This window comes from Marinobacter sp. (assembly GCF_052094685.1).
Taxonomy (GTDB): Bacteria; Pseudomonadota; Gammaproteobacteria; order Pseudomonadales; family Oleiphilaceae; genus Marinobacter.
Map to the genome: position 1 here is coordinate 1 of NZ_JBQDKB010000006.1, position 56,827 is coordinate 56,827.

The 56,827-nt window shown below is 53.2% G+C and carries 56 protein-coding genes; 31 read left to right on the forward strand and 25 right to left on the reverse strand.

Annotation, left to right across the window (positions count from 1 at the left end):
• Positions 1-108: 108 nt before the first annotated feature.
• The 3 genes from ACTH3S_RS02275 to ACTH3S_RS02285 form a co-directional block, all read right to left on the reverse strand.
• Positions 109-864 (reverse strand): metallophosphoesterase, encoded by a 756-nt coding sequence (locus tag ACTH3S_RS02275; RefSeq protein ID WP_441807401.1) that lies wholly within the window; start codon positions 862-864, stop codon positions 109-111.
• 35 nt (positions 865-899) lie between these two features.
• Positions 900-1,793 carry an ATP-binding protein gene (locus tag ACTH3S_RS02280; RefSeq protein WP_441807402.1) on the reverse strand — a complete coding sequence of 298 codons (894 nt, stop codon included), beginning with the start codon at positions 1,791-1,793 and terminating at the stop codon, positions 900-902.
• 194 nt (positions 1,794-1,987) lie between these two features.
• Entirely contained in the window at positions 1,988-2,782 is a 795-nt protein-coding gene (locus ACTH3S_RS02285; RefSeq protein ID WP_441807403.1) for an AraC family transcriptional regulator, read from the reverse strand.
• Between the two features lie 205 nt (positions 2,783-2,987).
• Between ACTH3S_RS02285 and ACTH3S_RS02290 the strand changes: the two genes are divergently transcribed.
• Complete coding sequence (locus tag ACTH3S_RS02290; RefSeq protein WP_441807404.1) at positions 2,988-3,491, forward strand: 6,7-dimethyl-8-ribityllumazine synthase; 504 nt, start codon at positions 2,988-2,990, stop codon at positions 3,489-3,491.
• A 385-nt stretch (positions 3,492-3,876) separates the two neighbouring features.
• On the opposite strand, the gene guaA is transcribed toward ACTH3S_RS02290, so the two are convergent.
• Together guaA and guaB are read right to left on the reverse strand one after the other, a co-directional pair.
• The gene (gene guaA / locus ACTH3S_RS02295) at positions 3,877-5,454 is read right to left on the reverse strand and encodes a glutamine-hydrolyzing GMP synthase (protein ID WP_441807405.1); all 1,578 of its coding nucleotides are present in this window, start codon (positions 5,452-5,454) and stop codon (positions 3,877-3,879) included.
• 62 nt (positions 5,455-5,516) lie between these two features.
• Positions 5,517-6,980, reverse strand: a complete 1,464-nt coding sequence (gene guaB, locus ACTH3S_RS02300) for an IMP dehydrogenase (RefSeq protein WP_441807406.1) — start codon at positions 6,978-6,980, stop codon at positions 5,517-5,519.
• Between the two features lie 221 nt (positions 6,981-7,201).
• Here guaB and xseA point away from each other — a divergent pair, with 221 nt between their 5' ends.
• The 3 genes from xseA to ACTH3S_RS02315 all read left to right on the forward strand — a co-directional run bounded on the left by xseA (position 7,202) and on the right by ACTH3S_RS02315 (position 10,867).
• Positions 7,202-8,581, forward strand: a complete 1,380-nt coding sequence (gene xseA / locus ACTH3S_RS02305; protein WP_441807407.1) for an exodeoxyribonuclease VII large subunit — start codon at positions 7,202-7,204, stop codon at positions 8,579-8,581.
• An 89-nt stretch (positions 8,582-8,670) separates the two neighbouring features.
• The gene (locus ACTH3S_RS02310) at positions 8,671-10,545 is read left to right on the forward strand and encodes a propionyl-CoA synthetase (RefSeq protein ID WP_441807408.1); all 1,875 of its coding nucleotides are present in this window, start codon (positions 8,671-8,673) and stop codon (positions 10,543-10,545) included.
• 112 nt (positions 10,546-10,657) lie between these two features.
• A complete protein-coding gene (locus tag ACTH3S_RS02315; RefSeq protein ID WP_071263603.1) occupies positions 10,658-10,867 on the forward strand; it encodes a cold-shock protein in 210 nt (69 codons plus the stop codon).
• Between the two features lie 109 nt (positions 10,868-10,976).
• On the opposite strand, the gene leuA is transcribed toward ACTH3S_RS02315, so the two are convergent.
• Positions 10,977-12,671 carry a 2-isopropylmalate synthase gene (gene leuA, locus ACTH3S_RS02320; protein WP_441807409.1) on the reverse strand — a complete coding sequence of 565 codons (1,695 nt, stop codon included), beginning with the start codon at positions 12,669-12,671 and terminating at the stop codon, positions 10,977-10,979.
• Positions 12,672-12,818: 147 nt separating this feature from the next.
• Here leuA and ACTH3S_RS02325 point away from each other — a divergent pair, with 147 nt between their 5' ends.
• Positions 12,819-13,316, forward strand: a complete 498-nt coding sequence (locus ACTH3S_RS02325; protein WP_441807410.1) for an Lrp/AsnC family transcriptional regulator — start codon at positions 12,819-12,821, stop codon at positions 13,314-13,316.
• A gap of 110 nt (positions 13,317-13,426) precedes the next feature.
• Positions 13,427-15,160 carry a proline--tRNA ligase gene (locus tag ACTH3S_RS02330; protein ID WP_441807411.1) on the forward strand — a complete coding sequence of 578 codons (1,734 nt, stop codon included), beginning with the start codon at positions 13,427-13,429 and terminating at the stop codon, positions 15,158-15,160.
• Between the two features lie 50 nt (positions 15,161-15,210).
• Here ACTH3S_RS02330 and murB read toward each other — a convergent pair whose 3' ends face one another.
• The 9 genes from murB to ACTH3S_RS02375 form a co-directional block, all read right to left on the reverse strand.
• Positions 15,211-16,239 (reverse strand): UDP-N-acetylmuramate dehydrogenase, encoded by a 1,029-nt coding sequence (gene murB, locus ACTH3S_RS02335; RefSeq protein ID WP_441807412.1) that lies wholly within the window; start codon positions 16,237-16,239, stop codon positions 15,211-15,213.
• On the reverse strand, positions 16,236-16,715 hold the full coding sequence (locus ACTH3S_RS02340) for a low molecular weight protein-tyrosine-phosphatase (RefSeq protein WP_441807413.1): 480 nt from the start codon (positions 16,713-16,715) through the stop codon (positions 16,236-16,238). The genes murB and ACTH3S_RS02340 overlap by 4 nt, the downstream gene beginning before the upstream one ends.
• Positions 16,712-17,527 (reverse strand): 3-deoxy-manno-octulosonate cytidylyltransferase, encoded by an 816-nt coding sequence (gene kdsB, locus ACTH3S_RS02345; protein WP_441807414.1) that lies wholly within the window; start codon positions 17,525-17,527, stop codon positions 16,712-16,714. The genes ACTH3S_RS02340 and kdsB overlap by 4 nt, the downstream gene beginning before the upstream one ends.
• Before the next feature lie 27 nt (positions 17,528-17,554).
• Positions 17,555-17,743, reverse strand: coding sequence for a Trm112 family protein (locus ACTH3S_RS02350; protein WP_441807415.1), 189 nt, complete (start codon positions 17,741-17,743; stop codon positions 17,555-17,557).
• 19 nt (positions 17,744-17,762) lie between these two features.
• Entirely contained in the window at positions 17,763-18,800 is a 1,038-nt protein-coding gene (lpxK, locus tag ACTH3S_RS02355; RefSeq protein WP_441807416.1) for a tetraacyldisaccharide 4'-kinase, read from the reverse strand.
• Positions 18,797-20,575, reverse strand: coding sequence for a lipid A export permease/ATP-binding protein MsbA (gene msbA, locus ACTH3S_RS02360; RefSeq protein WP_441807417.1), 1,779 nt, complete (start codon positions 20,573-20,575; stop codon positions 18,797-18,799). The genes lpxK and msbA overlap by 4 nt, the downstream gene beginning before the upstream one ends.
• On the reverse strand, positions 20,572-20,997 hold the full coding sequence (locus ACTH3S_RS02365; RefSeq protein ID WP_441807418.1) for an ExbD/TolR family protein: 426 nt from the start codon (positions 20,995-20,997) through the stop codon (positions 20,572-20,574). Before ACTH3S_RS02365 ends, msbA begins: the two co-directional genes overlap by 4 nt.
• 5 nt (positions 20,998-21,002) lie before the next feature.
• On the reverse strand, positions 21,003-21,629 hold the full coding sequence (locus tag ACTH3S_RS02370) for a MotA/TolQ/ExbB proton channel family protein (protein ID WP_441807419.1): 627 nt from the start codon (positions 21,627-21,629) through the stop codon (positions 21,003-21,005).
• Between the two features lie 72 nt (positions 21,630-21,701).
• Positions 21,702-24,170, reverse strand: coding sequence for a DNA internalization-related competence protein ComEC/Rec2 (locus tag ACTH3S_RS02375; protein WP_441807420.1), 2,469 nt, complete (start codon positions 24,168-24,170; stop codon positions 21,702-21,704).
• 80 nt (positions 24,171-24,250) lie between these two features.
• On the opposite strand from ACTH3S_RS02375, the gene ACTH3S_RS02380 reads away from it, so the two are divergent.
• Entirely contained in the window at positions 24,251-24,796 is a 546-nt protein-coding gene (locus ACTH3S_RS02380; RefSeq protein ID WP_441807421.1) for a DUF2062 domain-containing protein, read from the forward strand.
• On the opposite strand, the gene ACTH3S_RS02385 is transcribed toward ACTH3S_RS02380, so the two are convergent.
• Together ACTH3S_RS02385 and ACTH3S_RS02390 are read right to left on the reverse strand one after the other, a co-directional pair.
• On the reverse strand, positions 24,784-25,494 hold the full coding sequence (locus tag ACTH3S_RS02385; RefSeq protein ID WP_441807422.1) for an ABC transporter ATP-binding protein: 711 nt from the start codon (positions 25,492-25,494) through the stop codon (positions 24,784-24,786). The genes ACTH3S_RS02380 and ACTH3S_RS02385 overlap by 13 nt on opposite strands.
• Positions 25,487-26,728, reverse strand: coding sequence for a lipoprotein-releasing ABC transporter permease subunit (locus ACTH3S_RS02390; RefSeq protein ID WP_441807423.1), 1,242 nt, complete (start codon positions 26,726-26,728; stop codon positions 25,487-25,489). Before ACTH3S_RS02390 ends, ACTH3S_RS02385 begins: the two co-directional genes overlap by 8 nt.
• 380 nt (positions 26,729-27,108) lie before the next feature.
• Between ACTH3S_RS02390 and ACTH3S_RS02395 the strand changes: the two genes are divergently transcribed.
• The 9 genes from ACTH3S_RS02395 (at position 27,109) to infA (ending at position 33,849) form a co-directional block, all read left to right on the forward strand.
• Positions 27,109-27,456 (forward strand): PilZ domain-containing protein, encoded by a 348-nt coding sequence (locus ACTH3S_RS02395; RefSeq protein WP_441807424.1) that lies wholly within the window; start codon positions 27,109-27,111, stop codon positions 27,454-27,456.
• A 103-nt stretch (positions 27,457-27,559) separates the two neighbouring features.
• A complete protein-coding gene (locus tag ACTH3S_RS02400; RefSeq protein ID WP_441807425.1) occupies positions 27,560-27,862 on the forward strand; it encodes a hypothetical protein in 303 nt (100 codons plus the stop codon).
• Between the two features lie 108 nt (positions 27,863-27,970).
• The gene (locus ACTH3S_RS02405; RefSeq protein WP_441807426.1) at positions 27,971-29,023 is read left to right on the forward strand and encodes an agmatine deiminase family protein; all 1,053 of its coding nucleotides are present in this window, start codon (positions 27,971-27,973) and stop codon (positions 29,021-29,023) included.
• The gene (locus ACTH3S_RS02410) at positions 29,020-29,955 is read left to right on the forward strand and encodes a carbon-nitrogen hydrolase (RefSeq protein WP_441807427.1); all 936 of its coding nucleotides are present in this window, start codon (positions 29,020-29,022) and stop codon (positions 29,953-29,955) included. The genes ACTH3S_RS02405 and ACTH3S_RS02410 overlap by 4 nt, the downstream gene beginning before the upstream one ends.
• Before the next feature lie 7 nt (positions 29,956-29,962).
• Positions 29,963-30,874 (forward strand): AAA family ATPase, encoded by a 912-nt coding sequence (locus ACTH3S_RS02415; protein ID WP_441807428.1) that lies wholly within the window; start codon positions 29,963-29,965, stop codon positions 30,872-30,874.
• A gap of 131 nt (positions 30,875-31,005) precedes the next feature.
• Positions 31,006-31,959 (forward strand): thioredoxin-disulfide reductase, encoded by a 954-nt coding sequence (gene trxB, locus ACTH3S_RS02420; protein WP_441807429.1) that lies wholly within the window; start codon positions 31,006-31,008, stop codon positions 31,957-31,959.
• A gap of 91 nt (positions 31,960-32,050) precedes the next feature.
• Positions 32,051-32,764 (forward strand): leucyl/phenylalanyl-tRNA--protein transferase, encoded by a 714-nt coding sequence (gene aat / locus ACTH3S_RS02425; protein WP_441807430.1) that lies wholly within the window; start codon positions 32,051-32,053, stop codon positions 32,762-32,764.
• Positions 32,765-33,478, forward strand: coding sequence for an arginyltransferase (locus ACTH3S_RS02430; protein ID WP_441807431.1), 714 nt, complete (start codon positions 32,765-32,767; stop codon positions 33,476-33,478).
• A gap of 152 nt (positions 33,479-33,630) precedes the next feature.
• The gene (gene infA, locus ACTH3S_RS02435) at positions 33,631-33,849 is read left to right on the forward strand and encodes a translation initiation factor IF-1 (protein ID WP_071263575.1); all 219 of its coding nucleotides are present in this window, start codon (positions 33,631-33,633) and stop codon (positions 33,847-33,849) included.
• A gap of 87 nt (positions 33,850-33,936) precedes the next feature.
• Here infA and clpA read toward each other — a convergent pair whose 3' ends face one another.
• Both clpA and clpS read right to left on the reverse strand, forming a co-directional pair.
• Positions 33,937-36,207, reverse strand: a complete 2,271-nt coding sequence (clpA, locus tag ACTH3S_RS02440) for an ATP-dependent Clp protease ATP-binding subunit ClpA (RefSeq protein WP_441807432.1) — start codon at positions 36,205-36,207, stop codon at positions 33,937-33,939.
• An 18-nt stretch (positions 36,208-36,225) separates the two neighbouring features.
• Positions 36,226-36,585 (reverse strand): ATP-dependent Clp protease adapter ClpS, encoded by a 360-nt coding sequence (gene clpS, locus ACTH3S_RS02445; RefSeq protein ID WP_441807465.1) that lies wholly within the window; start codon positions 36,583-36,585, stop codon positions 36,226-36,228.
• A gap of 312 nt (positions 36,586-36,897) precedes the next feature.
• Here clpS and ACTH3S_RS02450 point away from each other — a divergent pair, with 312 nt between their 5' ends.
• The 8 genes from ACTH3S_RS02450 to ACTH3S_RS02485 all read left to right on the forward strand — a co-directional run bounded on the left by ACTH3S_RS02450 (position 36,898) and on the right by ACTH3S_RS02485 (position 43,947).
• The gene (locus ACTH3S_RS02450) at positions 36,898-37,215 is read left to right on the forward strand and encodes a cold shock domain-containing protein (RefSeq protein ID WP_441807433.1); all 318 of its coding nucleotides are present in this window, start codon (positions 36,898-36,900) and stop codon (positions 37,213-37,215) included.
• Between the two features lie 174 nt (positions 37,216-37,389).
• Entirely contained in the window at positions 37,390-38,028 is a 639-nt protein-coding gene (locus ACTH3S_RS02455) for a pseudouridine synthase (RefSeq protein WP_441807434.1), read from the forward strand.
• A complete protein-coding gene (locus ACTH3S_RS02460) occupies positions 38,025-38,474 on the forward strand; it encodes an NUDIX hydrolase (protein ID WP_441807435.1) in 450 nt (149 codons plus the stop codon). The genes ACTH3S_RS02455 and ACTH3S_RS02460 overlap by 4 nt, the downstream gene beginning before the upstream one ends.
• Positions 38,475-38,525: 51 nt before the next feature.
• Entirely contained in the window at positions 38,526-39,707 is a 1,182-nt protein-coding gene (gene mnmA, locus ACTH3S_RS02465; RefSeq protein WP_441807436.1) for a tRNA 2-thiouridine(34) synthase MnmA, read from the forward strand.
• Positions 39,704-40,348, forward strand: coding sequence for a high frequency lysogenization protein HflD (hflD, locus tag ACTH3S_RS02470; RefSeq protein WP_441807437.1), 645 nt, complete (start codon positions 39,704-39,706; stop codon positions 40,346-40,348). The genes mnmA and hflD overlap by 4 nt, the downstream gene beginning before the upstream one ends.
• An 89-nt stretch (positions 40,349-40,437) precedes the next feature.
• Positions 40,438-41,805 (forward strand): adenylosuccinate lyase, encoded by a 1,368-nt coding sequence (gene purB / locus ACTH3S_RS02475; RefSeq protein ID WP_441807438.1) that lies wholly within the window; start codon positions 40,438-40,440, stop codon positions 41,803-41,805.
• A 17-nt stretch (positions 41,806-41,822) separates the two neighbouring features.
• Positions 41,823-42,974 (forward strand): ribosomal protein uL16 3-hydroxylase, encoded by a 1,152-nt coding sequence (locus ACTH3S_RS02480; protein WP_441807439.1) that lies wholly within the window; start codon positions 41,823-41,825, stop codon positions 42,972-42,974.
• A 4-nt stretch (positions 42,975-42,978) separates the two neighbouring features.
• A complete protein-coding gene (locus tag ACTH3S_RS02485; RefSeq protein ID WP_441807440.1) occupies positions 42,979-43,947 on the forward strand; it encodes a GNAT family N-acetyltransferase in 969 nt (322 codons plus the stop codon).
• Here the strand turns inward: ACTH3S_RS02485 and ACTH3S_RS02490 are convergent.
• On the reverse strand, positions 43,936-44,946 hold the full coding sequence (locus ACTH3S_RS02490; protein ID WP_441807441.1) for a LysR family transcriptional regulator: 1,011 nt from the start codon (positions 44,944-44,946) through the stop codon (positions 43,936-43,938). The two genes, ACTH3S_RS02485 and ACTH3S_RS02490, sit on opposite strands and share 12 nt — an antisense overlap.
• 246 nt (positions 44,947-45,192) lie before the next feature.
• Here ACTH3S_RS02490 and ACTH3S_RS02495 point away from each other — a divergent pair, with 246 nt between their 5' ends.
• Together ACTH3S_RS02495 and ACTH3S_RS02500 are read left to right on the forward strand one after the other, a co-directional pair.
• Positions 45,193-45,966, forward strand: coding sequence for a hypothetical protein (locus tag ACTH3S_RS02495; protein WP_441807442.1), 774 nt, complete (start codon positions 45,193-45,195; stop codon positions 45,964-45,966).
• Between the two features lie 50 nt (positions 45,967-46,016).
• A complete protein-coding gene (locus tag ACTH3S_RS02500; protein WP_441807466.1) occupies positions 46,017-48,017 on the forward strand; it encodes an ATP-binding protein in 2,001 nt (666 codons plus the stop codon).
• Between the two features lie 47 nt (positions 48,018-48,064).
• On the opposite strand, the gene ACTH3S_RS02505 is transcribed toward ACTH3S_RS02500, so the two are convergent.
• Positions 48,065-48,550, reverse strand: a complete 486-nt coding sequence (locus ACTH3S_RS02505; RefSeq protein WP_441807467.1) for a glutathione peroxidase — start codon at positions 48,548-48,550, stop codon at positions 48,065-48,067.
• Positions 48,551-48,824: 274 nt separating this feature from the next.
• Here ACTH3S_RS02505 and ACTH3S_RS02510 point away from each other — a divergent pair, with 274 nt between their 5' ends.
• Together ACTH3S_RS02510 and ACTH3S_RS02515 are read left to right on the forward strand one after the other, a co-directional pair.
• Positions 48,825-50,039, forward strand: coding sequence for a pyridoxal phosphate-dependent aminotransferase (locus tag ACTH3S_RS02510; RefSeq protein WP_441807443.1), 1,215 nt, complete (start codon positions 48,825-48,827; stop codon positions 50,037-50,039).
• A 12-nt stretch (positions 50,040-50,051) separates the two neighbouring features.
• Positions 50,052-50,525, forward strand: a complete 474-nt coding sequence (locus tag ACTH3S_RS02515; RefSeq protein ID WP_441807444.1) for a hypothetical protein — start codon at positions 50,052-50,054, stop codon at positions 50,523-50,525.
• Between the two features lie 6 nt (positions 50,526-50,531).
• Here the strand turns inward: ACTH3S_RS02515 and pdxB are convergent, their stop codons facing one another.
• Genes pdxB through ACTH3S_RS02530 form a run of 3 tightly spaced genes read right to left on the reverse strand, consistent with a single transcriptional unit; the run spans position 50,532 to position 53,552 of the window.
• On the reverse strand, positions 50,532-51,686 hold the full coding sequence (gene pdxB, locus ACTH3S_RS02520; protein ID WP_441807468.1) for a 4-phosphoerythronate dehydrogenase PdxB: 1,155 nt from the start codon (positions 51,684-51,686) through the stop codon (positions 50,532-50,534).
• A 16-nt stretch (positions 51,687-51,702) separates the two neighbouring features.
• Positions 51,703-52,992, reverse strand: coding sequence for a DEAD/DEAH box helicase (locus ACTH3S_RS02525; RefSeq protein WP_441807445.1), 1,290 nt, complete (start codon positions 52,990-52,992; stop codon positions 51,703-51,705).
• Complete coding sequence (locus tag ACTH3S_RS02530; protein ID WP_441807446.1) at positions 52,989-53,552, reverse strand: elongation factor P hydroxylase; 564 nt, start codon at positions 53,550-53,552, stop codon at positions 52,989-52,991. Before ACTH3S_RS02530 ends, ACTH3S_RS02525 begins: the two co-directional genes overlap by 4 nt.
• A 185-nt stretch (positions 53,553-53,737) precedes the next feature.
• Between ACTH3S_RS02530 and dsbD the strand changes: the two genes are divergently transcribed.
• Positions 53,738-55,633 carry a protein-disulfide reductase DsbD gene (gene dsbD, locus ACTH3S_RS02535; RefSeq protein WP_441807447.1) on the forward strand — a complete coding sequence of 632 codons (1,896 nt, stop codon included), beginning with the start codon at positions 53,738-53,740 and terminating at the stop codon, positions 55,631-55,633.
• Between the two features lie 36 nt (positions 55,634-55,669).
• Here the strand turns inward: dsbD and tusA are convergent, their stop codons facing one another.
• Positions 55,670-55,909, reverse strand: coding sequence for a sulfurtransferase TusA (gene tusA / locus ACTH3S_RS02540; RefSeq protein ID WP_441807448.1), 240 nt, complete (start codon positions 55,907-55,909; stop codon positions 55,670-55,672).
• A gap of 85 nt (positions 55,910-55,994) precedes the next feature.
• Here tusA and ACTH3S_RS02545 point away from each other — a divergent pair, with 85 nt between their 5' ends.
• Together ACTH3S_RS02545 and ACTH3S_RS02550 are read left to right on the forward strand one after the other, a co-directional pair.
• Positions 55,995-56,285: an antibiotic biosynthesis monooxygenase family protein gene (locus tag ACTH3S_RS02545; protein ID WP_441807449.1), complete on the forward strand. Its 291-nt coding sequence runs from the start codon at positions 55,995-55,997 to the stop codon at positions 56,283-56,285.
• A gap of 267 nt (positions 56,286-56,552) precedes the next feature.
• The gene (locus ACTH3S_RS02550) at positions 56,553-56,801 is read left to right on the forward strand and encodes a hypothetical protein (RefSeq protein WP_441807450.1); all 249 of its coding nucleotides are present in this window, start codon (positions 56,553-56,555) and stop codon (positions 56,799-56,801) included.
• Positions 56,802-56,827: the final 26 nt, after the last annotated feature.

Consider the following 56,827-nt stretch of genomic DNA (forward strand, 5'->3'; position numbering starts at 1 on the left):
ACTTTTTCGGATTTTTCAATGCTCGTCGACGCACGGCAAGGCCTCCACCCCCTAGACCCAGAAAAACGTTGGGAACTACTTGATGGACTACTACAACCGGCAGCGGCCTCACGCATTCAACGGAGGTATTTCGCCTGTTGCGGCTGAGGAAAATCTTAAAACACTGTCCGGGATTAGTTGACCACTACACCTGTCAAAAGTGTAGATGCGATCCTCCTTAACAGCGTAGAAAGCGATAGCACCTTCGTTTCCACCAGTGCAGTCGAGGGCGAGATAGTTACCAAGCCGGAGCGGTGCTTGAACTTTAGTATGGCCCGCGCAAACACGCCATACACCATGAACGCCTGACACTATTGCATCTCTGACCCGCTTCTGACCCCAAAGCGCGTAATGTTTCGTTTCATCATTAACGATGTCGTTCTTAAAGTCGGACCACCCCATCCCGATCGGGACGTCGGCGTGAACTACCCCAATCACCCCCTGCTCAGCCCCCAGTTCAATCGCAACTGGAAGAGATTTAAGTCGCTGGACGATCTGGAAGCGCGATCGCTCATTTATCAGGTCCCACCAGGCTGCCCCTCGTGCAGGAGAAGATCCATATGGATCATTATCGTACGCCTGAATGAGCATCTGCTCGTGATTACCCATAACCATGTGAAACCAGGACTGATCTAATAGCTTCAACCCACTCGCTGGATCGGGGCCTCGGTCGACCAAATCCCCAACAGAAATAATACGATCGCGCGCGGGGTTGAAACTAAGCTCGTTAAGGCCATGGAAAAAATCCGGCATTTTGAAGTGTATATCGCCGACGATAAAATCACGGCCGCTCGTATTCTTACCCAGCTTCAGGAAATCGGTCATCTCGCAGTACCTGTCAGGACTTTAAAATACAAAGGTCAGGAAAATTGTCCGGCATAGTCACGAGCAAATTGCGCCGCAATACGTCCAGAACGGGAGCCTCGCTGGGTTGCCCAGCGATTTGCATGTATGACCGCCTGTTCATATGCCTCATCCGGCACCCTGTACTCTTTAAGCCAATGCTTGACGGCTTCAAGATATTCATCAGGCGAAAAGCCATAAAACGATACCCAGAGTCCGAACCGCTCGGATAGCGAGATCTTTTCTTCGACTTCCTCCCCTGGATGAAGTCTGTTGTCTGCACCCCGGGTCATATTCAAGTTATCTGACATACGCTCAGCAATGAGATGGCGGCGATTGGAGGTGGCGTAGATGAGGATATTGGTGGTTTGTCCGGTTATGGATCCATCCAAGGCAGTTTTGAGTCGCTTATAACTGATGTCGCCTTCTTCAAACGATAGGTCATCACAGAATAATATGAACTTTCCCTGCTGGCGGCTTACGATATCGATGACTTCCGGCAGATCACCGATGTTTTCTTTGTCTATCTCAACCAGTCGAAGACCTTGACAGTGAAATTCATGCAGACATGCCTTGACCAGCGAAGACTTACCCGTGCCACGTGACCCCGTAAGCAGAACATTATTCGCTGGCTTTCCTTCAAGAAACTGAATCGTATTTTGCCGAATTAATTTCTTCTGTCGATCTACCGACTTTAGTTGGTCAAAGCTGATCAGTCCGGGGTTCGGAACGGGAAGCAAAACAGCTTGCCTTCCCCCTTGAGTCCGACGGTACTGCCACTGAAAGGCGATGACATCGGGGTCTAGTTGCTGCCCCTGTCCGTTGGGGTATGCGCGCTCCAGAGCGTCCGCAATCCGTGTTAACTGTTTCAGAAACTCGTGCTTGAAGGGAGTAGATTGATTGGCAATCATTGCTTGTAACCAGGGTTGTCGATGGGTGTTAAGCTTGCCAACAGCCGCCACCCCCGTCTAACGACGGATAGACCTCGATCGTCGATTAATGGACATCTTCGGATGAATTACGTGTTACTGGTAGACGCACCGAGAAGACAGACAAGCCCAGCTCAACCCGTGAGTCGCCCCGCTTATTAGCTATGTAGGGAGCATCAATCAGACGCTTTGTGCTGCGATCGCTGGAAAGCCGTTGGAGCGATACCGAATTCACGGCGGAACATTGCTGTAAAGGCACTTGGATTGGAGTAACCGGCCTCCAGCGCGACATTAAGGATGCTTCGTCCCAGCGCAAGCTCTTCGAGTGCCACGAGCAATCTAGCTTGCTTTCGCCATTTTCCGTAGGTGATACCGAGTTCACTGGCGAACCACCGTTGAATGGTCTTTACGTTGACGTCCAGATGCGAGGCGCATTCGGCCAGCCCCCAATCCAGAGTCCGCGCAGCCACGAGACGATGGCATAGGTCGCGCAGCGGACCTTTACGAGGAAGCGGCAAAAAAACCGATCCTATTTCAGCTCGAGATAGCTCCTCAAGCAGCAAGCTGAACACAAGCTCGTTACGCCGATCTGGGAGTTCGTTGCCATCAATTTGTGACGCTGCGATCACGAGCTCTTTGGTTAACAGTGTTATCTCTAGCACCACGCAGTCGCTGCTCAGGCTGATCGTTCGCTCGTCAAGATAGAGGCTTCTGATGCTGACGGCACCGAGCGTTCTAGTGCGGTGCTGTACTCCGGCAGGTATCCATAACGCATAGTTGCTCGGCACCACCCAGCAGCCACTCTGGGTGGTGACCATCAACACCCCTTGGGTGGAGAGCAGCACCTGCGCCTGCTGATGATGGTGCACATCGATATCGATACCATCGTTTAGATCCAGAGTGAAGGTCGATACACCGCTTGCCGTTGTAGCTACGCTATCGTTGGATGGTAAATGCTTTGAGATGTCCATGATTCGATGACAGGCGCCCTCTGACCGTTAGACGGACTTCAGTGAATCGTAGCATTATGACTCAGGTGATGCACACACCAGGCTCCGCCGATCTCAGGGAACAAGTATGGTTTGAGCGCATAGTTATTAGTCAGTCCCGTAAATATTTTCATGCATTAATCAATTTTGGACGCAACGATTAAACTCAACTTGCTACGAGAATCTTATGAGTCAGTCTATTTTAAATGGAACTCCAAACACTTTATTTTTAGACAATCTACAAAAGATCGCTATTGTCTCCTCTAGCTGGCATAAATCTATAGTTGAAAATGCCGTAAAAGCTTCAAAGGAGTATTTTGAAAAAAGTGGAATTTCGAGTGATAAAATCGCCCTTTATGAGTTGCCTGGCGCATTTGAGCTGCCTTTGCACGTCAAAAAGCTCGCACAAATGGGAGATGTTGATGCAATCATTGCGTGTGGCTTCGTCGTAAATAGCGGTATATATAGGCATGAACATGTGGCTTCTGCTGTGATTGATGGCCTTATGACAGCTCAATTGGAATCTGGAGTACCTGTATTTTCTGCTGTACTTACTCCACATTATTTTCACGAACACGAAGACCATATTGACTTCTTCTCGCAACACTTTACTAAAAAAGGAACTGAGGTAGCAGAAGCTTGTATCCAAACTCTAGCAAGTCTTTACGGCCTAGAGAAGAACTGCGCTTAACAAGCAAGTGTTAATCGGCGCGGAAAAGCGCACCTGGAACTGGCCTTACGTTGCACTTCAGGCCAGCCCCAGCTTTGTGCGTTGATATGACACCCACGTCAAGAGACACGCACCGGGTTCTACCCAATCACCACAGACGGTTTTCAAACGGCGGATAGTTTCAAATCCTGCTCGGCAAATCCACGTCGCATCCTGGGATTATGGAACCGCTCACTGTGCCTCTCTTCAGCTTTTATTGATTAGCTTGCTCTCGCACATCATCGTCAACAATAAAAACTTGACCGCTACCCAAAGTTACCAGACACAAAAACATAAAAAGCCCATGAAAACATGGGCTTTTTATTAACTAATTACCAGTCAGCGCTAACGAGCACCTATCGCGGGATCACTCCCACTCAATCGTAGCAGGCGGCTTGGAAGACACATCGTAAGTCACCCGTGAAACACCACTGATCTCATTGATAATGCGGTTAGAAACCGTTTCAAGCAGCTCGTACGGCAGGTGTGCCCAGCGTGCGGTCATGAAATCGATGGTTTCAACAGCGCGCAGTGCGATTACCCACTCGTAGCGACGGGCATCACCAACCACACCTACTGACTTAACCGGCAGGAACACCGCGAAAGCTTGGCTGGTTTTGTGATAAAAATCGGCGCGGTGCAGCTCTTCCAGGAAAATAGCATCAGCGAGACGCAGAATGTCTGCGTACTCTTTCTTCACTTCGCCCAGAATACGCACGCCCAAGCCAGGCCCAGGGAACGGGTGGCGATAGACCATGTCGTATGGCAGGCCAAGCTCTAGACCAATGCGGCGCACTTCGTCTTTGAACAATTCGCGCAACGGCTCTACCAGTTTCATCTTCATGGTTTCTGGCAGACCACCCACGTTATGGTGGGATTTGATCACATGGGACTTGCCGGTTTTAGAAGCAGCTGACTCGATCACGTCCGGGTAAATGGTGCCCTGGGCCAGCCAATTCACATCCTTGATACGCGTAGCTTCTTCATCAAACACATCTATAAAGGTGTTGCCGATAACCTTGCGCTTTTGCTCTGGGTCGCTGACACCCTTTAGCTTGTTCAGGAAACGCTCTTCGGCGTCGGCGCGAATCACTTTCACACCCATGCTACTGCCGAACATGTCCATTACCTGATCGCCTTCGTTCAGACGTAGCAGGCCATTATCTACAAACACACACGTAAGCTGGTCGCCAATGGCCTTGTGCAGCAGCGCCGCCGTAACGGATGAGTCCACGCCGCCAGATAAGCCCAGCAGAACTTTATCGGTACCTACCTGCTCGCGGATCTTCTCCACTGCGTCGTCCACGATCTTCGCGGGCGTCCACAACGCCTCGCAGCCGCAGATGGACATAACAAAGTGCTCCAAAATGCGCTTACCCTGCAGCGTATGGGTCACTTCTGGGTGGAACTGTAGGCCATACAAGTTACGGGACAAGTCCTGCATGGCTGCGATGGGGGCGCTTTCGGTAGAGGCCAGTAGCTCGAAGCCTTCGGGCATGGCCACAACTTTGTCACCGTGGCTCATCCAAACGTCTAGCAGAGACTCACCAGTGGCGGTCAGATGATCGGTGATGTCTTCCAGCAGTGGGCCTTTGGCGCGCACTTTTACCTGAGCATAACCGAATTCACGCTTATCAGAGCTAGCCACTCTTCCGCCCAGTTGCTCGGCCATGGTCTGCATGCCGTAACAGATACCCAGCACCGGAATGCCACGCTCAAACAGCCCTTCTGGTGCGCGCGGACCACCCAGTTCTGTGACGGATTCCGGGCCACCCGCCAGCAGAATGCCTTTGGGATTAAACGCCCGCAGCTCTTCATCTGTAATGTCGAACGCGCGGACTTCACAATACACCCCAATATCACGCACACGGCGTGCGATCAGTTGTGTGTACTGGGAACCAAAATCTAGAATCAGAATACGGTGGTCGTGAATATTGTGAGCCATGAAATCCTCGGAGCAAATAAGCTGTGCGGCTCCGGTCAGAGCCGCACCCTGGCTGTCTGTTCTCAGCTTACGCGGTAGTTTGGCGCTTCTTTAGTGATGGTTACGTCGTGCACATGGCTTTCGCGCATGCCGGCGCCGGTAATGCGCACAAACTGGGGCTTGGTGCGCATTTCGCTCATGGTTGCGCTACCTGTGTAGCCCATGGACGCACGCAGGCCACCTATCAGCTGGTGAATGATATTACGCATTGGGCCTTTACAGGCAACGCGACCTTCAATGCCTTCCGGAACCAGCTTTTCAATGCCTTTGCTGGCATCCTGGAAGTAGCGATCGCTTGACCCCTGCCCCATAGCGCCCAGTGAACCCATGCCACGATAGGCCTTATAGCTACGGCCCTGATAGAGCTCGATTTCTCCGGGTGCTTCATCTGTACCCGCCAGCAGACTGCCGATCATTACGCAGTGGGCGCCAGCAACGATGGCCTTGGAAATATCGCCGGAGAAGCGCACGCCGCCATCCGCAATCAGTGGAATATCACGGTCTTTCAGCGCTTCCGCAACGTTAGACACTGCAGAGATCTGCGGCACGCCCACGCCGGCCACAATGCGAGTGGTGCAGATAGAGCCGGGGCCGATACCCACTTTCACGGCATCTGCGCCTGCATCGGCCAACGCGATAGCGGCTTCACTGGTGGCAATGTTTCCACCAATCACCTGCAGGTCCGGGTAGTGCTGCTTGATCCACTTAACACGTTCAATCACACCGCGAGAATGGCCGTGGGCGGTATCCACTACAATTACATCCACCCCGGCATCAGCCAAGGCAATAATGCGCGCTTCGGTATCACCGCCTGTGCTAACCGCAGCGCCTACGCGCAAACGTCCTTGGCTGTCTTTGCATGCCAACGGATAGTCTTTAGATTTCTGAATGTCTTTAGCAGTAACCAAGCCCCGAAGCTGGAAGTCGTCATTCACCACCAGTACTTTTTCGATGCGGTGACGGTGCAGCAACTCTTTCACAGATTCTAGATCGGCGCCTTCCTTAACAGTGATCAGCTTGTCTTTAGGCGTCATAATTTCACGAACCAGGGTATCCAAACTGCTCTCGAAACGGATATCCCGACCGGTCACTATGCCAATCAACTCGCTGCCGTCGACCACCGGCAGGCCAGAAATATTATTGGCCATGGTGATTTCAACCAGTTCACGTACGGTGTTCTCGGGCTTAACGGTAATCGGATCTTTTACCACACCACTTTCGAACTTTTTCACCCTGCGAACTTCAGCGGCCTGCTGATCTGGGTTCATGTTCTTATGCATAATGCCAATGCCGCCTTCTTGGGCCATGGCAATCGCCAACTCTGCGTCTGTTACTGTGTCCATGGCCGCCGACACCAGCGGAATGTTCAATGTAATGGTCCGAGTTAGCCTAGTGCGCAGATCCGCCTCGTGGGGCAAAACATCGGAATAACCAGGTACCAACAGAACGTCATCGAATGTGAGAGCTTCTTCGGCAATTCGCAGCATTGGGATAGGCCTTTTGAACGTGCTAAATTTGAACCTTCCGTGCGGCACCTCTAGGCAAAAAGGGTGCAGCCGCAAAGTAAAATGCGTAATCGACCCATTATAAAGAGGTGTTGCAAGTCAGTAAACTGCGCTGTTTTTTACCATAAGCCGCATGCGATTGAATTTCCGCCATTTTACACACATTTTCTTCGGCTATTGCGTATAAGCCGGTTAGGAGTTTTTTGGTGAATGACCCGTTTCAGGACACCCGGCCGAGGGCTCTGACAGTCAGCGAGCTAAATCATCAGGCCAGGCACTTGCTGGAATCCAGCTTTATGCAGGTGTGGGTTGAAGGTGAACTGTCGGGATTTTTCCGGCCATCATCTGGCCATTGGTATTTTTCTCTGAAGGATTCCAAGTGCCAGATTCGGTGCGCCATGTTCCGGGGAATGAATCAGCGCATTCGCTCCATACCAAAGGAAGGCGACAAGGTTCGCATTCGTGGCAAGGTGACCCTGTACGAAAACCGGGGCGACTTTCAAATTATTGCGGAGCACATTGAACCCGCCGGCTTAGGCGCGTTACAACAGGCCTTCGAGGAGCTAAAACGCAAGTTACAGGCAGAAGGTCTGTTTGAGGTGGGCCGAAAAAAACCGATACCCGCTCTGCCTGCGCACATCGGCGTGGTTACTTCGCCAACCGGTGCAGCCATACACGATATTCTTACCGTGCTCGCTCGACGCTGCCCCGGCATTCCGGTCACCCTTTACCCCACCACGGTTCAGGGCCAGCCCGCGACGGCAGAAATAGTGCGAGCTATTGAATTAGCGCAGGCTCACGGTGCAGCCGACGTGCTGATTATCGGACGTGGCGGTGGCTCACTGGAGGATCTCTGGTGTTTCAACGAGGAAGCGGTGGCCAGAGCCATAGCAGCCTGCCCCATTCCTACAGTCAGCGCCGTTGGCCATGAAACCGACGTGACCATTGCCGATTTTGTGGCAGATTTACGGGCGCCCACCCCTTCAGCAGCAGCCGAAAAAGTCTCGCCAGATCAGCGGGAGATGTTGCGGCAGATCAATGATCGTGAGTTCCGTCTTACCAACGCAGCCAAAAGAGCCTTCCAGCGATTGAATACAAAGCTGGAGCACCTATCGGCCCGCCTTCGGGATCCACGCCGGGAACTTCTGGAAAAAGCCCAGCGTCTAGACGAACTGGAGCTGCGCTTGGGGAAAGCGATAGAACAACGCATGGATCGTTCACAAGTGCGCAACTCTCACCTGGCCCAACGTCTTGCCATGCAATCCCCCGGCAAGCAACTCGCCAATAGCCGCCAAGCTCTTGACCGCTCGGCCTCACAACTGGACAAAGCAATCCAACGAATCCTGTCACGATTGCAGGATTCGTTGGAGCACACAGCCGGTACTCTGAATGTGGTAAGCCCACTGGCTACACTGGGGCGTGGATATGCCATTGCCCGGGATGAACGCGGCAACATTGTACGAAACGCATTGGATGTTTCCACAGGCGAGCAAATTTTCGCCCACGTGGCAAACGGCACCGTCACCGCCGAAGTCACGTCCGTCAACCCGGAAAGCAACTGGCCTCAAAACCCGGAGAGCTAAGCCTATTGTCTACTGGATCACTATCTCAAAGCGCCTAAAGTTGGAATGACTGACAACAGAATAACAACAGGCACAACGAGGTGGAATGTATGGACTATCACTCAGAATTCCGGAGATCCATTGATAAGCCGGAAGACTTCTGGCGTGAAAAGGCAGGAAGCATCGACTGGATCAAGCCACCAGAAACCATCTGGCAAGCCACTGACAATGGTCATGGTGAGTGGTTTCCAGACGGCACACTGAATACATCCGATGTCGCGCTAGACGCAAACGTGCGCGCCGGCCGAGGTGGGCAGACAGCCCTAATTTACGACTCCCCGGTTACGGGCTCAAAGCGCACCTACACCTACAGCGAACTGACCGACGAAGTCGCCCGATTTGCTGGCGCCCTGAAAGCACAGGGCATCAGCAAGGGCGACCGAGCCATCATCTACATGCCAATGATTCCCGAGGCTGCCATTGCGATGCTGGCCTGCGCTCGTATTGGTGCCGTTCACTCGGTCGTGTTTGGCGGCTTTGCAGCGCACGAGCTTGCCGTTCGAATTGAAGGCGCAAAACCAAAAGCAGTGATCACCGCCTCTTGCGGTATCGAAGTCACCAAAGTGATCGAATACAAGCCCCTGGTCGACAAAGCCATTGAACAGGCCTCTCACAAGCCTGATTTCTGCGTTGTGTATCAACGCCAGCAAGCGAAAGCACAAATGCAAGCTGGTCGTGATCACGACTGGAACGACCTGATGGCAAACGCTAAACCAGCCGATCCAGTGCCTGTTAAGGCAACGGACCCGCTTTACGTGCTTTACACCTCGGGCACCACAGGCAAGCCAAAAGGTGTGGTGAGAGACAACGGCGGACATGCCGTGGCACTCAAATACAGCATGAAGCTGGTGTATGACGCCAACCCAGGCGATGTATTCTGGGCCGCGTCTGATGTCGGCTGGGTGGTCGGCCATAGTTATATTGTATACGCCCCGCTATTCGCTGGCTGCACAACCGTACTCTATGAAGGCAAACCTGTCAGAACACCAGACGCCGGCGCTTTTTGGCGTGTGGTGCAGGATCACAAAGTGAACCTTTTGTTTACTGCGCCTACCGCTTTTCGCGCTGTGCGCAAGGAAGACCCAGAGGCAGACGAGCTTTCACGCTACGATACCAGTTCTTTGCGGAAGATTTTTCTGGCGGGCGAACGCCTAGATCCTCCTACCTATGAGTGGCTCCGGGAACACACGCAGCTACCCATACTGGATCACTGGTGGCAGACAGAAACCGGTTGGGCGATATGCTGCAACCCGGTTGGCATCGAAACCATGACCACCAAGCCAGGCTCGGCAACCGTGCCGTCACCCGGCTATAACGTTCAAGTTGTAAGCCCAAGTGGCAGCCAGATGCCAGCAGGAGAACAGGGCCAGATTACAGTTAAACTGCCACTGCCTCCTGGTTGCTTAATGACCGTTTGGGAAGACGACCAACGATTCCTGGACAGCTATCTCAAGCCAATTCCGGGCTTTTACAGCTCGGGCGACGGCGGCTTTATCGACGAAGACGGTTATGTCTTTGTGATGGGGCGCACTGATGATGTAATTAACGTGGCAGGCCACCGCCTTTCTACCGGCGAGATGGAAGAAGTGGTTGCCTCGCACCCAGCCATTGCCGAGTGCTGCGTAGTTGGTGCTCACGATGACATGAGAGGCCAGGTTCCATTAGGGCTGGTCCTGATTAAGGACGGCGCCACCATTGATCACGACGAGCTAGAAGAAGAGCTCATCGAAATGGTTCGGGACAAGATAGGCGCAGTTGCCTGTTTCCGCCGGGCTCTTGTGGTCGAGCGTTTGCCCAAAACTCGTTCAGGTAAGATATTGCGACGGGTTATTCGGCAGATTGCCGATGGCGAGGAATACGCGGTGCCAAGCACCATTGATGACCCGGCGATCCTTGAAGAGATCAGCGAGCAGCTCCACCGCTGACAGGGTCTGTTCAGGCAACGTTGACGACCTACAAAGTCGGTCTATACTAAAATTGCTGTGGAAAATCTTCAGCGCCCCGTGAGGGGAAATATCAGAAATACAGGAAAGCTCAATGTCAGATACAAAAACAGGCAGCGTAAAGTGGTTTAACGAATCCAAAGGGTTCGGCTTCATTGCTCAGGACGGCGGCGATGACGTCTTTGTGCACTACAGTGCCATCAACTCTGGCGGTTTCCGCACCCTGACAGAAGGTCAGCAAGTGCAGTTTACCGTTACACAGGGCCCCAAAGGCCCTCAGGCGGAAAATGTAACGCCAGTCTAAGTTACATTCCCGACCTTTGCCCCTCACGGGCATAGAAAAATGCAACAAGCCGGCACCCGTGCTGGCTTGTTGCATTTTGGGCAAATAAACGAAACGAAAGCCGGCTTTATCAGGCGCTTACTGCATCCTCCTCGTTACCAACTTTTGCGTCAGCTTCACCCACCGCTTGGGCGACTGCAGAAAACAATGCCTGCAAGGTTGCGGAGGTTGTATCTTCCGCCAAAGCTGCTGCACTGCAATGTTTGCCTCCGGCGGTCAACCGTATACAGGCCAGAGCATTGGCACGGGTTCCCTCACCAAGGGCGAACTCATCATAGGCTTCTACCGCGATGGCAAACCCAAAGCGTTTTTCCAGCGCGGCGGATACCGCCTCAACAGCGCCAAGGCCGCGACCTTCAAGGCGTGACAGGGCGGATTCAATGCCAAATGTTACCTCAGCAAAGACACCCTGCTCGTCTCTGTGTAAATCGTAAGCTCGCAATGCCCAGTTTTCATGAACCTTCAGATACCGCTGTTCAAACAAACTGTGAATGGCTATCGAATCGATCTCGCCACCGTTAGTTTCCGCAGCCTTCTGAACCACCTTACTGAATTCAATCTGTAACCAGCGAGGCAAGCTAATATTGTAGTCCCGCTCAAGAATGTAGGCGACTCCGCCCTTACCGGATTGGCTATTGATACGCACCACTTCTTCATACTTACGCCCCAAATCGAAGGGGTCGATGGGCAAATATGCCACATTCCATGCGTCCCCATCCTGCCTGCGGGCCAAGCATTTACGAATGGCGTCTTGGTGGCTGCCCGAGAATGCAGTGAACACCAGCTCGCCCGCGTATGGGTGGCGCGGATGAGTGGAGATTTCCGTACAGGCTTCCACAACTTCTGTGATTTCTGCCATGCCAGACAAATCCAGGGTCGGATCAATACCCTGGGAATACAGGTTCATGGCCATGGTTACCAAATCCATGTTGCCCGTACGCTCACCGTTACCCATCAACGTGCCTTCTACACGATCGGCACCGGCCATCACGGCCAACTCAGCCGCGGCCACGCCACAACCACGATCATTGTGCGTGTGTACGCTGATACTGATATGTTCCCGGCGGCGAATGTTGTCGCACACATATTCGATCTGATCTGCAAACACGTTCGGGGTGGACATTTCTACAGTGGCTGGCAAGTTGAAAATAACCGGCTGCCCCTCATCTGGACGCCATACATCGGATACTGCATCAAGAACGTCCACTGCAAAGTCCAGCTCAGTTCCGGTAAAGCTCTCCGGCGAGTACTGGAAAGTCCATTCAGTTTCTGGGTGCTTCGCAGCCAAATCTTTGACCACCTGGGCGCCGTTCACCGCAATATCCCGAATACCTGCCCGATCCAGCCCGAATACCTGTTCTCGCTGTACTGTAGAAGTAGAGTTATATACATGAACAATGGCGCTACGGGCACCTTTCAACGCTTCGTAGGTGCGCTCGATGAGTTCAGGCCGAGCCTGGGTCAACACCTGAATTTTTACATCGTCAGGAATCCGATTCTCTTCAATCAGTTTGCGACAGAAATCGAAATCCGGCTGACTGGCTGCTGGAAAACCAATTTCGATTTCCTTGAACCCCAGCTTTACCAATAAATCGAACATGCGCTGTTTTTGGGCCACATTCATGGGTTTTACCAGAGCCTGGTTGCCATCGCGAAGATCCACCGCGCACCAAGTGGGTGCCTTTTCGATAACCTTGTCTGGCCAACGGCGGTTGGTTTTTGCGACCGGCCGGAAAGCCACGTATTTGCGATGATCAAAAGCCATGTGTGTCGTACTCCGTAATGGTTCGGATGAGTGCCCTAATAGAGATCTAGCTTAACGCGTTCTTTGAAGCAGGTGATTGCGAATTAGAGGGCAAAAGCGTAATTTATTAGCCATAACTTTCACATAAAACCCATTATATGAAATTTTATGGCCATTAAATCCGAAACACTCATACAAATTGACAAAACTGACCGCCGCATCCTCGCTCAGATACAACAGGACGCGTCTTTGACGAACCAACAACTGGCAGAAAAGGTGGGGCTGTCGCCATCCCCCTGCTTAAGGCGCGTGCGAGCGCTAGAGGATGCAGGCGTTATAGTGCGCACTGTTACCGTGCTTAATCACAAGAAGTTGGGGCTTTCGCTAACCGTTATTATCCTGATTGGCATGGACAGGCACACACCGGAGCGTTTTGCGGCATTTGAGGAGCAGGTAAGCGAATACCCAGAAGTCCTGGAATGCTATTTGGTGACAGGCCACGATGCGGATTACATGCTGAAAGTGGTGGTGCCAGACATGGACGAATACCACCACTTTTTGCTTAACCGAATCACCCGGATTCAGGGGGTCAGCGGTGTTCATTCCAGTTTCGTTTTAAAGCGTGTAATCGACAGTACTGCCCTGCCCTTGGGTTATCTATCGTAATCACTCATCTGGTGGCCGGATATCCGCATTCGTCATCTGTACCTTGTGCGGTAGGCTCCGTACAATAAACGCCACTTTATTCTACGAAACACCACAGAACGGAAACCATAATGCGAGCCAGCCGTTACCTGATTGCAACCCAAAAAGAGACGCCTTCTGACGCGGAAGTTATCAGCCATCAGTTGATGCTGCGTGCAGGCATGATTCGGAAACTGGCGGCCGGGCTTTATACCTGGCTGCCCATGGGCCTAAGAACCCTGCGCAAAGTTGAGCGGATTGTTCGCGAAGAAATGGATAGAAGCGGTGCCCAGGAAATTTTGATGCCTGCGATTCAGCCTGCAGAACTCTGGGAAGAGTCCGGTCGCTGGGAGCAATACGGCGGAGAACTTCTGCGAATGAATGACCGCCACGGCCGTGAGTTCTGCTTTGGTCCCACCCATGAAGAAGTGATTACCGATATGGTTCGCAATGAGCTGAAAAGCTACAAGGAACTGCCGGCCAACTTCTATCAAATCCAGACCAAGTTCCGTGATGAGCGCCGGCCACGTTTTGGGGTCATGCGGGCCCGGGAATTCACCATGAAGGACGCATACTCCTTCCACGTGAACGCTGAATCTCTGGATGAAACCTATCAGATTATGCATCGCACTTACTGCGCTATTTTTGATCGTCTTGGGCTGAATTATCGCCCAGTACAGGCAGACTCAGGTGCAATCGGTGGCAGTGACTCCCACGAATTCCACGTACTGGCTTCCTCTGGCGAAGACGATATCGTGTTCAGCACAGACAGCGATTACGCCGCCAACATTGAAAAAGCTGAAGCGGTCGCGCCATCTGGCGAGCGGACAGCGCCTGGCGAGGAGCTGAAGGAAATTGCAACACCGGATCAGCGCACCATTGAGGCGATTTCGCAGTTCCTGAATATTGATGCCACTCGCACGGTAAAGACTCTATTGGTTAAAGCCGAAGCGGACGAAGAAGGCAACGCGGGCTTAGTCGCACTGATCCTACGTGGCGACCACACGCTAAACGAAATCAAAGCTGAAAACCTGGCAGGCGTTGCAGAACCCCTAAACATGGCCACTGACGAAGAAATCGAGTCAATCATTGGCTGCAAGGCCGGCTCCATTGGCCCGGTTAACTTGAATGTTCCTGTTATCGTAGATCGCAGCGCAGCCCACCTTGCAGATTTCGTGTGCGGTGCTAACAAAGAAGGCTTTCACCTGACCGGCGTGAACTGGGAGCGAGACCTGCCTCTAGGTCGTGTTGAAGACATTCGCGATGTTGTAGAAGGCGATGCCAGCCCAGATGGCAAAGGCACTCTGGAGATACGCAGAGGCATTGAAGTTGGCCACATTTTCAAACTGGGCAACAAATACAGCACCGCCATGAACGCCACGGTTCTCGATGAGAACGGCAAAATGGTGATCATGGATATGGGCTGTTACGGAATCGGCGTATCCCGCATTGTGGCTGCGTCTATCGAACAAAACCACGATGATAAAGGGATTATCTGGCCAGATGCCATTGCGCCGTTTCAGGTGGCTATTGTGACGCTGAATGGCCACAAGGCCCCAGCCGTGGCAGAAGCTGGCGAGAAGCTTTATGAGCAATTGCAGCAGGCCGGCTATGACGTACTTCTGGATGACCGTAAGGAACGCCCGGGCGTAAAGTTTGCAGATATGGAGCTGATGGGCATTCCCCATCGCTTCGTGATTTCGGATCGTGGGCTTACTGCGGGCACATTAGAGTACAAGGGACGTAGAGACGCCGATAAGCAAGACATTGCCATTGATGAAGCATTGCAGGCTCTTATCAACGCCTCGCCGACAAAAGGTTTTTAAAGGTAAATTTTGATCGACAGGTAAGCGGCTAGATGTTCAATGATGAGCATTTAGCCGCCCACAATGCCCGGCTCCATCTCTAGCTCCACGCCAAAGCGCTTCTGTACCGACTGGCGAATATCTGAAGCCAGCTCAAGCACATCCTGCCCTGTTCCTCCTGAATGATTGATTAGCACCAGTGCCTGTCGGTTATGAACGCCTACACGGGCATTTCGGTACCCCTTCCATCCACTTTGATCAATCAGCCAAGCGGCGGCCAGTTTTACTGTACGGCTCTTCGGATAGCCGACCACGTCTGGATGCGCCGCCTGCAATTCATTGAACTGTTCACCGGATACCACAGGGTTCTTAAAAAAACTGCCTGCGTTGGGAAGAATGGCCGGGTCTGGTAATTTACGGTGGCGGACAGCCATTACAGCTTCGGCGACTGCGAACGCGCTCAGATCCTTGTCAGCCGTATCTCCTAAATATTCTTCGAGATCCCGATAACCAAGCTGCAAAGGCTTGTCCCGGGACAAGCGAAGCCGTATGGCGGTAATGATGTAACGACCTGGCGAGCGCTTGAATAGGCTGTCGCGGTAGGCAAAACCGCATTCTGCATTCTCAAGGCACACAAGCTCGTTCGTTTCACGATCCAGCGCTGTGACCGAAACCAAGGTATCGCAAAGTTCAACGCCATAGGCACCAATATTCTGAACCGGCGCCGCACCGGCCGTGCCTGGTATCAGTGCCAGATTCTCAATGCCCCGGTAACCTGCCGAGGCTGCATACAACACTGCATGGTGCCAGTTCTCACCCGCACCCAAAACCAGGGTCGCGCCTGTATCATCTGCCTGTTCCCAATAGCGGTCAGCCATCTGTATGCGAATCACCAGCCCGGCAAAGTCTCCCGCAAAAACCAGATTACTGCCGCCGCCAAGCACCAGGGTTGTATAACCGTTTGTTTCAGCCCACACCAGCGCTCCGCGTAAATCAGCCAGGCTCGCAACATCCATGTAAAATCGTGCGGTAGCGGATACGCGCAGCGTATTAAGTGCCGAAAGCTCAACGTTTTCCTGCAGTTTCGCTTTCAGGCTCACGCCACACACTCTTGAACGCTCCGAAGCAGCCCCTGGCCGGCTTCCTCAATCAGATCAAGCACCTGCTCAAAGCCGTCTTCTCCACCGTAATAGGGATCCGGCACCTCAGCGAGACCGGAGCTACCGAACTCTAGAAACAGCGTGGGCTTTGTGCCGCCATTTTGATGCCAAATGTCTTTCACATCGGCCAAATTCTGGCGATCCATAACGACCACGTAATCGAAGGTATCTAGATCTTTCTCGGTAAACTGCCGCGCCTTGAGCGTGCTGATATCAACGCCGCGCTTTTCTGCAGCTTCCATGGATCGTGGATCAGGCCCCTTGCCTATATGCCAGTTACTGGTACCACAGGAATCGATGTAAATCTGCTCCTGCAGTTCAGCCCGCTCAACCAGCTTGCGAAATACGCCCTCTGCGGTTGGCGAACGACAGATATTGCCAAGACACACAAAAAGCACACTGACGCGTTTACTCATGTCCCGTCTTCTCCTGTTTCAATCGATTTGGCCATCCAGGCTCTAACCCGCTGTAAATCCGCTTCGGTGTCAACGCCTGCCGGTGGCGTTCCGGCTGCTACCTCAACGTGAATCCGGGCGCCGTTATACAGTGCCCGAAGCTGCTCTAGTGATTCGGCCTGCTCTGTTGGTGCCGGAGGCCAACTTACAAAGCGACTGAGGACACTGGTCCGGTATCCATAAATACCTATGTGCCGAAAATACCCGGTGCCATCCTTCAAAGCCGCCCCTGCATTGGGGGCACGAAGGCTATCTTTACTCATATCGCCCCAGTGGTCGCGGGCCCAAGGAATGGGCGCTCGGCTGAAATAATGGGCCATCCCTTCCAGATCGAAAACCACCTTTACAACATTGGGGTTGAATACCTGCTCCAGGTCGTGAAGACGCTCGCAGAGTGTTGCGATGGCCGCGTCGGGGTAGCGCTCAAGGTTATCTGCAACTTGGTCTATCAGCCGTGACGGGATCAAGGGTTCATCTCCTTGCACATTCACAACTCGGTGATCCGGATCAAGCCCCAGCTTACGCACAACCTCTTCTAGGCGATCGGTACCGCTGACATGATTGGGTGACGTCATAACAACTTCAGCACCAAATGCATCACAAGCGGCCTGGATACGCGAATCGTCCGTTGCTACTACAACGCGGCTGGCCCGACTTTCTGATGCACGTTCGCAAACGTGCTGGATCATCGGCTTACCAGCAATATCCAGCAGAGGCTTACCAGGCAATCGGGTGGAGGCGTAACGAGCCGGAATCACAACCGTAAAAGACATAGGGTTTCGATCCTGCAGAGAACTAACTCAGTTTTTGTGAAGGCGTTCGTCGGTAGAGAGCGTGCGGGCTTCGGTGGCCAGCATTACCGGGATACCCTCGCGAATAGGGAAAGCCATGGCATCCTGAAAGCAAGTCAGTTCCGTTCTTGCCTCATTCAGTTTCAACTCACCCTTACAAACAGGGCAAGCCAGCATGGCTAAGAGTTTTTTATCCATAATGCAATCTCACTGACAGTTAAGAAGTAGGCGCCTCGGAACTCGCCCGCAATTTTTCAAGAACAGACTCGGAAAACGCCCTTGGCAGCTTTGCTTCAACATAAAGCACCCAGGCATTATCCGGCGCAAAACTGCGGCATTTCACGCCATCTTTGGCGGTCATTACCAGCAAGTGGCCGGATTCGGTCCCCAGATCTTCAGGGCGAAATCTATGATGATCAGGAAAAGGCACAGCGATTTGTTTTGCACCCAGTGCTTTAAGCGTATCAAAAAAGCGCGTTGGGTTACCTATGCCAGCGATTGAACGAATCTTCTGGCCATGGAGGCTTTCAGGCGATCGAGTTTCTCCGGTTTTCAGGTTAACCAAGCGTGTTGGCTGAAGATCCATGGCGTACATTTGTGGATGCTTAATACCAGATAGTGCTTCCGGCGGTACTCGACCCTCGTCGTCAGCCGTGGTCGCACCGTTCACAATCACAAAATCGACCGTATCTAGCCTATTTACGGGCTCACGCAGGGGGCCCACGGGGATCAACGCTCCGTTGCCTACGCCGCGGCTGCCATCAAACACCGAAAGTTCAATATCCCTTGGCAATCGATAGTGCTGAAGCCCATCGTCGCTGATAAGAACATTTCCCAAGGCATTATCGAGGGCGTATGCCGCTCCACGGCGCCGGTCTGGATCAACCACCACGGGCACACCGGTTGCCTGAGCCAGCATTACGGGTTCATCACCTGCAAGGGACGGCAAGGTATCTTCGGTCACCAGCAGCGGGTAGTCAGAAGAATTGCCACCGTAGCCTCTGCTAAGCACAACGGGGCGCCAGCCTGCAGCCTGAATGGCGCCTACAAGCCAGGCCGTTAATGGGGATTTGCCGGTGCCTCCGGCGGTAATGTTACCCACGACCACAACCGGTACCGATAGCTTTTGGGTATGCGCTTCGACGGCTTTGCGCCGCCGCGCTTCAGCAACCGCTTGATATAGCCAAGATAGCGGCGTTAGCAGAAGCAATGGCCGGCCTTTGCCGTACCAGAGGCGATCTACCAGGGATGTCATGAGTGCTCACTGAACTGCATTTGATGTAACTGGGCATAGGCGCCGTTACTGGCAAGAAGTTCATCATGGCGCCCGGATTCGACAATGCGGCCATTGTCCATAACAAGAATCCTGTCAGCGCTTTCGATAGTTGAGAGCCGGTGGGCAATAACCAAAGTTGTCCGGCCTTTAATGATGGTTTGCAGAGCCGCCTGAATGTGTCGTTCAGACTCTGTATCCAGCGCAGAGGTTGCCTCATCCAGAATTAATATAGGCGCATCTTTCAGCAAGGCTCTGGCAATCGCCAGCCGTTGCCGTTGCCCACCTGAAAGCATCACACCGTTATCACCGATCATCGTGTCCAGGCCCTCTGGCATTCGGTCGATAAACTCCAATGCATGGGCTTTGGCCGCGGCCTCACGTATTTCTTCCCGGCTGCATTCGCGAAGCGCACCGTAGGCTATATTGGCCGCAATCGAATCGTTAAACAGCACAACGCTTTGGGTAACCAGCGCAATCTGGGCTCGCAACGCTTTTAGGGAAAAGTCCTTAAGTGGGCGCCCGTCAATCCGAATATCGCCACCGGTATACTCGTAAAATCTGGGCAGTAAGCTCACCATCGTAGATTTTCCGCTGCCCGAACGTCCCACCAACGCCACACTCTGGCCTGGGGGGATATCAACGGAGATGCCTTCCAATACATTGTCGAGCTGATCCCGGTAACGGAACGACACATCATCAAACTCAATGTTTCCTTTAACACGCTCGGGAGCATAGGAGCCGGGATCTTTTTCCGGAGCTTCGTCGATAGTTTCGAACACATCGTAAGCGGCGGCCACGCCTTTTTGGATCTTGGCATGGACCGATGTAACTTGGCGGATCGGCTTGGCCATGGTGGTGGCCGCGGTAATAAAGGCGACCAGCTGGCCTGTTGTCATTCCGCCACGGATCTCCGGGGCGAGCATGGTCCATACAAGCGCCGCAATGGCAACCGCCACCAGAGACTGAATCACTGGAACACTGATAGCTTGGGTAGATGCCATCTTAAGACTTTGCTTTAGGTTTCTATCGTTAACCTTTTGAAAACGTGCCTTTTCATATTCTTCGCCGCCAAACGTCCGTACAACCCGATACCCAATAATAGACTCAGAAGCTACGTGGGTTATGTCACCCATAGAGCCCTGAATACGTTGACTGATCTTGCGAAAACGCTTACTGGCATAACTGACGACCGCTCCGATCACTGGCCCAACGGCCAAAAAGATCAGTGTCAGCTTCCAGTTGGTGTACAGCATGAAACTGAGCAAGCCGACAATGGTAAGGCCTTCCCTAAGCGTGATCGTTACAGCATTCGTGGTGGCTTCCGCCACCTGCTCTACGTTAAACGTTAGCTTGGACACCAGTCTTCCGGCGGCATTTTCGTCGAAATAACGAGATGGGAGGGCCATCAGCCGGTTAAACACATCGTTACGAAGCGAGTTAATGACGTGCCGACCGACATAGCTGATGAAATACTGACTCAAAAATGTGCCGATACCCCGAAACGTAAACATGCCTATAATCAAGGCAGTTAGCAGAATTCGGTTTTGCTCGGTAGGATTTTCAATGGCAGCTATTACGTACTCCATAGCTGCGGCCATTCCCGTGGAGGCAGCCGCATAAATAACGTTGCCTAAAACCGCAAGAGAAAACGCTACCCAAAACGGTTTTACATAAGTTAGCAGGCGCTTGTATGTTTCCCAGCTGTCGCCAGGCTGGACTTTCTTGGGGTCTGGTGACGGTTCTGCATGGCTCACTGGCTTTCGGCCTCACGCTCTGTAGTAATGCTCAGCCCGGCAAAACCTAGACGACCCGCAACGTCCATAGCTCTCACTACATATTCATGGGGGGTACGGGCGTCAGCAGTAATAACGAACGGTAGGCTATGGTCACCTTCGGCCAATTCACTCACGCCACGCTCAAGGGTCTCACGGCGGTTATTCACGAGCGCTTTATCGTTCAGGATGTACTGGCCTTCAGCGTTGATCACTACATCTATTTGCTTCACTTCAGAAGCAGACGCTGGCTCACCACTGGCTTCTGGCAATTCCACTTGCAAATGACTTTCCCGGGTGAAGGTCGTAGAGACCATAAAGAAAATCAGCAGCAGAAAAACCACATCGATCAGCGGCGTCAAGTCTACCCCAACTTCCTGACTTCTCTGGCGTGTGAACTTCACGGCGTTTAGGCCCCTTCCACGTCGATTTCGCGGTCACCGTGTACAACTTCAACCAGCTTGATGGCTTCTTGTTCCATGCCCACCACCAGTTCGTCTACCCGGCGAATAAAATACCGGTGACAAATCAGCGCCGGAATAGCGACACTCAGCCCGGAAGCCGTGGTGATCAAAGCCTCGGAGATGCCCCCAGCAAGATTGCCCGCATCGCCCACACCCGCAAGCTGGATTTCAGCAAACACTTTGATCATGCCGATCACGGTGCCCAGCAGACCCAGCAGCGGTGTGATAGTTGCAACAGTGCCCAGTGGATTCAGGAAGCGTTCCAGCTCATGAATAGCTTGGCTGGCCTCGTGCTCAATGCTCTCTTTCATAATCTCACGGCCATGCTTGGCATTCATGAGACCGGCTGCAAGCACTCGGCCCATAGGGGATGAGCCCTGCAACGCCTTCAACTTTCGGGCGTTCAGTTCTTTTTTCTTGATCCAGCGCCAAAGCTCATTAATGGTTTGAGGCGGCGACACACGGGACGCTCGAAGAGTCCAAAAACGCTCTAGAACAATCGCGAGCGCCAGGATAGAACAGGCAACAATTGGCACCATCAAAATGCCACCGGCTTTCAACAACTCGAACACGCTTGATCTCCCTGATTGTTTACAAGCCGCGCTACTTTAGCATAGCTGCTGGTTGAGGCCACACCCGCAATGTCACGGTATTTTACACTGAGCTCTGGCCAGGCCCGGACCGCTGATCCAGAAGGGGGCGTCATGGCGAGCCTCTCGGATTTTTAGTGAGCCTGCAACCAACTTCATAACCAAGCCGCCGGAACAGGCGGTATTGAGCGCTTCAACGCCAGCCCTCTGGTAGCGCTTGGTGACGTCTTCATGGGGATGTCCATACCTGTGTCGGTATCCGGCCGTGTAGATCACCAAATCCGGACTCAGCTCGCCTACCCAGGCTTCAGAGGATGAGGTCTTGCTACCATGGTGAGGCGCAATAACCACTCGCTCACGAGGCTTGCTAGCTGGCTGCCGGCTCCCAAGCTCCTCCAGGTAGCGAGATTCGATGCGAGCGCTGATATCACCGGGGAAAATCCATTCCACTGCGGACTGCTTGTGTCGGACGGTAAGAACACAGGATGCATCGTTGCCTTCAAAATGACCTTTTGCCTGCCAGAAAGTCAGCGACAGTTCATCTCCAAGCATTACCTCGTCTGTGCAACCCTGGATGCTGACTTTACGGCCCTGCTCCAGCTTTTTACGAATCGCACCCGGTTCACCTGTCAGGATTCGGCCAACATCAAACTCTTCCAGTAGCAGGTCAATCCCACCCGAGTGGTCGCTGTCGGCATGGCTTATCACAAGCGCATCGATACGGCTGATACCCAATGCCCGGAGATTGGGCAACAACACAGATTCAGCTGAAGAAAACACGCCCTTTACCTCTGGCCCAGTGTCGTAGAGCAATACCTCATCGCCTGCCCGAAACAACGCTGAGAGCCCCTGACCAACATCCCACACCCTCACTTCGGGCTCAGCCACTGCGGGGTTCTCAGCGTCGCTTGGCAAATTTGCGACCGCGGCCCAGGCCAACACAAGTACAACCCCCGCAATGCGAAAACCCCGGATGGGAACCGTCGCAATCAGCAATACCAATACAGCAAGCCCCACAATTTCCGCCATACTCCCATTAAGGCTAGGCCAACTCATGCTGGCAACCCATTCCAGAAAACCCCACATCCATCCAAGCACTGCATCAAGCAAAGGGCCAATCACCCCCGACAATGCCGGAACTACGGCAACCAAAAGCGCGCCAACAATAAGTGCGGGCATCACAATCAGAGAAACCCAAGGAATGGCAAAAATATTGGCAAGCAAGCCGGCAACCGGCTGGCCCTGCCCGACTAATTCAAGAATCGGCCAAAGCCCGGCAAATACGGCGCTTTGAGCGAGAACCAGGCCAGTGAGCCATCCCGCACCGCCTAAGCGCCCGGCAAATACGCAAAGCAGCACAGAAACTGCGCCAAAAGATAGCCAGAACCCTTGATCCAACGGTGCAAAGGGATCAAGCAATAGAACCAGCCCAAGGGCCACCACAAGCGAACGCCAAACAGGCATCTGCCGTGCCTTCAGCAGAAACCAGCTACCGACCGCGACCATAATCAGCGCTCTTCGGGTTGGCACAGTAAATCCCGCAGCTAGCGCGTAGAACAGACAGCACAGCAGCATCACAAGAAGCACGATCAATCGCACAGAGCGCTCACTCATGCGATAAGAAGACACAGCTAGCACAAGCCTACGCGCAACAAACCCGGCACCCAGAGCAACCAGGCCAAGGTGAAGGCCGGAGATAGCCACCAGATGGATGGTTCCTGTTGCTTTAAAAACGTCCCAATGTTTTGAAGACAGGTGCCCTCTATTGCCAATCAACAGTGAGGCAATTAGAGGATGATGGCGAGCATCGGCGAATTGTTCGTCAACCCAATTCGCCAATCGGGCGTGAATGCGGTGGTACTGGCACACAGGAGCACAAAATACGGACGGGTCCGGAATCGCACTGCGTACGCTGCCCGTTGCGCGATAGCCTTTGCGGAATAGCCAGTCCTCGTAACGAAACCCAGCTGCGTTCAGGGTACCATGGGGCCGCTTTAGCACCACTTCGAGGCGCAACCGGTGATCAGGAAGAACCCCTTCAGGCTGGCCATACCAAGCTAAACGTAATTTTTTCGGTAGCCAGTTATCCGTTTTCGGGATGAGGGAATTCCCGTACCAATGGGTGACACAGAAGCTGAAACGAATACTGTTGAAACTGCCTGCCACCGGGAGGTCACAGACGTATCCAGAAACCTGAACTGCTTCACCCTCAAAACCAGCAGGAAGCTGCTGCTCAAGGCGCTCGTGAGCCCAAAGACCCGCCCAAGCAATACCTGTTGCAAAACCGATCGTAATAAACCAAACGGGTTCAGGCAGTAGACGACGTATTGGCGAAAACCACAATAATGCTAGCAGCGCGGCCCCGAGCAGCCACACAGAAGGTGGTAACACCGCCAGCCTATAAAGTAAGATGACGCCGCAGGAAAAAGCGAAAATGCCTAATACTGTGGAGAGGTCTGCGGAAAATCCTGCAGAGCCCCGACAACCAGAGCGGCCGAGGCCATTGAGAGAGCTTTCGGACAATCCTTGTCCTCCCGATGATTTATCCGTCGGCGACATCCTTGGCGCCGGAGTTTTAGTCTACTTGAAGGTAGAGCTTCCTAATGCCAAAGAAGTTCATAAAACGTTATCTGCCATCACCTGAGAAGGTGCAAGCGATGCAGTCGCTTGGATTTCTTGGCGATATCTTAAATGAACCAAACCTATGGCACATCAATCGTCACAGTGTTGCACGGGCGTTTCTGATCGGTGTGTTTTTCTGCTTCATCCCAATGCCGTTCCAAATGGTTGCTGCAGCATTCTTTGCCATCTGGTTTAACGCCAACCTGCCGCTATCTGTGGTGCTGGTATGGATCAGTAACCCGATTACCATGCCGCCCATGTTTTACTTCAACTACAAGGTAGGAGCTTGGGCCCTTAACCGGCCGGTTCTGAGCTTCGACTTCCAATTGTCGTGGCCTTGGATAAGCGAGCGCCTGCTGGATATCGGCATCCCCCTTTATCTCGGCTCACTGATGGTTGCCACACTTTCTGCCTGCGTGGCTTACCTAGGTATACAGTTCTTGTGGCGCCGAAAAATCCGCTCGGAGTGGCAAACGCGCCGTCGAGCCCGCAAGGAACTCCGGCGCGCCCGTGATCAGGCCTCCTGAACTAGCCGACCTTGCTCTAGCCTTAGAACCCGCCCGAGGCTCCGCGCCATTTTCATATCATGAGTAACCATGACAAACGCAATCCCAAACTGATCCCGCAAAGACTCGATAAGCGCTCGAACACCCTCCCCCGTATGTTCATCGAGGTTACCAGTGGGCTCATCCATCAACACACAATCAGGCTCGTTAACCAGCGCTCGGGCAATGGCAACTCGCTGACGCTCACCGCCTGATAGCTCACCAGGTTTATGAGCCAAACGCTCGCCAAGCCCAACCCGCTGCAAGATCGTCTGCGCTTTCGCGCGTGCATCTGCGATCGCCATGCCACCAAGAGCGCCAGGCATCATGACATTCTCCAGCGCAGTAAATTCCGGCAATAGATGATGAAATTGGTAAACGAAGCCAAGATGACGGTTACGAAAGTGCGCACGACCCGCCTCGGATAAACGATGGATATCCTTGCCACATATCGAGATCTGCCCCGTTGACGGCTTATCCAGCCCACCAAGAAGGTTCAGCAATGTGGTTTTACCCGCGCCACTGCTACCCACAATGGCTACAGTTTCACCCGCTGTAACTTCCAGAGAGATATCAGAGAAGATAGTCAGTTTTTCCGGCCCTTGAGTGTAGGTCCGGGTGACCTGTCGACAGTCGATCACCAGGGGTACATCCTTCATGCCTTCACTTTCCTTATTCATAACGAAGAGCCTCCGCAGGATCCACTCGTGACGCTCTCCACGCCGGATAAATGGTCGCCAGCAAGCTCATAGCAAGGCCCGCGCCACTAATAATGGCCACATCCTGCCACTGCAACTGGGAAGGCAAATAGCTGATAAAATACACATCGGCACTCAGAAACTTCTGCCCAAGCGCACCTTCCAGCCAAGAAATAAATGCACTGATATTAAGCGCACCCACAACGCCAAGAGCCGTGCCAATCAGGGTTCCGAAAACACCGATAACCGCACCTTGAACGATGAAAATTCGCATAATGCGCCCAGGTGTTGCACCCATGGTGCGCAAAATCGCGATATCCGCAGTTTTGTCGGTCACCACCATCACCAACGTTGACACAATGTTGAAAGCAGCGACCGCCACAATAAACATCAGCAGCAAGCCAATCATGGTTTTTTCCATGCGAATTGCTTGGAACAAGTTGCCGTGGGTGCGGGTCCAATCCGAAATATAATAACGGCCAGACAAGCCTTTGGCTGCCTCCTCTGCAACCTTGGGCGCTGCAAACAGGTCATCAACCAGTAGCCGCACGCCTTCAGCTTTCCCGCCAGTGCGCATGAGCTTAGATGCATCATCCATGTGAATAAGGGTGTAATTGCCGTCTAGCTCAGCACCAACACTGAAAATGCCTTTTACCGTGAATCGCTTAAGACGCGGCAGCACCCCGGCGGGCGTTACCGAGGCTTCGGGTAGCACCACGGTTACTTTATCCCCCAGTTGCAAGCGCAGGCTGGAGGCCATGGTACGGCCCACGATGATGCCAAACTCACCTGAGACCAAATCATCCAGGTGACCTTCAATCATGTGATCTTCAATGATTGAGACCGAGCGCTCCTCCTCAGGCAGTATGCCGTTGAGCATAACCCCTCGCACATCACCACCACCGGTGACCATGCCCTGCCCCTGAATAAACGGAGCGGCAGCCAACACCCGAGGGTGCTTCTGCACCTGAGCATCCACAGACTCCCAGTCATCCAGCGGCCCGCTGCCCTGGATAATGGCATGGGGCACCATGCCTAGGATTCTCTGCTTAAGCTCACGATCGAAACCGTTCATGACGGATAACACGATGATCAGCACAGCAACGCCAAGCATCAGGCCGATCATGGAGGTAAGAGAAATAAAAGAAATAAAGTGGTTGCGCCTTTTGGCTGCGGTATACCGCAAGCCGATAGAAAACGATAAGGGTCTGAACATGGAGAGGTGCCTGTCGCTACCTTCAGGTCGATCGTGGTCTGGAATTCCCGCCGGCCTTTCAGCGCTGCGGGAAACTGCTAAACTTTTAATAGTGACATTACTGACACTACTGGCTGATATCCTTATTCGCGGAGCCCCGAATGCACACTCAAGACACACCGCCCGAATAGGCAGAGTACCTACCTGAACGTAGGGAGTTTTTCCGCATTGAAGACCGGATTGGCCTGGATGTCCGTAAGCTGCCGCCCTCAGGCGGGCTCGACGAGAATCCTTTTAATGACGATCACCTAGAGACCCTGAAAGCTGAATTCAGGCGTCTGGATCAGGACATCAAATCTCAGCTAGCCAGCCTTGCGGATCAGGACCGCCTGCTTACAGGCGTGGTAAAGTCCTTGAACGGCAAGCTGGACTCGCTTGCGCGCATTATGGCCTTTCAGCAAAATCCCTTGCAACCAGACGACTGGCAAGACGTTACTCTCAGTGAGGGCGGCCTAGCCTTTTCCGCGAGTCCGCAAGCATGGCAGACTGGCGACAGGCTTGCTATTCGCATGACCCTGCCACCAGAGCTTTTTCAGCCCCGAGCCGTTGCACAGGTGCTAGACGTACAGGCTGACGGAACAGGCGGAGTAAGGGTTCATACCGGTTTTATCCGGATACAAGATGGCGACCGCCAGCAAATCACGCGGCATGTGATGCGGTGGCAGATTCGCCAACGGCAAAACGAGTAGACTGGCGAAAACATGTGACTTTTGCCCCCAATTCTCGGATATTACGTTTTATCCATGTCTTCGGAGTGCTTACCGGAGGCCCCGTATTAATGGAGATCCATCAATGACAATAAAGCGAGCCCTGGCTGGTACACTGGCAACGGCATTATTCCTCACTCTCGTCCCTGCTTCTGGCGCACTTGCCGAAGATCTTCGCGTGCCAGTAGGCAGCCAAGCAGATAGGAGCCAGCAAAACATGCCCAGCATGGGAATGACACAAGCTTCCGTGCAATCCGCGTGGGGGCAACCAGACTCAATTGATACCGCTGTTGGGCAGCCTCCCATCAGCCAGTGGCACTATGGCAAGTTTGTGGTTTATTTCGAAAAAAATCGAGTTATCCACTCGGTACTGACACGCCAACGCTGAGACCATCAAAGCAAGCGTTTTCCGCCCGGTGCGTCCGGGCACACACCCTGACGATACGCCGCCCTTTGGTTAGAATGGCGGCTTTTGCACTTTTAAGGTGATTGTAAAGTGACATTCCGACGCGTGTTGCCAGCTGAATGGGCACCCCAAAGCGCCGTAGTACTTACCTGGCCTCACCCAGGTACTGACTGGGCAGGGATTATTGACGAGGTAGAGCCGGTATTCCTTGAAATCGCCCGCTCGGTTCTCCGTTTTGAACATCTGATTATCAGCTGCGAACACGTTATTCGATTGCAGGATCTTGAGCGCGAGCTTAATGCCTGGGCCGATCAACAAGGCCTACCGGGACGTGTGCGTGCGGTACCTGCACCGTCAAACGACACCTGGACCCGCGACCATGGCCCGATTACCGTATTCACAGATGAAATACCCACCCTGTTGGATTTTCGTTTCAATGCTTGGGGCGGCAAATTCCCTTGGGAAAAAGATGACGCGCTCAACCGTCATCTCGCCAACTATGGAGTATTTGGAACCACCCAGATGCAGGCGGTGGACTTTGTACTGGAAGGCGGCTCCATCGAATCAGATGGCGAAGGCACGTTACTCGCGACCAGCGAGTGTCTTCTAACCCCCACACGCAATGCGTCCATGGATCGAGGTGCCATAGAGCAGCTGCTGTCTGAAATGCTCGGCACAGATCGCATCCTCTGGCTCAACCACGGCTATTTGGCAGGGGACGACACCGACAGCCACATAGATACGCTGGCCCGGTTTTGCGCCACGGATCATATCTGCTATGTAGCCTGCCCAGACGTAGCTGATGAGCATTACAGCGCCTTGGCCGCCATGGAAGAAGACCTTAAGGAGTTCCGCCAACGGGATGGATCTCCTTACAAGCTAACCGCATTGCCTTGGCCAGACCCGGTATTCGGCGATGAGGGCGAACGGCTTCCGGCCACTTACGCCAACTTCCTGATCATCGATGGCGCAGTCCTTCTGCCGGTTTATGATGTACCGCAGGATAAGTACGCCACTCGCATTCTCACGGAGATTTTCCCCGACCGGGAGATTATCCCAATCAATTGTCGAGCCTTGGTGAAACAGCATGGCAGCCTGCATTGCGTTACCATGCAGATTCCGGAAGGAGTCGTCACGACATGAGCCAAAACCTAGGCAAACGCCAACCTTCAAACCAACTCGCAGTCGCCGCTATTCAGCAAGCTTGCAGTAAAGACAAGGCGGCCAGCTTGGCAACCACTGAAATGCTTGTTCGCGAAGCCAACGCAGGCGGCGCTGAACTGATTGTTCTGCAGGAACTGCACGCAACCCAGTATTTTTGCCAAACCGAGGATACCAGCATCTTCGACCTGGCCGAGCCCATCCCCGGCCCTACCAGCGAACGGCTTTCCAATCTGGCCAGGGAACTAAGTATCGTCATTGTTGGCTCCATTTTTGAGCGACGCATGAACGGCGTTTATCACAACACCGCTGTGGTTATCGAAAGTGACGGTTCTATTGCCGGCCTGTACCGAAAAATGCACATTCCGGACGACCCGGGCTTCTATGAGAAGTTCTATTTCACCCCTGGCGATGCGCAGTTCAACGACGGCCGAAACGGGTTTTCACCCATCGAGACCTCGGCAGGCAAGCTGGGAGTTCTTGTATGCTGGGATCAATGGTATCCAGAAGCCGCCCGGTTGATGGCCCTAGCCGGTGCCGAGATACTGATCTACCCCACCGCCATCGGCTGGGACACGACCGATGACCCAGATGAGCAGGCCCGCCAATTAGATGCCTGGGTAACGGTTCAGCGTGGGCACGCTATAGCCAACAACCTACCAGTGGTGGCACCCAACCGGGTGGGTACAGAGCCAGATCCTTTGGGACAAACCAGTGGTATCCAATTTTGGGGCAACAGCTTCATCTGCGGTCCACAGGGTGAATTTCTAGCCCGGGCTGACGACACCGCCGAGTGTATTCTGAGCGTGACCATCGATCGCCATCGCAGTGAATCGATTCGCCGCATCTGGCCGTACTTCAGAGACCGGCGCATAGACGCCTACGGCGATATTCTTAAAAGAGTGAGGGATTAAACCCGGTATGAAAAAGCTGGTAGACACCGTAATTACCGAGCTCAATCAGATTCTCCTTGGCAAGGATCACCAGGTGCGCTTGGCCCTTTGCGGCTTACTTGCAAGCGGCCACCTGCTGATCGAAGACATCCCCGGCATGGGCAAAACCACCCTATCCCACGCCTTGGCCAAAGCCATGGGGCTTAGCTACCAACGCATTCAATTTACCAACGACCTGCTGCCCGCAGACGTACTAGGCTATTCCATGTACGACAAACAGGCAGGCAGCTTGGTGTTCCACCAGGGGCCAATATTCGCTCAGGTTGTACTGGCGGATGAGATCAATCGGGCGTCACCACGAACCCAAAGTGCCCTACTTGAAGCCATGGAAGAACGCCAAGTGTCCATTGAAGGCGAGACCCGTCCATTACCACACCCGTTTTTCGTGATTGCCACACAGAACCCGACCGAACAGGGTGGCACCTACCCCTTGCCAGAATCCCAACTCGACCGGTTTTTGATGCGCATACGCCTTGGCTATCCTGATCCCAGGGCCGAGAGAGAACTGCTAGAAGGCGAGGATCGCCGGGCAATGACCGACCGGCTCAACACCCTGCTTTCAGAAGCCGACCTAGCAAAGCTGCAAGATGAAGTGAGCCGCGTGACCGCAAGCCCAGCCCTACTGGACTATATCCAGCGCCTGCTTGAACAAAGCCGCCGAATGCCCGGATTGCTATACGGTTTATCGCCAAGAGCGGGGCTTGGATTGCTGAGAGCCACAAAGGCCTGGGCTCTGATGCAAGGCCGACAGCACGCCCTGCCCGACGACATTCAAGCTGTGTTCCCGGCGATTGCCGAGCACCGGCTTGAACAGGGCGAATCTGGGAAAAGTGCAGAGCGTGTGCGACAGCTGCTAACCACCGTTTCTGTGTTGGGGTAAATAGCGACGCTTTATCAGCCGTATTGGCCAAAACAAATGGAAGCCCGCCGCATTCGTGGTAGCCTTTCCATCTTCCTCGTATTGCCGGCTCTAAAAGAGCCTGACACGTACCGTTTTAGTGAGAGACACCCATGAGCGAAAGCAAACATTCCCGGTTAATCATCCTCGGCTCCGGCCCCGCTGGGTACACAGCGGCTGTCTATGCAGCCAGGGCAAACCTGAACCCAACACTGATAACCGGCATTGAAGTCGGTGGCCAGCTCACCACCACCACCGACGTAGACAACTGGCCGGGCGACAACGATGGCGTTCAAGGCCCAGAGCTCATGCAGCGAATGCTCAAACACGCCGAGCGTTTTGAAACCAGCATCGTTTACGACACGATCAACGAAGCTGACCTGCACAGCCGCCCTTTCCGCCTAAAAGGCGACGGTGGCGAGTACACCTGTGATTCCCTGATTATCGCCACCGGTGCAACCGCCATGTACCTGGGCCTGGAGTCCGAAGAACGCTTTAAAGGCCAAGGCGTATCTGCCTGTGCCACCTGTGACGGTTTCTTTTACAAAAAGCAGAAGGTTGCGGTTATCGGCGGCGGCAACACCGCCGTGGAAGAAGCCCTGTACCTCTCCAACATCGCGGCAGAAGTTACCCTGGTTCACCGCCGTGACAGCCTGCGCGCCGAGAAAATCCTGCAGGACAAACTTTTCGAAAAAGCCGAAAACGGCAACATCAACATTGTCTGGGATCACACTCTGGATGAAGTCTTGGGCGACGGCACCGGCGTAACCGGCATGCGCATCAAAAGCATGAAAGACGGCGCCACACAGGATCTTGACCTTGCAGGCGTTTTCATCGCTATCGGACACAAGCCCAATACCAGCTTGTTCGAAGGCCAATTGAACATGGCAAACGGTTACATCAAGATTCAGTCTGGCTTAGAAGGCATGGCCACCCAAGCCAGCATCCCAGGCGTATTCGCCGCCGGCGACGTTGCCGACCACGTTTACCGCCAAGCCGTGACCTCCGCCGGCTTTGGTTGCATGGCGGCTTTGGATGCTGAAAAGTTTCTGGATCAGCAGGATTAAAACTGATTGAGTTATGCTGGACCAGGTAACTCATAAGTCGATGAGGTGGGTGGGGCCGGCCCCACCCACCGACACTCCCAAGTTGTAGCGAATGACCTCACTACCCTGGCTAGACCCTGACCAACTTTGGTTCCCCCCAGCCGAAGAAGCTCTCGATGATCCCGATGGCCTTCTTGCACTGGGCGGCGACCTATCCACAGAACGTCTAATCCTCGCGTATCGCAGCGGTATATTCCCCTGGTACAGCGACGACCAACCCATACTCTGGTGGTCTCCAGACCCCAGGTGCGTACTGTTTCCAGAAGACATCCACGTATCCCGCAGCCTGCGCAAAACCCTTAACCAGCGCCGGTTCCGAGTAACCACCAACCAAGCTTTCGGCCGCATCATCCGCCTATGCGCCTCCACCCGCAGCGAAGGTACTTGGATAACCGACGATATGATCGCCAGTTACTCAGAACTGCACCGGCAAGGCGCTGCCCACTCCATCGAAGTGTGGAACCAAAAGGGCGAACTGGCAGGAGGCATGTACGGGCTTGCTATTGGGCAATGCTTTTTTGGCGAATCCATGTTCTCGCTGGAAACCAATGCCTCCAAAGTGCTGATGGTTCACCTTGCCCACCAACTGCAAGACTGGGGGTACCGAATAATAGACTGCCAAGTAGAGAGCGACCACTTAATCAGCATGGGCGCACAAACTCTACCCAGAAGCGAGTTTTTATCTATAATCGGTACATACGCAGACCGAAAACCGAATCAGCCCGACTGGACACTCCACTGGCAATGGCTCGGGCCGGAGGCATGAATGAGTAGTCTCAGAACCCTGGTATTCTTCGCAACCCCGGCCCACGATTGCAGCTACCTACCGGATCGCGAAGCAACAACCATGTTTGTTGATCCACGAGCCAACATCGACAAAAAACTGTATAGCCAACTCACATCGTTGGGCTTCCGGCGCAGTGGATCCCATTATTATCGACCCCATTGCGAAGCATGCAATGCCTGCATTCCCGTACGGTTGAACGTAAATGACTTCCGCCCGGATCGCAGCCAGCGTCGGGTCATGAAAAAAAATAGCGACCTTGAGTGCGCACTGGTACCCACAACATTCAGCGAAAGCTATTATCAGTTGTACGCCAACTATGTAGAATTGAGACACAAAGACGGCGACATGTACCCACCCTCGCGGGAACAGTTCACCTCGTTTCTCGTAGAGGGAGCCACAAACTCTCTGTTTCTGGAAATGCGCAAAGATGGAGAGCTGGTGGCGCTAGCCGCCGTAGATGCACTAGATGATGGGCTTTCCGCCATATACACCGTGTTCGATCCGGCCCTGGAGCACAGAAGCTTGGGTACCTTCGCCGTGCTGTGGCAAATCCAAGAAACCCGCCGGCGTGACTTGCCTCACCTATATTTGGGCTACTGGATAAAACAGTGCCAGAAGATGAATTACAAAACCCGCTTCAAGCCGATAGAAGCATTGCAAGACGGTCAGTGGCAAGCAATACACGCCTCTTAGCGCTTCGTGCCGTGGTAGCCGCCTTGGTAAAGGGCAATCAGGCGATGTTTTTCATGGGTGCTTGCTTACACACTTTGCCAAACGCCGATAAATCAGGCAGAATTGCGCAATTTAAAATTACGGAAAGTATTCCCAATAGAGGTTTTTACTGAATGGCGAAGACAGATGCTATTGAAATGGAAGGCGTTATTCTTGATACCCTTCCAAACACAATGTTCCGGGTTGAGCTGAGTAACGGTCATGTTGTTACTGCTCACATCTCCGGCAAGATGCGTAAAAACTATATCCGCATCCTGACTGGCGACAAGGTCAAGGTTGAGTTAACGCCTTACGATCTGAGCAAAGGCCGAATTGTGTACCGCGCCCGCTAAGGCGACGTCGCATAAGCACAAAAAAACCGCTGCATCACTGCAGCGGTTTTTTTGTGGGCGGCGTTCCTTGCCCGCCTAACAGCTGGCTTAAACAGCTTCTGCAGGCTCATCCTCATAGTCAAACACCAACTCATCATCCTTGAGATGGATGAACACATCCCCACCTTTCTCGGATAACTCACCAAACAAAATCTGCTCCGCAAGCGGACGCTTGATCTTGTCCTGAATCAGACGCGACATCGGGCGAGCGCCCATGGTCACATCGTAACCCTTATCCGCCAGCCAGGATTTAACTGCGTCGTCCACATGCAACACCACATGCTTCTCATCCAGTTGCGCCTGCAATTCGGTAAGGAACTTGTCTACCACAAAGGTGATGGTGCTCTTCTGCAGGTCACCGAACTGAATAATACTATCCAAACGGTTTCGGAATTCCGGCGTGAAGGTCTTACTGATGATTTCCATACCATCGGAGCTGTGATCCTGCTCGCTGAAACCGATCGAGCGGCGAGCCATGCTCTCCGCACCGGCGTTGGTGGTCATCACCAGAATCACATGCCGGAAATCGGCCTTGCGACCGTTGTTATCCGTTAAGGTGCCATGATCCATAACCTGAAGAAGCAGGTTAAACACTTCCGGGTGCGCTTTCTCTATTTCGTCCAGCAGCAACACGCAGTGTGGGTGCTTATTCACAGACTCTGTGAGCAAGCCACCCTGGTCATAGCCGACATAGCCAGGTGGTGCGCCAATCAGGCGCGAGACCGTATGGCGCTCCATGTACTCCGACATATCGAACCGAACCAGCTCAACCCCAAGCGCCTTGGCTAGTTGCTTGGTCACTTCTGTTTTACCGACGCCCGTAGGCCCAGCAAACAAGAAAGAACCTTCTGGCTTCTCTGGCGCTTTCAGGCCGGCACGAGCCAGCTTAATGGCAGTAGACAGGGACTCAATTGCGGGATCCTGCCCAAACACCACCATCTTCAGATCACGCTCCAGATTCCGCAGCAGATCTTTGTCGCTAGTGGAAACGTTCTTGGGCGGAATACGGGCAATTTTGGCAACCACATCTTCGATCTCTGGCACACCCACCGTGTCTAGGCGCTTACCCTCTGGCATCAAGCGCTGTCGTGCACCGGCTTCATCAATTACATCGATGGCTTTATCCGGAAGGTGGCGATCCGTAATGTACCGATCCGCCAGTTCCGCAGCCACGCGCAGGGCTTGATCTGTATATTTCAGATCATGGTGCTTTTCAAAGTTCGGCTTCAACCCTTTGAGTATCTGGTAGGTGTCTTCAACACTGGGCTCGTTCACATCAATTTTCTGGAAGCGACGGGCCAGTGCACTGTCTTTCTCGAAGATGCCCCGGAATTCCTGATAAGTGGTTGAACCAATACAACGGATCTCGCCAGAACCCAGCATTGGCTTGAGCAGATTCGAGGCATCCATCACCCCACCAGATGCAGAGCCTGCACCAATAATGGTATGAATTTCATCGATGAACAGAATCGCGTGCGGCTCTTTTTTCAGCGCTGCGAGCAGTGCTTTCAGGCGCTTCTCGAAGTCACCACGGTACTTGGTTCCGGCCAACAGGGCGCCAAGATCTAGTGAGTACACCACGCCATCGGAAATGATATCCGGTACCTGGCCATCGACTATGCGCTTAGCCAGCCCTTCTGCAATGGCGGTTTTACCAACACCGGCCTCACCAACCAGCAGAGGGTTGTTTTTGCGTCGGCGCACAAGAATCTGCACCACACGCTCAACCTCATGTTCGCGACCGATCAACGGATCAATTCGCCCCTGACGGGCCTGCTCATTCAGGTTGGTTGCGTAAGCTTCCAGCGGTTTAGATTGCCCGCCCTCCTCACCAGCTTCCTCTTGGGAGGCTTGCTCGTTGCCGTCCTGTTCTTCAGCGCCCTGAACACGGGAAATCCCATGGGACACGAAGTTGACCACATCGATACGCGCAACACTCTGTTTCTTGAGCACATACACAGCCTGGCTTTCCTGCTCACTGAAAATAGCTACCAGCACATTGGCACCAGTCACTTCTTTCTTGCCGGAAGATTGCACATGAAACACAGCGCGCTGCAGCACTCTCTGAAACCCAAGTGTTGGCTGGGTCTCTCGCTCGTCATCACTACTCGGAATCAGTGGCGTTGTAGAATCCACAAACTCGACCAGCTCATCATGGAGTTGTTTGAGATCTGCTCCGCAGGCTTTGAGAACACCCACTGCAGACTCATTCTCCAACAGAGCAAGCAGTAAATGTTCCACGGTCATGAATTCATGACGCTTGTCGCGGGCACTTTTGAAGGCCGTATTCAGCGTAATTTCAAGATCTTTGCTCAGCATGGGCCACCCCGCCGTCTATCAATCTGCACATTCAATCTCGCAAAGGAGCGGATGATCGCATTCAGAGGAATACTGGTTCACCTGCGCTGCCTTTGTTTCAGCGATGTCTCGGGTGTAAACCCCGCATATCGCTTTACCTTGAGTATGGACGAGCAGCATCACCTGTGTCGCCTTTTCTTCATTCATTCCGAAAAATGTCATCAACACTTCCACAACAAAATCCATGGGCGTGTAATCATCATTCAACAGCATCACCCGGAATTGCGACGGGCGTTTCAGGGCAGGCTTTTCAGGAGCAACACTGAGGTCGTCGTGACGACCCGGCTGTTCATCCTCCCCCTGATTTAATACTAGTAGAGAATTTTCGATAGTCCGCATCATTCTTTACCGGTTCTCGGTGCCTTTTATTAATGTGGTTATCAGGCCCCAGGTTTTCAAGTCAGATCCCGACCTGGGGATGGATTAGTTATCAATACGTACATGATACCGCTTCCGGACTGCGTTCAACCACACAATACAGCAATAGAAACTATTGACTCGACTCCGGGTTTCGCCGAAAGTTAACCTGCAGTGTAAAATAATGTTAATACATGAGTAATTCTTGTAACTGATATTGGCAAAACGCAGAAGCTGAGCCAGTCAGTGAAATGAACAACAACAAGTGACAGCAAAAGAACAGGGGAGTTCATCATGCCAAGGGGCAAGGTAAAGTGGTTCAACAATGCCAAGGGCTACGGTTTCATCATAGAGGATGGCAGCAGTGACGATCTATTCGCCCACTTTTCATCAGTCCAAATGGACGGTTACAAGACGTTGAAAGCGGGCCAGGCAGTCAGTTTCGATAAAAAGCCCAGCGACAAGGGTGTGCATGCCATCAACATCGTACCCGATGAGGAGGCGGGCGGACAGGCCGAAACCCAGGCGGACGCCTCAGAACCCTCTGAAGACTCTGCCGGCACTGAGGAAGCGGATCGCGGAGACTACCCTCCCCGCGCTGCGAACGCCTAAAGCACATACTAGGCAGGCCGCACATAGACTAAGCCCTCCTGCCGGATAGATCCGGCAGGTTTCTGCCCACACATGCTCTGTGCGCGGCATAGGGTTTGTTTCGTGCTTTCAAACGTCTCTTTTTCTACGTACTCTTCCCTCTGATTCTACTTCCCTTGCTCGGGAGCCGGCCCCATGGCTGAACTCATCCTTTTTAATAAGCCTTTCCAGGTGCTCAGCCAGTTTACGGATGAGCCTACATCCGCCGGGCAGAAGCCCCGCTCAACTCTGGCTGACTGGGTTGGTATACCAGGCATCTACCCTGCTGGGCGCTTAGATTACGATTCCGAGGGCCTTCTTCTACTAACCAGTGACGGGCCCTTGCAGCATCGTATAGCGTCCCCCGCCCTAAAGATGGCCAAAACATATTGGGTTCAGGTAGAAGGCAGTGTGTCTGTAAGCGCCATAGAAGCGCTTTGTGCCGGCGTAGCCCTTAAGGACGGCCGCACCCGACCTGCAAAAGCCCGCAAAATGGAGGAGCCGAAGCTGTGGCCCCGAGTTCCGCCGGTGCGCCGGCGCGACACAGTCCCCACCAGCTGGCTGGAACTCACCATAACTGAAGGACGAAACAGGCAGGTGCGCCGGATGACGGCTGCCGTTGGGTTTCCAACGTTGCGGTTGATCCGCTATCGTATCGGCGACTGGTCGCTGGAAGGGCTTGAGCCGGGCACATACCGGAAAACTTCCATCAACCTGCCTGCAACTCCACAACCCGGAAAGCGGCCGACGCGCGCCCGATCCGCCAAAACGCCACGGAGAACCCAAAGATCATGACCTGGACACCTCACGCCACCGTAGCCGTGGTGGTTGAAGATGCGCATGGCCGGTTCTTGATGGTCGAGGAGCGCAGTAGTGGGAGGATTGTATTCAATCAGCCTGCCGGGCACGTTGAAGAAGACGAAGCCATCCTGGACGCTGTAAAACGCGAAGCTCTGGAAGAAACCGGTTGGGATATAGAGCCGGAACACTTTCTGGGCTTGTACACCTATAAGGCACCGACAAACGGCGTAACCTACTACCGCTTCTGTTTCATAGGAAAGGCCCGCCAACAAGTAACCGATGAGCTCGACGTCGGGATCATTGCAGCGCACTGGCTATCCCTGGAAGACATCCGACAGCTAGGCGACAAACTGCGCAGCCCGCTGGTGATCAAAAGCATAGAAGATTACCGAAACGGCCGCTGCTATCCACTGGATGTGATCACAGACTCGCAGACGTAACCGGCGCAAAATGGTAGACTCCCGCGTTTTGCACCGGTGCCTAGAGCTGTCATGACAAATCCATCGTCCGAAACCCTTTCTCAGGAAAACACCCACGTAATCGTCGGCATGTCCGGCGGTGTCGATTCGTCGGTTGCTGCTTGGTTACTCAAGGATCAGGGGTACCAGGTCGAAGGCCTGTTCATGAAAAACTGGGACGAAGACGACGGTACCGAATACTGCACCGCTATGACCGACCTCGCCGATGCCCAAGCGGTTGCCGATGCCATTGGTATTAAACTACACACCGCCAGCTTTGCCGCTGAATACTGGGATCGCGTCTTCGAGCACTTCCTTTCTGAATATCAGGCGGGGCGCACTCCTAACCCGGACATTCTGTGCAACAAAGAAGTGAAGTTTCGGGCTTTCCTCGACTACGCCGTCACACTGGGTGCAGATTATATCGCCACCGGGCATTACACTCGCCAGCGCCCGATTGCCGACGGCTCTGGCAAAGCTCAGTTGCTAAAAGGCCTGGATGGCAACAAGGATCAGAGCTACTTCCTGCATGCCGTGTCTGGCGATCGCATCGCCCGCACACTGTTCCCCGTGGGCGAGCTGGAAAAGCCAGAGGTGCGCCGAATTGCCGAGCAACAGAACTTTGTCACCCACGACAAAAAAGACTCCACCGGTATCTGCTTTATTGGTGAGCGCAAATTCAGCGACTTCCTAAAACAGTATCTGCCGGCACAACCGGGTGATATCGAAACACCAGACGGAAAAAAGATCGGCAAACACCAGGGGTTGATGTATCACACCATCGGCCAGCGCCAGGGTCTGGGAATTGGTGGGCTCAGCGACTTTGGGGATGACCCTTGGTACGTAGCTGAAAAGGATTTAACCCGTAACGTACTAACCGCCGTTCAAGGAAAACATCACCCGCTGTTGTTTTCCCGAGGGCTGCTATCTGGCCCGGTTGATTGGGTGGCCGCAGAAGCGCCGGCGCGGTCTTTTCGATGTAAAGCCAAAACCCGCTACCGACAGCCGGATCAAGATTGCGAAGTGACAGCAATTGAAGGCGGTGTAAAAGTGGTTTTTGATGACGCCCAACGGGCAGTGACTCCAGGACAATCTGTGGTTTTTTATGACGGCGAAATTTGCTTGGGCGGCGGCGTGATCACTGAGACTTGGCGCGACGACGAGGCCCTCCCCGATCGGCTTTCCCAAGCCGGCCCACAGGAGGCTTCCCAATGAGCCAGTCAATCCATGACCAAACCCTCGCACTAGCAGGGGTATTCCAAGCAGCCAACCTAGTTCAGCAAATCGCCAATAACGGAAGCTGCAACGAATCCAGCCTGGAAACCTGCTTGCGCTCACTGTTCGCAACCGACCCGGCCAACACGTTGGATGTATACGGTGGTGAATTAGCGGATATACGAGAAGGGTTGCTCACGCTCTCCACCGTGCTGAGTGAACAGAGCAAACAGCAGGACATAGAAGTACTGCGCTACGTGCTGAATCTGATTCAGCTAGAGTCCAAGCTTAACCGGCATAACGACATGCTGCAGGTAATTGGCAGCCGTATTGACCAGGCCAGGCACACCGCCAGCCATTTCGGTTATATCCACAGCAATCTGATCAGCAACCTGGCTTCAATTTACACAGATACCATCAGCACCTTCCGCCTGAGGATTAAGGTGAGTGGCAACCCCTCACTACTGCAGCGAGACGAGAATGCCGCCAAGGTACGGGCGCTCCTGCTTGCAGGGATTCGCTCGGCGGTGCTCTGGCGCCAAAGCGGAGGCCGGCGCTGGCAGCTGGTGCTTTCCCGCCGCAAGGTGATTGAGCACGCCCGAGAGCTTGCAAAAAAAGCCAACGACTCGTTTCCTAACTGACTCGGCACCACTGATTCACCGGCTGTGCTGGTGTATTATGGTGCCTCCCTTTTTCTGACCCTATTCTTTGATCATTTGAGAGGTTTTCGATGGAACTCAACGCCCTGACTGCCATTTCCCCGGTCGATGGACGCTATGGCAGCAAAGTCAGCGTTTTTCGTGACATTTTCAGTGAGTATGGCCTGATCAGGAACCGCGTAACGGTCGAAGTCCGTTGGCTGCAGCAATTGGCGGCACATCCCGAAATTATCGAAGTGCCAGCATTCAGCTCAGAGGCAAACGCATTCCTTGATAAACTGATCAGCGAGTTCAGCCTGCAGGATGCGGGGCGTATCAAAGAAATTGAACGCACCACAAACCACGATGTAAAAGCCGTTGAGTATTTTATCAAAGAAAAAATTGTCGACGTTCCGGAGCTTCACGCGGTAACCGAGTTTGTTCACTTTGCGTGCACCTCAGAGGATATCAACAACCTCTCCCACGGGTTGATGCTTCGTGAGGGCTTAGATAACGGCCTACTGCCTGCAATGAGCCGGGTTGCCGACAAACTGGCTGAGCTTTCGCAAGAACACGCAGAACAGCCCATGTTGTCCCGGACCCACGGGCAGACAGCCTCACCCACCACCGTTGGCAAAGAGTTCGCAAACGTGGTGTTCCGCCTGCATCGGCAAATCAAGCAGGTCCGTAACATTGAGATTTTAGGCAAGATCAACGGTGCTGTAGGCAACTACAACGCCCACATCTCCGCTTACCCAGCCATAGATTGGGCAGCCAACGCCAAAGCCTTTATTGAAAGCCTGGGCCTCGATTTCAACCCGTACACCACGCAAATTGAGCCCCACGACTACATCGCGGAGCTGTACGACGCCGTTGCCCGTTTCAATACCATTTTGATCGACCTGGACCGGGATATTTGGGGTTATATTTCCCTGGGCTACTTCAAGCAGAAAACCATTGAAGGCGAAGTGGGCTCCTCCACCATGCCCCACAAGGTTAACCCGATCGATTTTGAAAACTCCGAAGGCAACCTGGGCATTGCCAACGCACTACTTGGCCACCTTTCTGCCAAGCTGCCGATTTCACGCTGGCAGCGCGACCTGACCGACTCCACGGTGCTGCGCAACCTGGGCGTAGGTTTCGCCCACAGTTTGATCGCCTACGAGGCCACTCTGAAGGGGCTAAGCAAACTGGAAATCAACCCAGCGCGTTTAGATGAAGATCTGGACAAAGCCTGGGAAGTGCTTGCTGAGCCAATCCAAACCGTGATGCGCCGGTACAACATTGAGAAGCCCTATGAAAAGCTCAAGGCACTGACTCGCGGCAAAGCCATGTCACCAGAAGTCATCAGAAGCTTTGTTGAAAGCCTAGAGATGCCCGATAGCGCGAAGGCCGAACTAATGGCCCTGACACCGGGCAACTACATTGGCAACGCGGTTGATCAAGCCCGCAACATTTGAATTGAGGACGCACACCCATGGATATGCTTGGCGGACTTTCACCTTCCGAGTTTTTGAAGGATTACTGGCAAAAAAAGCCAATGGTCATCCGCCAGGCGTTTCCTGGGTTTCAGTGCCCTGTTGATGGCGATGAACTTGCTGGCCTTGCCTGTGAAGAAGGCGTGGAATCTCGCATCGTTATCGAGAATGAGAACGGCAAGCCCTGGCAACTGCACAACGGCCCTTTTTCTGAAGAACGCTTCAGCCAGCTTCCTAAACAGGACTGGACCTTGTTGGTACAAGGGCTTGATCACTGGATTCCTGAAATAGCAGATCTGCTCGAACACTTCCGATTTGTACCCAACTGGCGCCTTGATGACATCATGGCAAGCTACGCCCCGAAAGGAGGCAGCGTTGGGCCTCACTACGACCAGTATGATGTGTTCTTATTACAGGCACAGGGACACCGTCGCTGGACGTTTGGCGGCCATTGCAACCCCACCTCCCCGCGAGTAGAAGGCACGCCACTGCGGATACTCAGTAGTTGGGAAGGCGAAGAAACCGTTACTCTCGGCCCCGGCGATATGCTGTACCTGCCACCGGGCATTGGCCATCACGGCGTAGCTGAAGACGACTGCATTACCTTATCCGTAGGCTTCCGTGCGCCCACCATCGACGATCTTCTTACCGGGTTTACGGATTTCTTGTGCAATCAACCAGACGCTGCCAATCACCTGAATGATCCGGATCTTCAGGTTCAGAATAATCCCGGCACCATCGCACCTGAGGTTATTGACCGGCTGCAGGCTGTTTTAGCCGAGAAGCTCCAGGACAAACGCCAGTTGGCCCTATGGTTTGGCCAATACGCCACGGCACCGAAGAGCATGGATGTTGTGGCGCCCGCAGATGAGCCCGCATCGGATGAAGATTTTGCCGAGGCCGTACGGGCTGGCGAGCACCTGCGCTGGAACGAAGGCTCCCGCTTTGCCTATCATGAAGAGGGCGACCAAACCGCTCTGTTTGCAGACGGAGAGCAGTTTTTGCTCAAGGGAGAAGCTCGCCCACTGGCACCCTTGCTGTGTGCCGGCGCCCACATAAATATGAGCGCGCTGGTTCAGTATACGGACGACCCGGCCCTGCTTGGTCTGCTAACAAATCTGTACAACCAGGGCTCTATATATTTCGAGTAATGCCATGACCGTTCGAATCCGAAAATACAGCTGGCCGCTTGCTCCTGAGCCTATCCGGAGCATCCGTCATAAAGTATTCGTTGATGAGCAAAAAGTCCCCCCTGAGCTGGAATGGGACGATACCGACGAAATTGCCGATCACTTTCTCGCGGTACTCCCCGACAATACCCCTGTGGGTGTGGCCCGGCTGTTCTCAACACTGGGTGAAACCGGCCACATTGGGCGCATGGCCATTCTGCCGGAATTCCGCGGCCAAGGCATAGGCGAGGCTATGCTGCAGTACCTCATTGCCGAAGCCGCCGGGCAGTACCAGGAACTGAAGCTCTCGGCTCAGCAACACGCCGTAGCCTTCTATCAGCGTGCCGGATTCCATGTGTGCTCAGAACCTTACGAAGACGCAGGTATTCCCCATTTAGACATGCGCTGCCTTGCTCCTGCGCTACTTAACGCCCAGGCCGGCGCTGACAGATCACGCCCGATGCTGCTGGGCGAAGACACACAGTCTTGGCTCTTCGAAAACGAAAGCAGCATGCTTAATCTGATGGATTCCATGTTGGGCCAAACAGGTCAACGGCTATGGCTGTATGACCGAATACTGGCGCACGACTTTTACGATCGCCAAAGATTCATAGAGTTGGTATCCAGCCTTGCACGTCGTCACAGGCTTAGCGAGATCCGGCTGCTGATTCATGACGATCAGCCGCTAATAAAGCGCCGCCATCAGTTGGTGGAACTCATGCGAAGGCTCCCCAGCCGTATTGAGCTGAGACTGATCAACACTGATTACCCCCACGAAGATCAGCCTTTTATGCTCGCAGACCGGCAAGGCATGGTGTACCGGCATGACTTTACCCGGCCTACAGGGTTTGCCGGGTTCGCCGACAGCGGCCGGGTAAAACGGCTGTCGGAAAAATTCCAGCGCATGTGGGACGCAGGGCGCAGTTCGCTTGAGTTGCGCGAACTACCGCTGTGACTGATGCGCCAAAGGTGTGTCTACAGATTCAAAGCGGGCACCAAAAGGCGCAAATTCCACATCAACCTCTTCTGCCACATCTGAAATAAGCCTGCGCAGCCATTGGTGGTCGGAGTTGTGTTGCAATAGCGGGCTCCATGCCATTTTCAACTCAAACGGCGGAATCTCGAAGGGGGGTATCTTCACCACCAGGTTAGCATTGTCTTTTTGCAGCCAGGCTGCCCGGGAGGGTAGCGTGGCAATCAAATCGTGCTGTTCCGCCAACAGCATGGCCGACTGATAGTGCCGGGTAAACACCGAAATCTGTCGCTGGCTTCCCATTCTGGACAAGGCCTCATCCACCCAGCCAAGGCGCTGCACATCTTTGGGGTTTACCCCAACACCCACGCCGAAGCCGGTTTTGCTAACCCATATATGGCTGGCACCCAGGTAGGTATCCAGTGTGAACGGCTCTTTCAATATGGGGTTGCGGGCGTTCATCAGGCAGGCAAAATATTCGATCCAAAGCGTCTTCTGGTGAAACGACTGGGGGATTTTATCGAAGCGGTTAATCGCCATATCAAGGCGCCCCTGCTCCACATCCAAAAAGCTCACATCACTTGGGGTCAGCACATCCAGGGTTACATGGGGAGCCTCTTGCCGGATTCTCCGCAAAACCCTGGGCATCAGGCAGGACTCGGCATAGTCACTGGCCATAATGCGAAACACCCGCTGGCTTTCCAACGCCGCAAACGGTGTTTTTTCCTGCACCGCTTGCTCAATGTCTGAAAGGATACTGCGCACCAGCGGTTGCAGTTCACGGGCACGCTCTGTGGCCGTCATGCCCTCACTGGTTCTAACCAACAACGGATCACCGAACAAATCCCGCAACCGACGCAGGCTGTTACTCATAGCAGGCTGAGTAATGCCAAGATGGTTTGCAGACTTGGTTACATTGCGCTCCCTAAGCAAAACATCAAGATAAACCAGTAGGTTGAGATCAATGCGGGAAATATCCATGAACAGCTCCAGGACACAATACAGATCATTAGCCGGGTACAACCCATGCACCCCATTCACCAGTGTAATATACAGGATAAAAACAATTCACTAAATCAATAAGCAAAACGAACTTTCACATTTGATTTCAGATTCAATGTCATATTTCTGCTAATCTTTCTGATACTTGCCGAAAAAATCGGTATACCGAGTCAGAATTCTATACAAGGCATAACTTACCCAAAAGCCGGAGCCGGTACACAAAAGATGAACACCACCACCATCATTCTTGCCTTGGCGGCCATCGTTGCGATTTCGATCGTCGTTCTTGTAATCAGCCAGATGCGCGAAAAGGCCCGGATTGATCGTGTTCGCCGAATCACGGCACTCGAAGATAGCTACAAGCGCTGTAACCGCCTGCTCTCTGAGCTTCCAGGGCAATATCTAACAGGCGACCTGAAGCTCTTACTGCTCAAACGCATGGAAGATGCCTGCAACGACCTAGCCAGGCTAAAATCCGATCAGCCTGTTGAACAGTGGCTTGAGTCGGTGGTGCAATTCAAAACTCAGGTTCAGGAAAACCGTGATGAGGTACGAGCGGTCAGAATAGATTCAGCAGAAAAAGCCACCTATGTTAAAGAACTGCTTCAAAATCTGTTCAAAATGATTGAAGCCATGCACAAAAGTGGCCGCATCGATGGCACAACCGCTAAAAAGAATCTGAAGTATGTTCTATTTCTGGTACACAAAACTCACGCAGATTTGCACGTATTCCAGGCCCGCGACCTTATCCGCCAAAATGAAATACGCAAAGCTATTCACGCCTATCACTTGGCCAGCACAGAAATGGGTAAATCCAAGGATAATCCGCTTGCCATGAAAGCGGTCAAAAGTTTCCGCATCCGAATAAAAGAACTGGAGGCCATGAATGCGGATGGTGAGAACAGCAGCTCTGCAGAATCTGAATCGCAACTCGACAAGCAGTGGGACAACTTTCTTCACGATGAAGAGTGGAAGAAAAAAGCGGATTACGACGACTAAAGATATGAGACGAATACCAAACCTGCCCGCGAACAGGGACTGTGACACCTGTGACTAAAGGCTTCAAACACCGGCTTTCCTACCGACTCACCCGTGACACAGTGCTGATCGCCATGGTGCTGGGGCTTATTTTAAACATCGCACAGATCACCCTGGATTACTTCGGTGCCCAGCGCTCCATGGACGAGGACATCCAGGCACTAATTGAAGTCAGCCACAGCCCCGCTTCCCAAATTGCGTACAACATTGACGTACGCCTGGCAGAAGAGCTACTCGACGGCCTTCTTAGGCACCCAGCCACCATTGATGCGAGGATTGTCGATAGCGAAAACGCCACCATGGCCGCCGCCAGCAAGAGCAGCCCAACCTCATCCTATCGTTGGATCAGTGATGAACTGTTTGGCGCTAACCGGGTTTTTAGCAGAGAGCTGCGTGTTTCACAGCTAAATGATCTCCCTCTCGGGCACCTGGTGGTAACCGTTGACACGTATCACTACGGCCTGCAATTTCTGGAACGGGCTAGTTACACGTTAATCAGCGGGCTTCTAAAAAGCCTCATTCTTTCCGCTTCATTGCTTGGCATTTTCTATCTAATCCTTACACGGCCAATGCTCAGTGTTATCAATGCACTCGGCCAGGTTAAGGCAAGCTCACCAGAGAAGATCCGCTTGCCTGTTCCCCTAGGTCATCAGCAGGATGAAATAGGCACCATGGTGGGGATTATCAATCAGCACTTGGGAACCATAGATTCCACCCTCGCCCAGCTCCGCTTGGCGGAAAGTACGATGAAAAACTATTCCACCGAGCTGGAACAAGAAGTTGAAAGCCGAACCCGGGAAATATCTGATAAAAACCACGCGCTACAGCGGGGCAACCGGGCGCTGGTAAAGGCCAAAGAAGATGCCATGCGCAGAGCCAGAGCACGGGCGAATTTTCTGGCCAGCATGAGCCATGAAATACGCACCCCACTGAACGGCGTGCTGGGGATGCTAGGGCTTGCTGTGGAAAGTGAGCTGGATTCTGCCAAGCGACATCGCCTTCAAATCGCCCTATCAGCTGGGGAAAGCCTGCTCGGCATACTCAATGACATTCTGGACATCTCTAAGGTTGAAGCCGGGAAGCTCAATCTGGAGCACATACCATTCGATATACGCGGCCTGATTGAAGAGTGCGCCATGCTGCACTCCCAGCAAGCTCAAAATAAGGGCGTTGAGCTAATTGCAGAGACGGGGTCAAAGTTCCCAGACCAGTTTCTGGGCGACCCAACTCGTATTCGCCAGATTCTGAATAATCTGCTTAGCAATGCCATTAAATTTACCGACTCAGGCAACGTGCGAATCACCGCTGACTATTTTGAAAACACTCTGACCATTGATGTGGCCGACACGGGCATTGGCATGAGCAAAGAGGGGCTGCGTCGAATATTTTCACCCTTCTCTCAGGCTGATACCCAAACCACTCGTCTGTATGGCGGTACGGGGCTAGGGCTAACGCTCTGTCGCCAGCTGATTGAGCGCATGCACGGTGAAATCAAGGTCGACTCCACGGAGCAGCAGGGAACCCGGTTTACCGTCACCTTGCCAGTACCTGTATATAGCAACTTAGCCACTGAGAACCCCGACCAGTTTGTTGAGCCCGCCGGCTTACCCGAAAGTATCAGCGCACCACAACGCTCGCTCCGGATACTTCTGGTTGAAGACAATGAGGTAAACCAGATGGTTGCAGGCATGCTATTGAAAAAAATGGGGCACAACATAGATACGGCCGAAAATGGCCAACTGGCCCTTGAAGCCCTGGAGCAACAACACTACGACCTAGTACTCATGGACTGTCAAATGCCGGTAATGGATGGCTACGAGACCACACGCAGAATCCGCCAAAACCCTCACTGGAAAGACTTACCAGTGATAGCCGTTACCGCGAACGTGATGCTCGGAGATAAGGATGACTGTTTTGCCTGCGGCATGAATGACTACATCACCAAACCCTACAACCGACACCAACTGAGCGCGGCAATTACCCGCTGGACAGCTCCCACTGAGCCTCAATAACCCATAACATCGCACTCGGCGCCCTTCAAGCTAGCCGCACAAGTGCACTATAAGAGCTTTTCAATATCTGCCTTGATGTCTTCAGGTTTGGTAGTTGGCGGGTAACGACCCACTACGCTGCCGTCACGGCTAACCAGAAACTTGGTGAAATTCCACTTTACTTTCTCTGATCCCAAAAGCCCTTTTGCTTCGCCCTTCAGGAACTGAAACAGAGGGTGGGCATCCTCACCGTTAACATCCACCTTTGAGAACATGGGGAAATCTACACCATAGTTCAGGCTGCAAAACTGGCTAATCGCTGCATCATCCGCAGGGTCTTGATTCATGAACTGATTACAGGGGAAACCAAGAACCTCAAGCCCCTGCTCACCCAATTCTTTGTGTAAAGACTGCAGTCCCTCAAACTGAGGTGTGAAACCGCACTTGCTGGCCGTATTCACAATCAACAGCACCTGGCCTCTATAATCGGCCATCTTTTTTTCATTTCCTTTGATATCTCGTGCAGTGAAGTCATAAATCGAAGAACTGGCCACGGGTGTCTCCTTGGCAAAACCATGGATGCCTGTGCAAAACAGGCGAAATTGAAGTTGCGCATATGTAGATTGTGCAATCGATAGTTTAAGGATATACAGCGTAGCTCGCCCCCGCAAACGTTCTATAGCGTATGAATTTAGGGAATATGGAGCTAACTTGCCATAATTGATCACAATTACCCTGTTGCCGTTGGCCCCGCCTCCGCTAGAATAGTGTTTTGCCAGAACGGCAAGAGCCTGTTTTACGTTTACTGACTGAGGAAGCCCGGGTCTTATGCAGAACTACTACAAATCCGCCAAGCTGGATAACGTGTGTTATGAAATCCGTGGCGTAGTGATGCGCGAGGCACGCCGGCTAGAAGAGGAAGGCAACCGGGTGCTCAAACTCAATATCGGTAACCCTGCGGCTTTTGACTTGGATGTGCCCGAAGAGATCCAGCAAGACGTTATCTACAACATGCAGCAGGCCCAAGGCTACGTGGAATCCAAAGGACTGTTTTCCGCTCGCAAAGCGGTGATGCACTACTGCCAGCAGCGTGGCATCGACAAAGTTGATATCGACGACATTTTTCTAGGCAATGGTGTCAGCGAACTGATCGTAATGTCGATGCAGGCCATGCTCAACACCGGCGATGAAGTGCTTATTCCAGCACCCGATTATCCGCTCTGGACAGCCGCTGTCACGCTTTCAAGCGGTAAGCCTGTGCACTACCACTGTGATGAGGAACAGAACTGGTTCCCGGATATCGACGATATCCGTAAAAAGATTACTCGCCGCACCCGGGCGATTGTACTAATCAACCCGAACAACCCCACAGGTGCGGTCTATAGCACGGAACTGCTCGAACAAGTCATTGAGTTGGCGCGTAAACATAACCTGATCGTGCTTTCTGACGAGATCTACGACAAGATCCTCTATGACGGCACCCAGCATGTACCCACCGCATCCCTAGCCGACGATGTGCTCTTCTTCACCTATAACGGTCTTTCGAAGAACTATCGGGCCGCCGGTTACCGCTCCGGCTGGATGATTATTAGCGGCGCCAAACATCTCGCCAAAGATTTGATTGTAGGCATCGACATGCTCTCCAACATGCGCCTATGCGCCAACGTTCCGGCGCAGCTAGCCATACAGACGGCACTGGGCGGTTACCAGTCCATCGATGATTTGGTTGCCCCAGGCGGTCGCCTATACGAACAACGCGAAACCGCTTGGCGAATGCTAAATGACATTCCCGGCGTAAGTTGCGTGAAGCCCCAAGGTGCGCTGTACCTGTTCCCAAAGCTGGATCCGAAAAAGTTCCCGGTCGTGAATGATGAAAAACTGGTACTGGATTTACTGCTGCAGGAAAAAATTCTGTTAGTTCAAGGCTCCGCGTTCAATATGGACGACAAACAGCACCTTCGGGTTGTGTTCCTACCCCGTAAAGATACGCTGGAGGATGCGATGGGAAGGCTGGGCAACTTCTTGGAAAACTACAGGCAGTAAAGGAATACGCTAATGGCAGATATCCACGTTGAAGAGTTTTATAAAGACGCAGCCGTAGCCTTGGCGCAGCTTTATAGCGCCTTCCCAAGGCGGGTAAACCTGTTTGTAGAGGATATTGCAGGCCCAGACGAGCCGGATGAGTTCGGCTTGCACAGCAAACGTCACATGGCCTGCTTTGGTGCGCTACTGTGGTTGGCAGAAGAAGGATTTTTGCGCTATGTGGATACAATTCGGCAGGAGGCCATTGATCAGGCAGTTCTCACCCAGGAGGCGTTTACTCGCCTGAGTTCGCCAGCACCAGAAGCTCTCGTTCAAGAGCTCAGTGGGCCGGAAGACCCCGCAAGAACATCCCTACCTCCCTCTTTGCAGGAAGATCTCTCCAGCCACATTCACTTGGTGCGTACCGCGCTGAAAAGCCGCCAATCTCTGCGTATTGGCCACGCGGTTCGAGCCACGCTGTTTGCGGAAAAGTCGTCAGAGCGTTAGCTATCGTCAGATTTTCAGCTTGAATCCGATCGCACGGAAGCTGTCATGCAGGGATTTACTCGTACCTTTTAACTGTACCTTCAGGCTGGAACATTCCCGTCGCACCGGATAATCCCGGCGCAAACGATCAAATGCAGCCCCGCGTTCGTCTTCAGGTGCTTTCATGGCGTGACGCAAGCGCGCGTCATCCTGTCGTGGATCGTAACAGGCCCGCAGGGCGATTTGGATGGCGTTACGCTCATCAGCTGCGCTGGTAAACGATACTTTACTCAGAGCCGGCTCGGGAAGAAACTGCCCGGCCTGCTTGCGCACTGGCAGGCCCATGAATCTGCTCATGGTCTGGTAAATCATTTCGGTACCCTGAACCTTACCCTCAAGGCTATAGCCTCCGATATGCGGTGTGGCTAGCCATACTCTATCCACTAACTCAGAGCTTATCCGCGGCTCTTGCTCCCAAACATCAAGCGCTACCAGCGGCGCATTAGCCTGATCCAGACGCGCCTGAAGTGCTACGCCGTCGATTACCCCGCCCCGACCAGCGTTGATCAGGAGCTGCTCAGACGTAAACCCGGAAAGCTCTCGCTCTCCGATCATGTGATAGGTTGGATGTTGGGAATCACGCGTGAGAGGGGTATGGAATGAGACCACGTCACAGGCAAGCGCCTCATCCAAATCAACAAACGTATCGGCAGTTTCCCGCTCACGCTCAGCTCTGGGCGGATCACAAAGTTTAATGCGGAACCCTAAACGAGCGAGTTTTTCAGCCAGTTCGCTGCCTACATTCCCAACACCAACAATCCCGACACTAAGCTGCGACCAGTCGTCCAGTGCACAGCGCTCGGCATACAGGGATAAAACCGCCAGCACATACTCGGCAACGCTATTGGCATTGCAGCCTGGTGCAGCCGAAAACTGAATGCCGTTTTCTTTAAGCCAGCCCAGATCAATGTGATCGGTGCCGATGGTCGCTGTTCCGACAAAGCGCACACGGCTGCCTTCTAGCAGAGCGCGATCAACCCGTGTGACCGACCGAACCAGTAGCACATCCGCATCGCGCACATCTTCAGTACTCATGGTGCGACCAGACACGCGCCGGATCTCACCAATATCGCCAAAAAAAGCGTCCAACAACGGGATATTCTCGTCTGCGACGATCAACATGTAGCTGTCAGCCTTATCAGTTCCTGCGTGGGCGCGAATGGCGACCACCTGGCCCACCACGACCACCCTGCCCTTGGGGCGGTCGACGACCACGCTTACGGGTAATGGGCGGATTATCCATTTCAGTCATCAGCACTTCATCCGGCACAGCGGTTTTGAGCTTCTGGCTGATATAAGACTCAATAGCAGGAAGCGCAAACGAGTCATCCTCACCTGCAAAGCTCACAGACACACCGGTTTGGCCTGCCCGGCCCGTACGGCCAATGCGGTGTACATAGTCTTCAGCGTTATCAGGCAGGTTGTAATTGAATACATGGGTAACACCGTTTACGTGAATACCCCGCCCTGCCACATCCGTAGCCACTAGAACCTGAATACTGCCCGCTTTGAACTGTTCCAGGGTTTTCAGACGTTTGTTCTGGGCAATTTCACCAGACATCAGGGCAACTTTAACCCCCTGATTGCGCAGATCCTCTTCCAAATCACGACACTGATCACGACGGTTGGCAAACACCAGCGCCTTTTCTACCTCGGGGCGCTTCAGGTAGTTCACCAGCACTGGGAGCTTCTCGTCATCGCCCACCAAATAAACGGTTTGCTCAACCCGCTCTGCGGTTTTCTGCTCTGGTTCAATCTCTACAAACTCGGCATTGCTGGTCCACATGGAGGCCAGGTTGAGAACGTCTTGGTTGAAGGTGGCACTGAACAACAGTGTTTGACGATCATCCTTTGGGCTACATTTGCGGATAATGCGCTTTACGTCTGGGATAAAGCCCATGTCCAGCATGCGGTCTGCCTCATCCAAAATGAGGATATCCAGCTGATCAAGGAACACATCCTGGGAACCCAGAAAATCAATCAGGCGGCCAGGTGTAGCAACCAGAATATCAACAACGCCGTTATGTAACTGTTCACGCTGCTTATCATAGTGCATACCGCCAACCACGGTGACCACGTTATGGCCCGTGTGCTGGCACAGTTCCTCAGCATCCTTGGCAATCTGCATGGCAAGTTCGCGAGTGGGTGCCAGCGCCAGAACACGGGGTTCCGACGCGAATCGGTCGCCTTCCGGTATAGGAGTTTCCAACAAGCTTTGGATAGCCGTAATAAGGAACGCCGCCGTTTTCCCGGTTCCGGTCTGGGCTTGGCCAATCAAATCTTCACACGCCAGTGTCCAGGGCAGAGTTTCTGCTTGAATCGGTGTGCAATATTCGAAACCGATGGCAGCGATGGCGTCCAACAAGCGTTTATCCAGATTCAGTTCGCTGAATCTCAGATCGCCGGTGTGCTTTGGGTCAGATGTCATGGAGTCTCAGTATGCCTCATAATGTTCTTTTCAGAATATAACGGAACCACGCGCCCAACGTCGTCGCGCCAGGCTTTACTGAAGGTATCGCCGGTTCCATAAAACGATTTCAGCGTATCAAAAAAGGATTGCGCCCGCTTTGGCAGGCCTCCAGCCAGGTAGTCCTGCGCCTGTTCCAGTACGTTGCAACGGAATCCATAGTCGTCAGATGCGCCGTTTCCAGACAGGTTGTCCACGCTGATATGAAAACGCGAACCGGCGGCAATGGAAAATAACCACTCCATAGCCTGGGGCTTTACCTCAACCTGCTCAAACGCTAGCTGCTGTTCGGATGTGCGTCCGTCCGGACAGTACCAATAGCCATAATCGTGAAGTGTGCGCCTATACTCACCCGCTACGCACCAATGGCTTATTTCGTGTAAAGCACTGGCATAATAGCCGTGGGCAAAAACAATCTGTGCAGGTTCTTTGGCACTGCCTGCAGGCAGGTATTCTGGTTCTTCGCCGCCTCTGACCAGTATCGTCCGGAAACCTTCCCGAAACAGGTCATTAAACAGCATGATAAGATCGTTTGGACTGTGATTCATTGGGGAGCTATTGTGCGACTTTAAAGCGCCCAATGCCAGAGGGAACTTTTGCACCGGCTTTGTGTCCATTGGATGCCTGAACATTACCGTACTAAGAGCTCATCTGGCATAGCCGGCGATCTCCTTTATCTCAAACCAACCGGGAAATTGCGCACTTCATGACAGCCCCATCTACTGCACTTGGCCGCATTTATCGCCTCACGGGGCCATTCACCCTGTTATTTATGTTCGCACTGCTGCTTACAGCAACGAACTCAGCCTGGGCATTTGGCGACAACAGTTCTCTTTTCGGTAGCCAAGGCAACCAGTTCCTCCAAGTGGATGAAGCCCTTCCGTTCAGCCACACTACGGAAGAAAATGCAGTTGTGTTGTCTTGGGACATAACACCCGGGCATTATCTTTATCGCGATCGCATCAGCATAAAAGCACTGGATGATGGCGCCACCGCCGGCGCCATCGAGTATTCCAGCTCAGGCACCGAAACAGAAGACGAGTTCTTTGGCAAAACCACGGTTTTTTTTGATCCTATAGAAGCGACGGTGCCGGTAACCCTACCCGCCAACATTCGTGAAGCCCGCTTTGAAGTAACCTACCAAGGATGTGCAGAAGCGGGCCTGTGCTACCCGCCCCAGACTCGGGAAGTGCTATTTTACCAAAGCCAAGATTCCAACTCTGCCACAGAGCCAGGCAACCTGAGCAACACTACACAAACCGGAACAACACAACAGGTCGATACCCATTCAGCAACTGGGCTTGCTGGTTTTCTCTCCGAGCAATCAACCTTGGTTATTGCCGGTGTCTTTTTCTTACTTGGTCTGGGGCTGACCTTTACACCTTGTGTGCTACCCATGGTTCCTATTATCTCTTCTCTGGTTTCCGGGCAAAACACCCGTACAACCGGGCATGCGCTTTTGCTTTCAGGCAGTTACGTGCTGGGCATGGCACTTACCTATGCCGCCGCCGGCGTTCTTACGGGGCTGTTGGGCGCAAGCTTCAACTTACAGGCACAGCTGCAATCACCTTGGGTGCTTGGCGTGTTTGCCCTGATGTTTGCCGTGTTTGCACTGTCTATGTTTGAGGTGTTCGAGATCCAGCTCCCGCGTTTCATTCGCGAGCCCCTGAACGACGCCAGCCAACGCATGACCGGCGGCCGGGTGATCAGCATTTTTGGCATTGGTGCGCTTTCCGCCTTAATCGTATCGCCCTGCGTCTCTGCACCACTTGCAGGCAGCCTGCTGTATATATCCACCACACAAGATCCGGTGGTCGGCGGTATTGCTTTGCTGGCGCTTGGGCTGGGCATGGGTGTTCCGCTTATTCTTGTAGCCGTTGGCGGGCGAAAGCTTCTGCCAACTACAGGTCACTGGATGACTACCGTAAAACATTTTTATGGTGTGATGCTGTTAGCCGTCGCCATCTGGCTAATTGAACGCTTGGTTCCAGGCTGGATTGGCCTCACCCTGTGGGGCATCCTGATCGCTATAACGGGTGTGCAACTGGGGGCTTTCGACGCAGCCAAAGCCGGTTGGGAGCGCACCAGAAAAGGCCTGGGACTGGTCTTTTTCGCCTATGGCTTGGCATTGTTAGCCGGGGCAATGGCTGGCGCCAATGACCCACTCGCTCCCTTAGACCCCTTCATCGCAAAAGCGACACCTGGCAGCGCAACAGGCTATACCGGCAGCCACGCGGACTTTAACCGGGTGGAGGCGCCAGCCAAAATCGAGACCATGCTAATGCAGGCCCAACAGAAAGGGCGCCCAGTTGTGCTGGATTTCTATGCAGACTGGTGTATTTCCTGCAAAGTTATGGAGCGAAATGTGTTCAGTGATGCAGAAGTCGTTCGTGCGCTCGAGCCCTTCACATTGCTGCAAATTGATATGACAGATAACACCAAAGCTCAGCAGGCGATGCTAGACAACCTCGGCCTGTTCGGGCCGCCAGCTATCCTGTTCTACGATAATAACGGCGAAGAGATGGCGCCCCAGCGTGTTCTGGGCGAAATGAACAAGAGTCAGTTCCTGGATCATATCAACGGCTTACCCTCTGCCATCTAATCGTCCACATTCCATTGATGCCCGGTAAACGCCGGGTTAATCGCCGCGCCGTATAAGATAAATAAAACGATCGCCCTGCTCCGTGTGGCTAACCAATTCATGCCCCAAAAACTGGCAAAACCTGGGAACGTCACGGGTTGTGGAAGGGTCTGTTGCGACAACCCGTAAGATTTTTCCGGGCGCCACATCGTTAATTCGGTTGTGAAGCATCATCACCGGTTCTGGGCAAAACAGGCCACAGGCATCCAACTCGGCATCATACTCAACAGCTGTCATAAGCCATCTCCTTCAGTTTGATCTGATTTTTCAGAAATACGTGCTAAATTACTGTTTATACCATTAAAACATCTGGAGGATTTTTATGATCCGGGTTCTGATTGAACGCCATATAGCCGAATCCCTTGAAACTGCCTATGAGGAACGCTCCCGTAAGGTACTGCAACGCGCCGTCGCAGCGCCGGGATTCATTTCCGGAGAAACACTGGTTGCCAGTAACGACCCCAACCATCGAATCACCCTCGCCAACTGGCGATCCGAAGTCGATTGGAACCGCTGGTACCTGTCCGATGACCGTCGCGAACTGATGGCAGAATTGGTTCCGATGATGGATATGGATGAAGCCATAACAGTGCTTAAACAAAGCGGCATTTAACCTAAATACATCAAGCCTGTGACGATTCGCATAACTTTAAAGAGTTTAACAGTATAGATTGTGTACGCTCGCTACACTTCCGGATTCCAATGTCTTCGGAAATTACTGATGTACTACGTGTGCTAGCACCAATCATCGCCTGGCGACCCAGCTTACAACGCAACGCACCCGAATGAACTGCCAGAACATCTAGAATGGGCACCCTCTCACGGGCACGAACTGGTCTTCAGCCATACCCGCTCGGTTTACTGGGCGCGGTTGTAACCGGTGATCAGCAGCCTTGGCTACCTGGCAGATTTCTTAGCCCGAGAGTCGCTGATGCAGATAGCTATAGGTGGCCAGATCATACTTCTCAACTACACTATGGTTCAGCGCGGGCGACTTCTGAGCAACAAATCACTTGAGGCGGAGCAGGAGGCGTGGGCTGACCTGGAAGAGTTTTTTGAGCGCGCCGACAACGCGCTATATAAAGCGAAGGCCCGGGGGCGCAATCAAACCGCTATAGCCAAGAGTTAGAGAAATCACTTCCGCCTCAATGCTGC

Excerpts from the sequence above, each read along its gene's own strand:
- ACTH3S_RS02275 (WP_441807401.1), bottom strand. The coding sequence starts at position 864 with ATGACCGATTTCCTGAAGCTGGGTAAGAATACGAGCGGCCGTGATTTT.
- ACTH3S_RS02280 (WP_441807402.1), bottom strand. The coding sequence starts at position 1,793 with ATGATTGCCAATCAATCTACTCCCTTCAAGCACGAGTTTCTGAAACAG.
- ACTH3S_RS02285 (WP_441807403.1), bottom strand. The coding sequence starts at position 2,782 with ATGGACATCTCAAAGCATTTACCATCCAACGATAGCGTAGCTACAACG.
- ACTH3S_RS02290 (WP_441807404.1), top strand. The coding sequence starts at position 2,988 with ATGAGTCAGTCTATTTTAAATGGAACTCCAAACACTTTATTTTTAGAC.
- guaA (WP_441807405.1), bottom strand. The coding sequence starts at position 5,454 with ATGGCTCACAATATTCACGACCACCGTATTCTGATTCTAGATTTTGGT.
- guaB (WP_441807406.1), bottom strand. The coding sequence starts at position 6,980 with ATGCTGCGAATTGCCGAAGAAGCTCTCACATTCGATGACGTTCTGTTG.
- ACTH3S_RS02310 (WP_441807408.1), top strand. The coding sequence starts at position 8,671 with ATGGACTATCACTCAGAATTCCGGAGATCCATTGATAAGCCGGAAGAC.
- ACTH3S_RS02315 (WP_071263603.1), top strand. The coding sequence starts at position 10,658 with ATGTCAGATACAAAAACAGGCAGCGTAAAGTGGTTTAACGAATCCAAA.
- leuA (WP_441807409.1), bottom strand. The coding sequence starts at position 12,671 with ATGGCTTTTGATCATCGCAAATACGTGGCTTTCCGGCCGGTCGCAAAA.
- ACTH3S_RS02325 (WP_441807410.1), top strand. The coding sequence starts at position 12,819 with ATGGCCATTAAATCCGAAACACTCATACAAATTGACAAAACTGACCGC.
- ACTH3S_RS02330 (WP_441807411.1), top strand. The coding sequence starts at position 13,427 with ATGCGAGCCAGCCGTTACCTGATTGCAACCCAAAAAGAGACGCCTTCT.
- ACTH3S_RS02340 (WP_441807413.1), bottom strand. The coding sequence starts at position 16,715 with ATGAGTAAACGCGTCAGTGTGCTTTTTGTGTGTCTTGGCAATATCTGT.
- kdsB (WP_441807414.1), bottom strand. The coding sequence starts at position 17,527 with ATGTCTTTTACGGTTGTGATTCCGGCTCGTTACGCCTCCACCCGATTG.
- ACTH3S_RS02350 (WP_441807415.1), bottom strand. The coding sequence starts at position 17,743 with ATGGATAAAAAACTCTTAGCCATGCTGGCTTGCCCTGTTTGTAAGGGT.
- lpxK (WP_441807416.1), bottom strand. The coding sequence starts at position 18,800 with ATGACATCCCTGGTAGATCGCCTCTGGTACGGCAAAGGCCGGCCATTG.
- ACTH3S_RS02380 (WP_441807421.1), top strand. The coding sequence starts at position 24,251 with ATGCCAAAGAAGTTCATAAAACGTTATCTGCCATCACCTGAGAAGGTG.
- ACTH3S_RS02385 (WP_441807422.1), bottom strand. The coding sequence starts at position 25,494 with ATGAATAAGGAAAGTGAAGGCATGAAGGATGTACCCCTGGTGATCGAC.
- ACTH3S_RS02390 (WP_441807423.1), bottom strand. The coding sequence starts at position 26,728 with ATGTTCAGACCCTTATCGTTTTCTATCGGCTTGCGGTATACCGCAGCC.
- ACTH3S_RS02400 (WP_441807425.1), top strand. The coding sequence starts at position 27,560 with ATGACAATAAAGCGAGCCCTGGCTGGTACACTGGCAACGGCATTATTC.
- ACTH3S_RS02410 (WP_441807427.1), top strand. The coding sequence starts at position 29,020 with ATGAGCCAAAACCTAGGCAAACGCCAACCTTCAAACCAACTCGCAGTC.
- ACTH3S_RS02415 (WP_441807428.1), top strand. The coding sequence starts at position 29,963 with ATGAAAAAGCTGGTAGACACCGTAATTACCGAGCTCAATCAGATTCTC.
- trxB (WP_441807429.1), top strand. The coding sequence starts at position 31,006 with ATGAGCGAAAGCAAACATTCCCGGTTAATCATCCTCGGCTCCGGCCCC.
- aat (WP_441807430.1), top strand. The coding sequence starts at position 32,051 with ATGACCTCACTACCCTGGCTAGACCCTGACCAACTTTGGTTCCCCCCA.
- ACTH3S_RS02430 (WP_441807431.1), top strand. The coding sequence starts at position 32,765 with ATGAGTAGTCTCAGAACCCTGGTATTCTTCGCAACCCCGGCCCACGAT.
- infA (WP_071263575.1), top strand. The coding sequence starts at position 33,631 with ATGGCGAAGACAGATGCTATTGAAATGGAAGGCGTTATTCTTGATACC.
- clpA (WP_441807432.1), bottom strand. The coding sequence starts at position 36,207 with ATGCTGAGCAAAGATCTTGAAATTACGCTGAATACGGCCTTCAAAAGT.
- clpS (WP_441807465.1), bottom strand. The coding sequence starts at position 36,585 with ATGCGGACTATCGAAAATTCTCTACTAGTATTAAATCAGGGGGAGGAT.
- ACTH3S_RS02450 (WP_441807433.1), top strand. The coding sequence starts at position 36,898 with ATGCCAAGGGGCAAGGTAAAGTGGTTCAACAATGCCAAGGGCTACGGT.
- ACTH3S_RS02455 (WP_441807434.1), top strand. The coding sequence starts at position 37,390 with ATGGCTGAACTCATCCTTTTTAATAAGCCTTTCCAGGTGCTCAGCCAG.
- ACTH3S_RS02460 (WP_441807435.1), top strand. The coding sequence starts at position 38,025 with ATGACCTGGACACCTCACGCCACCGTAGCCGTGGTGGTTGAAGATGCG.
- mnmA (WP_441807436.1), top strand. The coding sequence starts at position 38,526 with ATGACAAATCCATCGTCCGAAACCCTTTCTCAGGAAAACACCCACGTA.
- hflD (WP_441807437.1), top strand. The coding sequence starts at position 39,704 with ATGAGCCAGTCAATCCATGACCAAACCCTCGCACTAGCAGGGGTATTC.
- purB (WP_441807438.1), top strand. The coding sequence starts at position 40,438 with ATGGAACTCAACGCCCTGACTGCCATTTCCCCGGTCGATGGACGCTAT.
- ACTH3S_RS02480 (WP_441807439.1), top strand. The coding sequence starts at position 41,823 with ATGGATATGCTTGGCGGACTTTCACCTTCCGAGTTTTTGAAGGATTAC.
- ACTH3S_RS02485 (WP_441807440.1), top strand. The coding sequence starts at position 42,979 with ATGACCGTTCGAATCCGAAAATACAGCTGGCCGCTTGCTCCTGAGCCT.
- ACTH3S_RS02490 (WP_441807441.1), bottom strand. The coding sequence starts at position 44,946 with ATGGATATTTCCCGCATTGATCTCAACCTACTGGTTTATCTTGATGTT.
- ACTH3S_RS02495 (WP_441807442.1), top strand. The coding sequence starts at position 45,193 with ATGAACACCACCACCATCATTCTTGCCTTGGCGGCCATCGTTGCGATT.
- ACTH3S_RS02510 (WP_441807443.1), top strand. The coding sequence starts at position 48,825 with ATGCAGAACTACTACAAATCCGCCAAGCTGGATAACGTGTGTTATGAA.
- ACTH3S_RS02515 (WP_441807444.1), top strand. The coding sequence starts at position 50,052 with ATGGCAGATATCCACGTTGAAGAGTTTTATAAAGACGCAGCCGTAGCC.
- pdxB (WP_441807468.1), bottom strand. The coding sequence starts at position 51,686 with ATGTTGATCGTCGCAGACGAGAATATCCCGTTGTTGGACGCTTTTTTT.
- ACTH3S_RS02525 (WP_441807445.1), bottom strand. The coding sequence starts at position 52,992 with ATGACATCTGACCCAAAGCACACCGGCGATCTGAGATTCAGCGAACTG.
- ACTH3S_RS02530 (WP_441807446.1), bottom strand. The coding sequence starts at position 53,552 with ATGCTGTTTAATGACCTGTTTCGGGAAGGTTTCCGGACGATACTGGTC.
- dsbD (WP_441807447.1), top strand. The coding sequence starts at position 53,738 with ATGACAGCCCCATCTACTGCACTTGGCCGCATTTATCGCCTCACGGGG.
- tusA (WP_441807448.1), bottom strand. The coding sequence starts at position 55,909 with ATGACAGCTGTTGAGTATGATGCCGAGTTGGATGCCTGTGGCCTGTTT.
- ACTH3S_RS02545 (WP_441807449.1), top strand. The coding sequence starts at position 55,995 with ATGATCCGGGTTCTGATTGAACGCCATATAGCCGAATCCCTTGAAACT.